The sequence below is a fragment of the Streptomyces sp. NRRL B-3229 genome, from assembly GCF_000719505.1.
In the GTDB taxonomy this organism is placed as follows: Bacteria; Actinomycetota; Actinomycetes; order Streptomycetales; family Streptomycetaceae; genus Streptomyces; species Streptomyces griseorubiginosus.
Genome location: NZ_JOGP01000006.1, coordinates 112,572 through 169,470, shown reverse-complemented (window position 1 = coordinate 169,470; position 56,899 = coordinate 112,572). Strand labels below are relative to the sequence as shown.

At 72.3% G+C, this 56,899-nt stretch carries 48 protein-coding genes and 1 riboswitch (2 of these 49 only partly in view); of the genes, 31 read left to right on the top strand and 17 right to left on the bottom strand.

Translation table 11 applies throughout. The features are described from left to right. On the bottom strand, window positions 1-637 hold the 5' portion of the coding sequence (locus IF54_RS0111045) for an SWIM zinc finger family protein (RefSeq protein ID WP_030317126.1). Its footprint begins 719 nt before the window's first position; the window shows 637 of its 1,356 coding nt (coding positions 1-637); the start codon lies at window positions 635-637; its stop codon lies off the left edge, out of view. Between the two features lie 157 nt (window positions 638-794). On the opposite strand from IF54_RS0111045, the gene IF54_RS0111040 reads away from it, so the two are divergent. The 6 genes from IF54_RS0111040 (at window position 795) to sucD (ending at window position 10,680) form a co-directional block, all read left to right on the top strand. Beyond that, a complete protein-coding gene (locus tag IF54_RS0111040) occupies window positions 795-1,925 on the top strand; it encodes an ATP-binding protein (RefSeq protein ID WP_030317125.1) in 1,131 nt (376 codons plus the stop codon). Window positions 1,926-2,350: 425 nt separating this feature from the next. After that, window positions 2,351-5,155: a DUF5682 family protein gene (locus IF54_RS0111035; RefSeq protein WP_030317122.1), complete on the top strand. Its 2,805-nt coding sequence runs from the start codon at window positions 2,351-2,353 to the stop codon at window positions 5,153-5,155. A 328-nt stretch (window positions 5,156-5,483) separates the two neighbouring features. After that, window positions 5,484-6,599: a VWA domain-containing protein gene (locus tag IF54_RS0111030; protein ID WP_051735415.1), complete on the top strand. Its 1,116-nt coding sequence runs from the start codon at window positions 5,484-5,486 to the stop codon at window positions 6,597-6,599. A gap of 629 nt (window positions 6,600-7,228) precedes the next feature. Then, window positions 7,229-7,906, top strand: a complete 678-nt coding sequence (locus IF54_RS42080; RefSeq protein ID WP_051735399.1) for a hypothetical protein — start codon at window positions 7,229-7,231, stop codon at window positions 7,904-7,906. 689 nt (window positions 7,907-8,595) lie between these two features. Further along, window positions 8,596-9,774 (top strand): ADP-forming succinate--CoA ligase subunit beta, encoded by a 1,179-nt coding sequence (gene sucC, locus IF54_RS0111020; protein ID WP_020135710.1) that lies wholly within the window; start codon window positions 8,596-8,598, stop codon window positions 9,772-9,774. A 21-nt stretch (window positions 9,775-9,795) separates the two neighbouring features. Beyond that, window positions 9,796-10,680, top strand: a complete 885-nt coding sequence (gene sucD, locus IF54_RS0111015) for a succinate--CoA ligase subunit alpha (RefSeq protein ID WP_030317110.1) — start codon at window positions 9,796-9,798, stop codon at window positions 10,678-10,680. A 130-nt stretch (window positions 10,681-10,810) separates the two neighbouring features. On the opposite strand, the gene IF54_RS0111010 is transcribed toward sucD, so the two are convergent. Next, window positions 10,811-11,722, bottom strand: a complete 912-nt coding sequence (locus IF54_RS0111010; protein ID WP_078851937.1) for a sigma factor-like helix-turn-helix DNA-binding protein — start codon at window positions 11,720-11,722, stop codon at window positions 10,811-10,813. Between the two features lie 96 nt (window positions 11,723-11,818). On the opposite strand from IF54_RS0111010, the gene IF54_RS0111005 reads away from it, so the two are divergent. After that, window positions 11,819-13,603: a DUF6350 family protein gene (locus tag IF54_RS0111005; protein ID WP_030317107.1), complete on the top strand. Its 1,785-nt coding sequence runs from the start codon at window positions 11,819-11,821 to the stop codon at window positions 13,601-13,603. 2 nt (window positions 13,604-13,605) lie between these two features. Here IF54_RS0111005 and IF54_RS0111000 read toward each other — a convergent pair whose 3' ends face one another. Beyond that, complete coding sequence (locus IF54_RS0111000; protein ID WP_030317105.1) at window positions 13,606-14,415, bottom strand: hypothetical protein; 810 nt, start codon at window positions 14,413-14,415, stop codon at window positions 13,606-13,608. 301 nt (window positions 14,416-14,716) lie between these two features. Here IF54_RS0111000 and purN point away from each other — a divergent pair, with 301 nt between their 5' ends. Then, window positions 14,717-15,364: a phosphoribosylglycinamide formyltransferase gene (gene purN, locus IF54_RS0110995; protein WP_030317103.1), complete on the top strand. Its 648-nt coding sequence runs from the start codon at window positions 14,717-14,719 to the stop codon at window positions 15,362-15,364. After that, the gene (purH, locus tag IF54_RS0110990; RefSeq protein WP_030317101.1) at window positions 15,361-16,923 is read left to right on the top strand and encodes a bifunctional phosphoribosylaminoimidazolecarboxamide formyltransferase/IMP cyclohydrolase; all 1,563 of its coding nucleotides are present in this window, start codon (window positions 15,361-15,363) and stop codon (window positions 16,921-16,923) included. The genes purN and purH overlap by 4 nt, the downstream gene beginning before the upstream one ends. Window positions 16,924-16,961: 38 nt before the next feature. Here purH and IF54_RS0110985 read toward each other — a convergent pair whose 3' ends face one another. Beyond that, window positions 16,962-18,629 carry a serine/threonine-protein kinase gene (locus IF54_RS0110985; protein WP_030317098.1) on the bottom strand — a complete coding sequence of 556 codons (1,668 nt, stop codon included), beginning with the start codon at window positions 18,627-18,629 and terminating at the stop codon, window positions 16,962-16,964. 284 nt (window positions 18,630-18,913) lie between these two features. Further along, a complete protein-coding gene (locus tag IF54_RS0110980) occupies window positions 18,914-19,558 on the bottom strand; it encodes an RDD family protein (protein WP_030317096.1) in 645 nt (214 codons plus the stop codon). Window positions 19,559-19,782: 224 nt separating this feature from the next. Between IF54_RS0110980 and IF54_RS0110975 the strand changes: the two genes are divergently transcribed. From IF54_RS0110975 to IF54_RS0110950, 6 genes are all read left to right on the top strand, one after another. Then, window positions 19,783-20,637: a bifunctional methylenetetrahydrofolate dehydrogenase/methenyltetrahydrofolate cyclohydrolase gene (locus IF54_RS0110975; protein ID WP_030317093.1), complete on the top strand. Its 855-nt coding sequence runs from the start codon at window positions 19,783-19,785 to the stop codon at window positions 20,635-20,637. Window positions 20,638-21,025: 388 nt separating this feature from the next. Continuing rightward, window positions 21,026-21,451, top strand: a complete 426-nt coding sequence (locus IF54_RS42975; RefSeq protein ID WP_051735414.1) for a DUF3017 domain-containing protein — start codon at window positions 21,026-21,028, stop codon at window positions 21,449-21,451. 241 nt (window positions 21,452-21,692) lie between these two features. After that, entirely contained in the window at window positions 21,693-22,181 is a 489-nt protein-coding gene (locus IF54_RS0110965; RefSeq protein WP_030317088.1) for a helix-turn-helix domain-containing protein, read from the top strand. A gap of 210 nt (window positions 22,182-22,391) precedes the next feature. Beyond that, entirely contained in the window at window positions 22,392-23,585 is a 1,194-nt protein-coding gene (locus tag IF54_RS0110960; protein ID WP_030317085.1) for a helix-turn-helix domain-containing protein, read from the top strand. Between the two features lie 365 nt (window positions 23,586-23,950). After that, window positions 23,951-24,940 carry a malate dehydrogenase gene (locus tag IF54_RS0110955; protein WP_030317084.1) on the top strand — a complete coding sequence of 330 codons (990 nt, stop codon included), beginning with the start codon at window positions 23,951-23,953 and terminating at the stop codon, window positions 24,938-24,940. A 164-nt stretch (window positions 24,941-25,104) separates the two neighbouring features. Then, window positions 25,105-26,073, top strand: a complete 969-nt coding sequence (locus IF54_RS0110950) for a hypothetical protein (RefSeq protein WP_030317082.1) — start codon at window positions 25,105-25,107, stop codon at window positions 26,071-26,073. Between the two features lie 247 nt (window positions 26,074-26,320). Here the strand turns inward: IF54_RS0110950 and IF54_RS0110945 are convergent, their stop codons facing one another. Beyond that, window positions 26,321-27,760 carry an MFS transporter gene (locus IF54_RS0110945; RefSeq protein ID WP_051735397.1) on the bottom strand — a complete coding sequence of 480 codons (1,440 nt, stop codon included), beginning with the start codon at window positions 27,758-27,760 and terminating at the stop codon, window positions 26,321-26,323. Between the two features lie 94 nt (window positions 27,761-27,854). Here IF54_RS0110945 and IF54_RS0110940 point away from each other — a divergent pair, with 94 nt between their 5' ends. Continuing rightward, the gene (locus tag IF54_RS0110940) at window positions 27,855-28,769 is read left to right on the top strand and encodes a LysR family transcriptional regulator (protein WP_030317078.1); all 915 of its coding nucleotides are present in this window, start codon (window positions 27,855-27,857) and stop codon (window positions 28,767-28,769) included. Between the two features lie 40 nt (window positions 28,770-28,809). Here the strand turns inward: IF54_RS0110940 and IF54_RS0110935 are convergent, their stop codons facing one another. Further along, the gene (locus tag IF54_RS0110935) at window positions 28,810-29,706 is read right to left on the bottom strand and encodes a bifunctional helix-turn-helix transcriptional regulator/GNAT family N-acetyltransferase (protein WP_030317077.1); all 897 of its coding nucleotides are present in this window, start codon (window positions 29,704-29,706) and stop codon (window positions 28,810-28,812) included. Window positions 29,707-29,846: 140 nt separating this feature from the next. On the opposite strand from IF54_RS0110935, the gene IF54_RS0110930 reads away from it, so the two are divergent. From IF54_RS0110930 to IF54_RS0110920, 3 genes are all read left to right on the top strand, one after another. Further along, window positions 29,847-31,619, top strand: a complete 1,773-nt coding sequence (locus tag IF54_RS0110930; protein WP_030317075.1) for a hypothetical protein — start codon at window positions 29,847-29,849, stop codon at window positions 31,617-31,619. Next, entirely contained in the window at window positions 31,606-31,962 is a 357-nt protein-coding gene (locus tag IF54_RS0110925; RefSeq protein ID WP_030317072.1) for a hypothetical protein, read from the top strand. The genes IF54_RS0110930 and IF54_RS0110925 overlap by 14 nt, the downstream gene beginning before the upstream one ends. A gap of 307 nt (window positions 31,963-32,269) precedes the next feature. Further along, a complete protein-coding gene (locus IF54_RS0110920; protein ID WP_078851935.1) occupies window positions 32,270-33,223 on the top strand; it encodes a hypothetical protein in 954 nt (317 codons plus the stop codon). Between the two features lie 55 nt (window positions 33,224-33,278). On the opposite strand, the gene IF54_RS0110915 is transcribed toward IF54_RS0110920, so the two are convergent. Continuing rightward, a complete protein-coding gene (locus IF54_RS0110915) occupies window positions 33,279-34,049 on the bottom strand; it encodes a lipoprotein (protein ID WP_030317068.1) in 771 nt (256 codons plus the stop codon). Window positions 34,050-34,239: 190 nt separating this feature from the next. On the opposite strand from IF54_RS0110915, the gene IF54_RS0110910 reads away from it, so the two are divergent. The 5 genes from IF54_RS0110910 to IF54_RS0110890 all read left to right on the top strand — a co-directional run bounded on the left by IF54_RS0110910 (window position 34,240) and on the right by IF54_RS0110890 (window position 41,413). Further along, window positions 34,240-35,766: an aldehyde dehydrogenase family protein gene (locus IF54_RS0110910; RefSeq protein ID WP_030317066.1), complete on the top strand. Its 1,527-nt coding sequence runs from the start codon at window positions 34,240-34,242 to the stop codon at window positions 35,764-35,766. 80 nt (window positions 35,767-35,846) lie between these two features. Further along, window positions 35,847-37,376 carry a GMC family oxidoreductase gene (locus tag IF54_RS0110905; RefSeq protein WP_030317057.1) on the top strand — a complete coding sequence of 510 codons (1,530 nt, stop codon included), beginning with the start codon at window positions 35,847-35,849 and terminating at the stop codon, window positions 37,374-37,376. Next, window positions 37,376-38,518 carry a quaternary amine ABC transporter ATP-binding protein gene (locus IF54_RS0110900; RefSeq protein WP_030317056.1) on the top strand — a complete coding sequence of 381 codons (1,143 nt, stop codon included), beginning with the start codon at window positions 37,376-37,378 and terminating at the stop codon, window positions 38,516-38,518. Before IF54_RS0110905 ends, IF54_RS0110900 begins: the two co-directional genes overlap by 1 nt. After that, the gene (locus tag IF54_RS0110895) at window positions 38,518-40,464 is read left to right on the top strand and encodes an ABC transporter permease (protein WP_030317053.1); all 1,947 of its coding nucleotides are present in this window, start codon (window positions 38,518-38,520) and stop codon (window positions 40,462-40,464) included. Before IF54_RS0110900 ends, IF54_RS0110895 begins: the two co-directional genes overlap by 1 nt. A gap of 1 nt (window position 40,465) precedes the next feature. Next, window positions 40,466-41,413: an ABC transporter substrate-binding protein gene (locus IF54_RS0110890; RefSeq protein ID WP_030317050.1), complete on the top strand. Its 948-nt coding sequence runs from the start codon at window positions 40,466-40,468 to the stop codon at window positions 41,411-41,413. A gap of 6 nt (window positions 41,414-41,419) precedes the next feature. On the opposite strand, the gene IF54_RS0110885 is transcribed toward IF54_RS0110890, so the two are convergent. From IF54_RS0110885 to IF54_RS0110875, 3 genes are read right to left on the bottom strand one after another with little or no spacing between them, the layout of a single operon-like run. After that, complete coding sequence (locus IF54_RS0110885) at window positions 41,420-42,148, bottom strand: isocitrate lyase/PEP mutase family protein (protein WP_030317043.1); 729 nt, start codon at window positions 42,146-42,148, stop codon at window positions 41,420-41,422. After that, window positions 42,145-42,588 carry a carboxymuconolactone decarboxylase family protein gene (locus tag IF54_RS0110880; RefSeq protein WP_030317041.1) on the bottom strand — a complete coding sequence of 148 codons (444 nt, stop codon included), beginning with the start codon at window positions 42,586-42,588 and terminating at the stop codon, window positions 42,145-42,147. The genes IF54_RS0110885 and IF54_RS0110880 overlap by 4 nt, the downstream gene beginning before the upstream one ends. Further along, window positions 42,585-43,130, bottom strand: a complete 546-nt coding sequence (locus IF54_RS0110875) for a carboxymuconolactone decarboxylase family protein (RefSeq protein WP_030317040.1) — start codon at window positions 43,128-43,130, stop codon at window positions 42,585-42,587. The genes IF54_RS0110880 and IF54_RS0110875 overlap by 4 nt, the downstream gene beginning before the upstream one ends. Window positions 43,131-43,176: 46 nt before the next feature. Between IF54_RS0110875 and IF54_RS0110870 the strand changes: the two genes are divergently transcribed. Continuing rightward, window positions 43,177-44,757, top strand: a complete 1,581-nt coding sequence (locus tag IF54_RS0110870; RefSeq protein ID WP_030317038.1) for a PLP-dependent aminotransferase family protein — start codon at window positions 43,177-43,179, stop codon at window positions 44,755-44,757. 10 nt (window positions 44,758-44,767) lie between these two features. On the opposite strand, the gene IF54_RS0110865 is transcribed toward IF54_RS0110870, so the two are convergent. Next, window positions 44,768-45,622, bottom strand: a complete 855-nt coding sequence (locus tag IF54_RS0110865; protein WP_030317029.1) for a hypothetical protein — start codon at window positions 45,620-45,622, stop codon at window positions 44,768-44,770. A gap of 134 nt (window positions 45,623-45,756) precedes the next feature. Here IF54_RS0110865 and IF54_RS0110860 point away from each other — a divergent pair, with 134 nt between their 5' ends. The 4 genes from IF54_RS0110860 (at window position 45,757) to IF54_RS0110845 (ending at window position 50,264) form a co-directional block, all read left to right on the top strand. Then, window positions 45,757-46,137 (top strand): hypothetical protein, encoded by a 381-nt coding sequence (locus IF54_RS0110860; protein WP_030317028.1) that lies wholly within the window; start codon window positions 45,757-45,759, stop codon window positions 46,135-46,137. 12 nt (window positions 46,138-46,149) lie between these two features. Next, complete coding sequence (locus IF54_RS0110855; protein ID WP_030317026.1) at window positions 46,150-47,334, top strand: glutathionylspermidine synthase family protein; 1,185 nt, start codon at window positions 46,150-46,152, stop codon at window positions 47,332-47,334. 386 nt (window positions 47,335-47,720) lie between these two features. Then, window positions 47,721-48,572: an LLM class flavin-dependent oxidoreductase gene (locus IF54_RS0110850; RefSeq protein ID WP_030317024.1), complete on the top strand. Its 852-nt coding sequence runs from the start codon at window positions 47,721-47,723 to the stop codon at window positions 48,570-48,572. Window positions 48,573-48,681: 109 nt separating this feature from the next. After that, a riboswitch (ZMP/ZTP riboswitch) is annotated at window positions 48,682-48,771 on the top strand. 41 nt (window positions 48,772-48,812) lie between these two features. Next, a complete protein-coding gene (locus IF54_RS0110845; protein ID WP_030317021.1) occupies window positions 48,813-50,264 on the top strand; it encodes a glycine hydroxymethyltransferase in 1,452 nt (483 codons plus the stop codon). A 36-nt stretch (window positions 50,265-50,300) separates the two neighbouring features. Here IF54_RS0110845 and IF54_RS0110840 read toward each other — a convergent pair whose 3' ends face one another. The 3 genes from IF54_RS0110840 to IF54_RS0110830 form a co-directional block, all read right to left on the bottom strand. Then, window positions 50,301-51,029, bottom strand: coding sequence for a hypothetical protein (locus tag IF54_RS0110840; RefSeq protein WP_234438961.1), 729 nt, complete (start codon window positions 51,027-51,029; stop codon window positions 50,301-50,303). Between the two features lie 242 nt (window positions 51,030-51,271). Next, a complete protein-coding gene (locus IF54_RS0110835) occupies window positions 51,272-52,180 on the bottom strand; it encodes a hypothetical protein (protein WP_030317017.1) in 909 nt (302 codons plus the stop codon). Next, on the bottom strand, window positions 52,167-52,727 hold the full coding sequence (locus IF54_RS0110830; protein ID WP_030317015.1) for an RNA polymerase sigma factor: 561 nt from the start codon (window positions 52,725-52,727) through the stop codon (window positions 52,167-52,169). Before IF54_RS0110830 ends, IF54_RS0110835 begins: the two co-directional genes overlap by 14 nt. 142 nt (window positions 52,728-52,869) lie before the next feature. Here IF54_RS0110830 and trpS point away from each other — a divergent pair, with 142 nt between their 5' ends. Next, complete coding sequence (gene trpS, locus IF54_RS0110825) at window positions 52,870-53,883, top strand: tryptophan--tRNA ligase (protein WP_030317012.1); 1,014 nt, start codon at window positions 52,870-52,872, stop codon at window positions 53,881-53,883. Between the two features lie 249 nt (window positions 53,884-54,132). Beyond that, window positions 54,133-54,717 carry a 2'-5' RNA ligase family protein gene (locus tag IF54_RS0110820; RefSeq protein ID WP_030317010.1) on the top strand — a complete coding sequence of 195 codons (585 nt, stop codon included), beginning with the start codon at window positions 54,133-54,135 and terminating at the stop codon, window positions 54,715-54,717. Between the two features lie 57 nt (window positions 54,718-54,774). Here the strand turns inward: IF54_RS0110820 and IF54_RS0110815 are convergent, their stop codons facing one another. Both IF54_RS0110815 and IF54_RS0110810 read right to left on the bottom strand, forming a co-directional pair. Next, a complete protein-coding gene (locus tag IF54_RS0110815; protein WP_030317008.1) occupies window positions 54,775-55,530 on the bottom strand; it encodes a decaprenylphospho-beta-D-erythro-pentofuranosid-2-ulose 2-reductase in 756 nt (251 codons plus the stop codon). Window positions 55,531-55,634: 104 nt separating this feature from the next. Continuing rightward, window positions 55,635-56,899, bottom strand: partial view of an FAD-binding protein gene (locus IF54_RS0110810; RefSeq protein ID WP_030317006.1) — the 3' portion only. 163 nt of this gene lie beyond the right edge of the window; 1,265 of the gene's 1,428 nt are visible here — the last part of the coding sequence; the start codon falls outside the window, past its right edge; it ends in the stop codon at window positions 55,635-55,637.

The window sequence follows — 56,899 nt, the reverse complement described above, 5'->3', positions numbered from 1 at the left end:
CAGGACCGGACGACGGGATCGACCCCAACTCCCGCACCCGGGAGGCGAGCCCCGGCGCCTGCGCGTCGACCATGCGGGCCGCGGTCTCCTCCCACAGGCCGTACCCGGCCTGCTCCGCCCCCGCAAGACCGCCGCGCAGCAGGTCGGTCAGCCGCTGCTCCAGCTCCGTGGCGCCCGCCGTGATCCGCACGGCCCGGCGCTCCGCCCTGCGCCGCGCCCCCTCCGGATCACTGGCGCCGGCGTCTGAACCGGCTGACTCCGCCGTCCCCTTCTCCTGCGCCCGCTGCCTTCTCCCCTCTATCCACTGCCCCGCCCAGTCCGGTGCCGGCCCCGGCGGCACCGCACCCTCCCCGCCCGCCCAGAGCAGCAGCAGCCCGAGCGCGTGTTTGCACGGGAACTTGCGGCTGGGGCAACTGCACTTGTACGCGGGCCCCGTCGCGTCCGCGAGGTCGATGACCGTCTGATACGGCTTGCTGCCGCTGCCCTTGCACAGCCCCCACACCGTCCCCTCCTCGGAACTGCCCGCCTCGGACCACGGACCGGCCGCGCCGAGTTTGCTTCCCGCTTTGCGTGAGGCGGCGTCAGGAGCCAGTGCCAGCACCTGATCCGCCGTCCAGCGCACCCCCTGCTGAGTCATGACATCGAAGGTAGATCCCCCCACTGACAATCGGCCTCGGACCGGCGGCCCTCCCGACCCCGCTGAACACGTTTCCGCAGGTCGGATCGCATTGTCAGTGGCGTGGTGCACGGTTGGTGGCAGATCCGAACCGGCCGAGCTGGAGGGGGCCTCAGCCATGACTGTGTCTGTTGAACCGACGTCCGTGGAACCGAAGCAGGGGGAACCGGCCGAGGCGTTGCGGCCGCATGCCGAGGAAGCGTTCGCCGATGAGCTCGCCGCGCTGGCCGCGCAGGACGACCGCCCGCGCCCGGCCCGCTGGAAGCTGTCGCCGTGGGCGGTGGCGACCTACCTGCTCGGCGGCATCCTGCCCGACGGCACGGTGATCACCCCGAAGTACGTCGGCCCGCGCCGCCTGGTCGAAGTCGCCGTCACGACCCTCGCCACCGACCGCGCCCTGCTCCTGCTGGGCGTGCCGGGCACCGCGAAGACCTGGGTCTCCGAGCATCTGGCCGCGGCGGTCAGCGGCGACTCCACCCTGCTCGTGCAGGGGACCGCGGGCACCCCGGAGGAGGCGATCCGGTACGGCTGGAACTACGCCCAGCTGCTCGCCAACGGCCCGAGCCGCGACGCCCTCGTGCCCAGCCCGGTGATGCGGGCCATGGCGGAGGGGATGACGGCCCGGGTGGAGGAGCTCACGCGCATCCCGGCCGACGTACAGGACTCGCTGATCACGATCCTGTCCGAGAAGACCCTGCCGATACCGGAGTTGGGCCAGGAGGTGCAGGCGGTCCGCGGCTTCAACCTCATCGCCACGGCCAACGACCGCGACCGCGGGGTCAACGACCTCTCCAGCGCCCTGCGCCGCCGCTTCAACACGGTCGTGCTGCCGCTGCCGGAGAGCGTCGAGGCGGAGGTCGACATCGTCTCGCGCCGCGTCGACCAGATCGGCCGCTCCCTCGACCTGCCGGCGGCGCCCGACGGCATCGCCGAGATCCGCCGGGTCGTCACGGTCTTCCGCGAGCTGCGCGACGGCGTGACCTCCGACGGCCGCACCAAGCTCAAGTCGCCCAGCGGCACGCTGTCGACCGCCGAGGCGATCTCGGTGGTCACCAACGGGCTCGCCCTCGCCGCCCACTTCGGCGACGGCGTCCTGCGGGCCGGCGACGTCGCCGCGGGCATCCTCGGCGCGGTCGTCCGCGACCCGGCGGCGGACCGGGTCATCTGGCAGGAGTACCTGGAGGCGGTCGTCCGGGAACGGGACGGCTGGAAGGACTTCTACCGGGCCTGCCGGGAGGTCAGTGCGTGAGCGGCGACCTGAGGCGGGGCGGTCGTACGGGCGGAGGACGGAGACAGGGACGGGTGACAGCTCGGCGTCCGGGGGACCGGGTTGCCGTTGGGGCGGACACGAGGACATCGATGCGGGCCGGCTGTCGAGGAGTGCGGAACCAGTGGAACCAAGGGGGACGGCTGTGACGGACGTTGAGCGGTACGGCGACGGGGGCGGGTTCGGACTGGTCGGTGAGGACGACTCCAAGTGGCCACGGAGGAGCGGGGGTTGGCGTGACGGGAGTCGATGAGACCGGTGGTGCGGAGGCACCCGGCTCGGGCGGAGGCGCGAGTGGGGACGGAGACCGGGGCGGCGAGGGGGTGACTGCGGCGGTGGGCCATGGAAGCGGCGATGGAGAGAGGACCGGTGGTGGGCGCGGGAGCCGGGGAGTCGGCTCCGGGCCGTTGCTGCTCGGGGTGCGGCATCACGGGCCCGGGTCTGCGCGGTCCGTGCGGGCGGCGTTGGACGCGGCGCTGCCCCGGGTGGTGCTGATCGAGGGACCGCCCGAGGCCGACGCGCTGATCCCACTGGCCGCTGAGGAGGACATGCGGCCGCCGGTCGCCCTGCTCGCCCATGCCGTGGACGAACCCGGCCGTTCGGCGTTCTGGCCGCTCGCCGAGTTCTCCCCGGAGTGGGTGGCGATCCGCTGGGCTCTGGAGCACGACGTCCCGGCCCGCTTCATCGACCTGCCCGCCACGCACACGCTGGCCTGGGGGAGGGACGAGGGGGACGGGGGCCCCGCGGACCCCGGTCTGGGGGGAGACGGAGGGGCGGACGGGCCCCCGGGTGAGGTGCCGGGGGTGGGTGAGCCCGGGGCGCCGGATCCGGCGGGGACGGACACCGGTACGGCCGACAGGGACACGGGCCCCACCGGTACGGAAGCCGATCCGACCCAGGCTCCTGCCAGTCCCGCCGGTACGGACACCCCTCGGGCCGGCGAAGGCACGGGTCCGGGGTACGAAGGCACCGGTCCGAGGGACGAAGGCACCGGTCGGGGGGACGAAGGCACCGGTCCTGGCGACGAAGCCGCCGCTCCGGTTGAGGAGGCCGCTCCTCGTGACGCCGTTCGGGTCGATCCGCTCGGTGTGCTCGCCGAGGCTGCCGGATACGACGATCCCGAGCGGTGGTGGGAGGACGTCGTCGAGCATCGGGGGCCGGGGCCGGGGGATGTGTTCGAGCCCTTCACCGTGCTGGAAGAGGCGATGGGGGTGCTGCGGGAGACGTACGGGACGGGGGGACACGACCGGGACCTCGTGCGGGAGGCGTACATGCGGCTCCAGGTGCGGGCGGCGCAGCGGGAGTTCGGGGACGACGTGGCCGTGGTGTGCGGGGCCTGGCATGTGCCCGCGCTGCGGCGGAAGAGCACTGTCGCCGCCGACAAGGCGTTGCTGAAGGGGCTCCCGAAGGTCAAGGCGGACCTGACGTGGGTGCCGTGGACACACCGCAGGCTGTCGCGGCACAGCGGCTACGGCGCGGGGATCGACTCGCCCGGCTGGTACGGGCATCTGTTCTCCGCGCCGGACCGTCCCGTCGAGCGATGGCTGACCAAGGTGGCGGGACTGCTGCGGGACGAGGGCCGGATCGTGTCGTCGGCGCACGTCATCGAGGCCGTACGGCTGGCCGGGACGCTCGCGGCGATGCGGGGCCGCCCGCTGCCCGGCCTGAGCGAGACGACCGACGCGGTGCGGGCCGTGATGTGCGAGGGCTCGGACGTGCCGTTGGCGCTGGTGCACGACCGGCTGGTGGTCGGCGATGTGCTGGGGGAGGTGCCGCAGTCGGCGCCCGCGGTCCCCTTGCAGCGTGACCTCGACCGGATCCAGCGGCGGCTGCGGCTCAGGCCGGAGGCGCTGGAGAGGGAGCTGGAACTCGATCTGCGCAAGGAGACCGACGCCGAGCGCAGCAGGCTGTTGCACCGGCTGCGGCTGCTGGGCGTGGCCTGGGGCGAGCCGGCGATCTCGCGGGGGAGTACGGGGACCTTCCGCGAGACATGGCGGCTGCGCTGGGAGCCGGAGTTGGCGGTACGGGTCGCCGAGGCGGGGGTGTGGGGCACGACCGTGCTCGCCGCAGCCACGGCCAAGGCGGAGGCCGACGCCGTCTCCGCGTCCGGGCTGGCCGACGTCACCGCGCTCGCCGAACGCTGTCTGCTGGCCGAACTCCCGGACGCCCTGCCCACAGTGATGCAGATCCTCGCCGACCGGGCAGCGCTGGACGCGGATGTCGGCCACCTCGCCCAGGCCCTGCCGGCTCTTGTCCGCTCCCTCCGGTACGGGGATGTGCGGGGCACCGGAACCGGGGCTCTGGCGGAGGTCGCCGCGGGTCTTGCCGAGCGCGTCTTCGTCGGCCTGCCGCCGGCCTGCGCCGCGCTCGACGCCGAGGCGGCCGAGGAGATGCGGCGCCATGTGGACGCGGTGCACGGCGCGGTGGGACTGCTGGGCGAGGTGGTGGAGCCGGACCGGGCCGAGCGGCCGAGGCGAGCCGAGCCGGCCGAGCGGGCCGCCGAGGCGAGCGCGCCTTCCGTCGCGTCTTCCGTGGACGCGCCGGGGCTGGAGGCGGGACCGTCGGCAGCGGCTCAGCGGGGTCTGCGAGGGCGTTGGCTGGGCGTGCTCAAGGTGCTCGGGCGACGCGACACCGTGCCCGGTGTCATTCGGGGCCGGGCGGTGCGGCTGCTGCTGGACGACGGGGAGTTGGCGCAGGACGAGGTGGCACGGCTCATGGGGCTCGTGCTCTCGCCGGGGACGCCGCCGGGGGACGCGGCCGCGTGGATCGAGGGTTTCGTCGGCGGCGGCTCCGGCGGCGGGATGCTCCTGGTGCACGACGAGCGGCTGCTCGGGCTGGTCGACGCCTGGCTCACCGGGGTGTCGGCGGAGGCCTTCACCGATGTGCTGCCACTTCTGCGGCGCACGTTCTCGGCATACGAGCCGGGAGTGCGCCGGACCCTGGGCGAGTTGGTCCGGCGTGGGCCGGGGCAGCGGGGGAGTGCGGCCGGAGCCGGTTCCGGGATACCGGGGTTCGGGGCGGACCTCGACGGGCCGCGGGCGGACGCGGTGCTGCCGGTGGTGCGGCTGCTGCTCGGCCTGGACGAGGACAACGATCTGGCGAACGCCGACGGCAACTACTTGGCGAACGCCGACGGCAACTACTTGGCGAACGCCGACGACAACGGCTTGGCGGACACCGACGACAACGACTTTGCGGGGGTGGCGGGATGATCACTGAGGTGACCCGGACAGCGAGGAGCGGGGGCGACGTGACGGGCGCCGCCGCAGAAGGGCGGGGAAGCACACCCGCGCACAGGGCCGGGCTTCGGCCGAGGCACGGTTCGGTGGCGCCGGTGACCGTGGTCCCGCTCTGGGACCGTTTCCGGACGGGGGTGCGCGGATGACGACCGAACCGAGCGGAACGTCGGGGACGGCTGCGGAACGGGAGGTCGCGCCCCTGGTTCAGGGTTCGGGCACCTCCTCCGACACCGCTTCCGAGCCCACCGCCCCCACCCCTGACTCCGCGCCGGCCGCCGGCGAGCGCTTGCGGCGGTGGCGCATGGTGCTCGGTGGGGACGCGGCTGACGGGACCGGGTGTGTGCTCGGCGGGCGGGACGCGGCGATGGACGGGGCGTTGGCCGCGCTCTACGGCAGGGGAGACGGGAAGGGCCAGGCGGGGAGGGAGCGTTCGGCGGGCCTGGGGGCGTCGGCGCCCTCCGTGGCGCGGTGGCTGGGGGACATCCGGACGTACTTCCCCTCCTCCGTCGTGCAGGTCATGCAGCGGGACGCGATCGACCGGCTGGGGCTGTCCACCCTGCTGCTCGAACCGGAGATGCTGGAGGCGGTGGAGGCCGACGTGCATCTCGTCGGCACCCTGCTGTCGCTCAACAAGGCGATGCCGGAGACCACGAAGGAGACGGCAAGGGCCGTGGTGCGCAAGGTCGTCGAGGACCTGGAGAAGCGGCTCGCCACCCGTACCCGCGCCACCCTCACCGGCGCCCTCGACCGGAGCGCGCGGATCAACCGTCCCCGGCACCACGACATCGACTGGAACCGCACGATCTCGGCCAATCTCAAGCACTATCTGCCGGAGTACCGGACGATCGTGCCGGAACGGCTCGTCGGGTACGGCAGGGCTTCGCGGTCGGTGAAGAAGGAGGTCGTCCTCTGCATCGACCAGTCGGGGTCGATGGCGGCGTCCGTCGTCTACGCCTCGGTGTTCGGCGCGGTGCTGGCGTCGATGCGGTCGATCGACACCCGGCTCGTCGTGTTCGACACGGCGGTCGTCGACCTCACCGACCAGCTCGACGACCCGGTGGACGTGCTGTTCGGCACGCAGCTGGGCGGCGGCACGGACATCAACCGGGCGTTGGCGTACTGCCAGTCGCAGATCACCCGGCCCGCGGAGACGGTGATGGTGCTGATCAGCGACCTCTACGAGGGCGGGATCCGCAACGAGATGCTCAAGCGGGTCGCTGCGATGAAGGCGTCGGGGGTGCAGTTCGTGACGCTGCTCGCCCTGTCCGACGAGGGGGCGCCGGCCTACGACCGGGAGCACGCGGCCGCGCTCGCCGCGCTGGGCGCACCGGCCTTCGCCTGTACGCCGGACCTGTTCCCGGAGGTGATGGCCGCGGCCATCGAGAAGCGGCCGATTCCGATACCGGACACGGTGTGACCGGGAACTCGCGCCCCGCGTCGGTGATTTGTCGACCCGGTGACCTGCGATTCCAGCCAGCAAAACGGACATGACTACGCATCGGTAACACGGGGCTTGCGCAACCTCGGGCGCCCCGTGCAAGGATCGGTCTCTCCACAGTCTTCACGCTTCCCGTCCGTTTCCGCTCCCGCTTCCATGCCGTTTCGCCTCTTCTCCGCTCTTCTCCGCACGGAAGGTCTCGCTCTCTCTTGACCTCGTCAGCAGCGTTTCCCGGTGTCGCCGCGCGCGTACTGCGCGGGGTGTCCGGGCGTCGTGCGCTGCATGTGGGGCTGCTGTTGGGCGGGTTGTTCGTGCTGGGCTTCCTCTGCGGGGAGCAGGCGTACGCGGCTGACGGTGTCGGGGCGTTGCCGGTCAAGGCGCCGGTGCGGTCGCTGACAGCGCCGACCGCACCGCGAGCCATGGAGTCAGGCGCGGCCAACGGCACGGACACAGGCACGAAAACAGGCACGGCCAAAGGCACGACCACAGGCGAAGGCGCGGGAGCCGATTCGCGAACGGATGCGACCCCGGGCCCGGCGGGCACGCCGAACAGCAGGCCCGCCAAGCCCCCGGCCGCCCCCGTCGGCGGAAGCAAGGTCCTCCGTCCGGTGACCGAAAGCATCGTGACGGTCGTGAGTGACGGTGTCGTGCGGCCGGTCGGAGACCTCGTCGAGACGGTGACCACGGGGCTGACCGAGACGGTCGGGCTGCCTCCGGTGGAGTCCCTGCCGGAATCGCCGCCGCTGCCGACCCTGCCGTCGTTCCCGGACCTCCCGCAGTCCCCGTCGTGGCCGACCGTCCCCACCGCGCCGGAGCTTCCGTCGGCGCCGAGCCTGCCCGCCCCCGCCCCCGCCCCCGTGCCCGCGCCGCCGGTCGCCTCGGCGCCGCAGCCCGGAGCGGGTGACCACTCAAAGGCCGAGCCCGCCGAAGGCGAGCCTTCCACGCGCAGCGGGGCCGCCTACGGGCCCTGGTTCACCGGCCGCGACAGCCTGACCGAGTCCGCCGTACCCGGCTCCGCACAGCACGACACCCCTCAGCACGCCTCCGGCCACCGCGCCGGCTCCACCGCCACCGCGCCCGCCCACCAGGTGCCGTCCGACGGCCAGGGCGGCGCCCTGAGCGGCAAGCCCGCCGTGGACAACGGCTCCTCGCGGCACGGCGACGCGCATGCCGTCACCACCCTCGACCACCGGGCGCCGCTGCGGCTCGTGCCCGGTGCCGCCGCGGACGTCGACGCGGCCGGGGCCCGGGACAGTCACCGGGACATCCCCGTCTTCCCCGGCTAGACCGGGACGGGACCACAGGACCGGACCACAGGGCCTCCCCACCCGCGGCTGACCTGGCGCGCGGGCACGGAGCTGGCCTGCCCCAGCCGTTCGGACACCCGTCCCCTGTGACGTACCCGGCCGCCAGATCAACCGCCGCCGTGCCCATGCCGCAGCCGCAGCCGCAGCCACCGGCATCCGGGAGACACGGCATCCGGGAGACACGGCATCCGGGAGACAGCCCAGTCCGTCAGCCGGGTCACGCGCAGGATCCACGGAACCGCGCCTGACCTCCCCCGACCAGCCCCGTGAGGCGATGCGCCCCGGACGGCCGAAGCCGTCGGTCCGTCCTGCCGCAACCTCACGGGCGCGGGCGAAGAGATCCCCATTGGGGTGGGGATCGACCGCCCAGGGCCCCTGAAGGGGCTGCGCAAGGGGCCTCACCGGGGCAACCCCACCCCGGTGAGGCCCTTCACCTGCGGCACGCCGTGCCAGTGAGCACGGCATCATGTGACAGGTATCACCGCTCAGGTGTGACCCTCGATTTAGGGGCCCCCGGCAAGCAGCGATAACCTGCGAGACGGACATGCCGCGCGCTCGGACACCGTGTGCGCCTCCCTTGTGACAGACACCGGTCGGACGTCACGTTGCCCTCGCGGCACGCCCACGCAGACAACGAACCGCGAGATCACTGATAGGGACGGAAGCGCGTGGACCTGTTCGAGTACCAGGCGAGGGACCTCTTCGCCAAGCACGATGTACCGGTGCTGGCCGGTGAAGTCATCGACACGCCTGAGGCGGCCCGCGCAGCCACCGAGCGCCTCGGTGGCAAGTCCGTCGTCAAGGCCCAGGTGAAGGTCGGTGGCCGCGGCAAGGCCGGCGGCGTGAAGCTGGCCGCGACCGCCGACGAGGCGGTCGAGCACGCGACCAACATCCTCGGCATGGACATCAAGGGCCACACGGTCCACAAGGTGATGATCGCCGAGACGGCCCCGGAGATCGTGGAGGAGTACTACGTCTCCTTCCTCCTGGACCGTGCCAACCGCACCTTCCTCTCCATCGCGTCCGTCGAGGGCGGCATGGAGATCGAGGAGGTGGCGGAGACCCGCCCCGAGGCCGTCGCCAAGACGCCGATCGACGCCAACGTGGGCGTGACCCCCGAGGTCGCCCGCCAGATCGTCGAGGCCGCGAACTTCCCGGCCGAGGTGGCCGACAAGGTCGCGAACGTCCTGGTCACCCTGTGGAAGACCTTCGTCGAGGAGGACGCCCTCCTGGTCGAGGTCAACCCGCTGGCCAAGGTCGCCTCCGGTGACGTCATCGCCCTGGACGGCAAGGTCTCCCTCGACGAGAACGCCGAGTTCCGTCAGCCGGAGCACGAGGCCCTCCAGGACAAGGACTCCGCGAACCCGCTGGAGGCCGCCGCCAAGGCCAAGAACCTCAACTACGTCAAGCTCGACGGCGAGGTCGGCATCATCGGCAACGGCGCGGGTCTCGTCATGAGCACCCTGGACGTCGTCGCGTACGCCGGTGAGGCGCACGGTGGCGTCAAGCCCGCCAACTTCCTCGACATCGGCGGTGGCGCCTCCGCCGCCGTGATGGCGAACGGCCTGGAGATCATCCTGGGCGACCCCGACGTCAAGTCGGTCTTCGTCAACGTCTTCGGCGGCATCACCGCGTGCGACGAGGTCGCCAACGGCATCGTGCAGGCGCTCCAGCTGCTCGCGGACAAGGGCGAGGAAGTCACCAAGCCCCTCGTCGTCCGTCTCGACGGCAACAACGCCGAGCTGGGTCGCAAGATCCTCTCCGACGCCAACCACCCGCTGGTCCAGCGCGTGGACACCATGGACGGCGCGGCCGACAAGGCCGCCGAGCTCGCGGCTGCGAAGTAAGGGAAGAGGGACAGACAAGCCATGGCTATCTTCCTCGACAAGGACTCCAAGGTCATCGTCCAGGGCATGACCGGTGCCACGGGCATGAAGCACACCAAGCTCATGCTGGCCGACGGCACGAACATCGTCGGTGGCGTGAACCCCCGCAAGGCGGGCACGTCGGTCGACATCGACGGCAACGAGATCCCGGTCTTCGGCACGGTCGCCGAGGCGATCGAGAAGACGGGCGCGAACGTGTCCGTCCTCTTCGTGCCGCCGGCCTTCGCCAAGGCCGCCGTCGTCGAGGCCATCGACGCCGAGATCCCCCTCGCGGTCGTCATCACCGAGGGCATCGCGGTCCACGACTCGGCCGCGTTCTACGCGTACGCCGTGTCCAAGGGCAACAAGACCCGGATCATCGGCCCGAACTGCCCCGGTCTCATCACCCCGGGCCAGTCGAACGCCGGCATCATCCCGGGCGACATCACCAAGCCCGGCCGTATCGGTCTGGTCTCGAAGTCCGGCACGCTGACGTACCAGATGATGTACGAGCTCCGTGACATCGGCTTCTCGTCGGCCGTCGGCATCGGTGGCGACCCGGTCATCGGTACGACGCACATCGACGCGCTCGCCGCGTTCGAGGCCGACCCCGACACCGACCTGATCGTGATGATCGGTGAGATCGGTGGCGACGCCGAGGAGCGCGCGGCCGCGTTCATCAAGGAGAACGTGACCAAGCCGGTCGTCGGCTACGTCGCGGGCTTCACCGCGCCCGAGGGCAAGACCATGGGCCACGCCGGCGCCATCGTCTCCGGCTCCTCCGGCACGGCCGCCGCGAAGAAGGAGGCCCTCGAGGCCGCCGGCGTCAAGGTCGGCAAGACGCCGACGGAGACGGCGAAGCTGGCGCGGGAGATCCTCGCCGGCTGAACGGTACCCAGCTGAACGTCGATGGGCCCGCTTCCCTGTGTGAGGGCGGGCCCATCGGCGCGCGATGGGGGTGCCGGGTCGGGTTGTCGGGCGGCTGACGGGTGCGCCCCCACCGGCCCGCAGCCCGCCGCTAATGAGCAAGTGGCACCACCCTCTCCGGCCCGTTCCCCATCGACTCACGCAGCTTCCTCCGCAGGGACACCTCCGACTCCGACAACGCCCCCTGCCCCACCCGCGGCGGCACCCCCTGGATCTCCGCCCCCGGTGCCACCGGCGGTTCGTAGTGCGTGGGGGCCGTCCGGACCGTGAGCGCCGTCGTGCCGATCAGCGCCACCGTGAAGGCGATCGCCGCCCGGGTCCAGAAACGGGCCCGGCGCTCGCCACCGTTCCGCACGGTGGGCGGTTTCGACGCGCGGAGCCGTTCATGGGCGGCCAGCGAGCCCAGGCGCTCGTGCAGGGCGGACGGGTCGGCCAGGTCGGGAAGCCGGGCCGCGATCGCCGCGCGCGCGTTCATCAGCCGGCTCGCGGTCGTCGGCGTGCTCGCCTCCGTCTCCGCCGCCGTCTCCGGAAGATCGAGGCCGAGACCGTCGTACAGCAGCAGGGAACGCCGTTGCGGCGGCGGGAGTTCCTGGAGTACGGCCATCAGCGGGCGGTCGGACGGGTCGGCGGCCGGCGGCTCGTGGCGCCGGTGACGGGGGTGGAACCGGTGCCAGGGGGAGAGGGCGTACTCGTATGTCATGGTCCGCATCCGGCCCGCCGGGTCCGGGTCCACCGCCACCTCGGGCCAGCGCTGCCAGGCGAGTTGGAAGGCGCGTTCGACCGACTCGCGGGCGAGCTCGCGGCGGCCGGTGAGCAGATAGGCCTGCCGGACGAGCGCGGGGGCGCAGAACGCGTACAGCGCGTCGAAGGCCTGAGCGGGTGTCAGGGAGGCGGGGGAGAGCTCCGGTTCGGGCGGCGTCTCCCCGGGCTGCGGCTGAGGATCCGTCACCTCGGGCGCGGGCTCCGGCTCCTTCGGTGGCCCGGCCGACAGTTCCGCCGTCACAGCACACCCCTTCGTACGAAAAAGTACATAGTCGTATATTGAGCGACACATCGGTTGTTCGCGTGTTGCGTCACGAAAGCGCGTGTCGTTGGGAGCATGGCGGTCGTGATCGAGATGACCGCTCGCCGTACGTCGTTGTCGCCCCTGCTCACCCGGTTGCGCGACCGAACGCCCGGCTTGGCCGCCAGCCTCCTGGGTGGTGCGGTCGCCGCGGGCCTCGGGCTCGGTTCGTTCGCCGTGCTCGTGATGGTGCTGTGGATCAGCTCGCCCTATCCCGACAGCGGTCCGGGCGGGGCACTGCACGTGGCCGCGGCCCTGTGGCTGCTGGCCCACGGCGCCGAACTGGTCCGCGCGGACACCCTCTCCGGTGTGCCGGCCCCCGTCGGGGTGACCCCGATGCTGCTGCTCGCGCTGCCGTTGTGGCTGGTGCACCGGGCCGCGCGGGACGTGGCCTCCGGGGACGAGGCACCGCCTCCCGCGTCCGGGCGCACGGCGTGGGCCGGGGTCGTGCTCGGCTACCTCGCCGTCGGCGCGGCCGCCGCGTTGTACGCGTCCGGCGGCGCGCTGCGGCCCTCGTGGCCATGGGTCTGCGTGTGCCTGCCCGTCGTCGCCATGGGTGCGGCCGCGGCGGGGGTGTGGACGGCATACGGCCGCCCCGGCGACGCCCTCGACAGCGTGCTGGTGCTGCTGCCCCCGGCGTTGCGGCGTCATGTGCTCGGGGTCGAGGCGAGGGCACGGCTCGCCGTCGCGGCCCGTGCCGCGGGGGCCGGGGTGGCCGCGCTCACCGGGGGCGGGGCGGCGGTGCTGGGGGTGTCGCTGGTGGTGCACGGCGAGGCCACCCGGGGCTCCTTCCTCCAGCTGACGGAAGGATGGTCGGGGCGGTTCGCCGTGCTGTTGCTCTGTGCCGCGCTGGTGCCGAACGCGGCGGTGTGGGCGGTGGGTTATGCCGCCGGGCCCGGATTCGTCCTGGGCGCGGGGCATGTGGTGGGGCCGCTGTCCTCGGACCCCGCGCCGCTGCTGCCGCCGTTCCCGCTGCTCGCGGCGGTGCCGGAGGCGGGGCCGGGAGGGCCGGTGCACTGGGCGGTGGCGGGGGTGCCGCTGGTGGCCGGGGTGGTGCTGGGCTGGTTCGTGGGGCGGGCCACGGACACCGGGTGGTCGCGGGGACGGACCGCTGGGGCGGTGTGCTGGGCCGCGGTGCTGTGCGCGGGAGCGGTCGCCGTGCTCGCCGTGCTGGCCGGCGGGCCGCTCGGGGTGGGGGCGCTGGCCCGGTTCGGGCCGGTGTGGTGGCAGGTCGGCGGGTCGGTGGCCGTGTGGCTCGCGGGCGTGGGCGTACCGGTGGGACTCGGGGTCCGGGCCTGGCGGGGACGCACCCGCGGCGGGGTGCGGGCGTGGGTGCGGGGCGTCTTCGTCCGGCGCGAGGCAGTGGCGGTGACCCGAACGGCTCCCGGAACGCGGGTGCGGATGCGGGGTCTCCTCACCCGGCGGAAGGCGGTCGACGCCCCCCTTACGGCTCCTGGGACCGCACCGTCCGGGACCGCACCTTCCTGGACCGCACCTGAGAACGGCCCGGTGCAGTCGGGCGGTCCCCACGACACCCCCTTCGACCAGGGCCGCGTCCAAGGCCGCCCCGACCAGACAGGCGCCCCGGCCCGAAAGGAGGTTCCCGACGACGAGGACGACACCTACGAGCCGTACGAAGCACTCCCCGTCGAACCCGCGCCGAACCCGTTCCCCTCACCGGGCCCCATCCCTTCACCCGGCCCGATCCCCCCGCCCACCCCCTGGTACGAGGACGCTGCCCACGAGGCCCGCTGGGCCGCGCTGCTGGAGGAGCCGGCGGACGAGCCCGACGAGCCCGAGGAGCCCCGCCCGGCCGACTGATCTCAGCTGTCGGCGCCCAGCAGGGGCCGGAGGTGCTTCGGCAGCAGGTCCGAGCAGGACTGCTGGGCCTGGTTGGTGAGGGCGTCGTTGACGCAGGTGTAGTAGTCGTCGTAGACCAGCCGCGTGGTGAAGCTCGCCGCCACGAAGAGGATGGCCAGGGAGGCGGTGACCAGGCCGGTCATCGCCGCCGTGGTCTGGGGGCGCGCGGACTGCGGCGGGGCGGGCGTGTCCGGGTCGGGGGTGCGGGGCTTGGCGCGCAGGGCGCTGCCGCCCCAGTACAGGGCGAGGGCGCCCAGCATCAGCCCCACGGGCTGCCAGCCGAAGAGGACGAAGAAGAAGGCCCACATCCCGGACAGCAGGGCGTAGCGGGCGCGGCGCTGGGCCGGGTCCGTCGGGTCCCAGCGCATGCCGGGGCCGGGGCCGCTGCCGCCCTGGCCCTCCTGGCTGCCGGGATTCAGGCCGGGGCGGTCCCCGAAGCCGCCGTCGGAGCGGCCCGGCTGGCGGTCGCTCCACTGGCTGCCCCACGGGGGGTAACCGCTTCTGTCGTCGTCCTCGGAGCCTTCGGGGCCCTCCGAGCCCTTTGAGCCCTCGGGACGGCGCGGCTGCCACGGACGGTCCGGGGTGCCCTCCGGCGGCGGGGCGAAGGGGTTGTCCTCCTCGGCCGCCCCGCCCCGCCCCTCGCCGTTCTTCTTGCCGGAGGAAGGGGCGTCCGGCGGCGACGCGGGCTGCTCCCGCAGCAGCGTGAAGCCGCGCTCCCCTCCCCGCACCGACTGCTGGGAGAGCGTGAGGAGTCGCAGGCTGCGGTCCGACATCAAGTGAGCGTCTTCCCCTTGGAGTCCGTCGAGTACGTCAAGCGTCCGGCGTGAGCCGTCACCCCGTGAACGCACCGCGTACCACCTACGTTCCCGGACCGGCTCGTCCCAGACGCTACCTTCCGGCCACGCCCCCGTCCCGCGGGGGCCTTCCGGTGTGCCGGTATCGTTGCTGACGGTCGGCCGCTTCGTAGGCTTCCCCGTATCCCCGGGCCCGAAGCATTCGTGCGAAAGTACAAAGCGTCCGAAGCTGCCAAGCGTCGGCCGTGAAAAGACCCCTCCTTCGAGAAAGGGCCCCGCCGTGGCCGCCAAGCCCGTGGCCGAGCAGGCCAGGCCGGTCAAGCGCCTGGTCGTGCTGGTCTCCGGATCCGGTACGAACCTCCAGGCCCTGCTGGACGCCATCGAGGAGACCGGCGCGCAGGCCTACGGTGCCGAGATCGTCGCGGTCGGCGCCGACCGCGAGAACATCGAGGGGCTCGCCCGGGCCGAGCGCGCCGGGCTGCCGGTCTTCGTGTGCAAGGTCAAGGACCACGCCAGCCGTGAGGAGTGGGACACCGCCCTCGCCGAGGCCGTCTCCGCCCACGAACCCGACCTCGTGGTGTCCGCCGGGTTCATGAAGATCGTGGGCAAGGAGTTCCTCGCCCGCTTCGGCGGGCGGTTCGTGAACACCCACCCCGCGCTGCTGCCCAGTTTTCCCGGCGCCCACGGCGTCCGTGACGCGCTCGCGTACGGAGCCCGGGTCACCGGCTGCACCGTCCACTTCGTCGACGACGGCGTCGACACCGGACCGATCATCGCCCAGGGCGTGGTGGAGATCCGGGACGAGGACGACGAGAGCGCTCTGCACGAGCGCATCAAGGAAGTCGAGCGAAGGCTGCTCGTCGAGGTCGTGGGGCGGCTCGCCCGCAACGGCTATCGCATTGAGGGACGAAAGGTAGTTATCCAGTGACCGCCGAGAACAAGCGGCCCCTTCGCCGGGCGCTCATCAGCGTCTACGACAAGACCGGCCTCGAGGACCTCGCGCGCGGCCTGCACGAGGCGGGCGTGGAGCTCGTCTCCACCGGGTCCACCGCGGGCCGTATCGCCGCCGCCGGCGTCCCCGTCACCAAGGTCGAGGAACTCACCGGCTTCCCCGAGTGCCTGGACGGCCGGGTCAAGACCCTGCACCCGCGCGTGCACGCGGGCATCCTGGCCGACCTGCGCCTCGACAGCCACCGCGAGCAGCTCGCGGAGCTGGGCGTCGAGCCGTTCGACCTCGTCGTCGTGAACCTCTACCCGTTCCGCGAGACCGTCGCCTCCGGTGCCTCCCCCGACGAGTGCGTCGAGCAGATCGACATCGGCGGCCCCTCCATGGTGCGTGCCGCGGCCAAGAACCACCCCTCGGTCGCCGTCGTCACCAGCCCCGGGCGGTACGCCGACGTCCTGGCCGCGGTCAAGGACGGCGGCTTCGACCTCGCCACCCGCAAGCGGCTCGCCGCCGAGGCGTTCCGGCACACCGCCGAGTACGACATCGCGGTCTCCAGCTGGTTCGCCAGCGCCTACGCCCCCGCCGACGACTCGCCGTTCCCCGAGTTCATCGCGGCCGCCCTGGAGCGCAAGAGCACCCTGCGCTACGGCGAGAACCCGCACCAGCCCGCCGCCCTCTACGTCGACGGCACCGGTGTCGGTCTCGCCGAGGCCGAGCAGCTGCACGGCAAGGAGATGTCGTACAACAACTACACGGACACGGACGCCGCCCGCCGTGCCGCGTACGACCACGCCGAGCCGGCCGTCGCCATCATCAAGCACGCCAACCCCTGCGGTATCGCGGTCGGTTCGGACGTCGCCGAGGCGCACCGCAAGGCGCACGCGTGTGACCCGCTGTCGGCGTTCGGTGGCGTGATCGCGGTCAACCGGCCGGTCTCCAAGGAGATGGCCGAGCAGGTCGCCGAGATCTTCACCGAGGTCATCGTGGCGCCGGACTACGAGGAGGGCGCCCTGGAGGCGCTCGCCAAGAAGAAGAACATCCGCGTCCTGAAGGCCCCGGCCGCCCCCGCGCACCCCGCCGAGGTCAAGCCGATCGACGGTGGCGCGCTCCTCCAGGTCACCGACCGTCTCCAGGCCGAGGGCGACGACCCGGCCAACTGGACCCTCGCGACCGGTGAGGCGCTGAGCGCGGACGAACTGGCCGACCTGGCCTTCGCCTGGCGGGCCTGCCGGGCCGTCAAGTCCAACGCCATCCTGCTCGCCAAGGACGGCGCCTCGGTCGGCGTCGGCATGGGCCAGGTCAACCGGGTCGACTCCGCGAAGCTCGCCGTCGAGCGGGCCGGTGCCGAGCGCGCGCAGGGCTCGTACGCCGCCTCGGACGCCTTCTTCCCGTTCCCGGACGGCCTGGAGGTCCTCCTGGAGGCCGGCGTGAAGGCGGTCGTCCAGCCCGGCGGCTCGGTCCGTGACGAACTCGTCGTGGAGGCCGCGAAGAAGGCGGGCGTCACGATGTACTTCACCGGGACGCGCCACTTCTTCCACTGACACACAGCTGTACGGCTGAAGTACGGCCGAGGGCGGCGCTACGTCGAACTGCGCAGCGCCGCCCACGTGTAGGGCCCCACCTGGCCGTCGACCTCCAGTCCCTTGGCGCTTTGGAACTGCTTCACCGCCGTCCGGGTGTCCTTGCCGAACTCGCCGTCCACGCCCGAACTCCCCACGCTGTAGCCGCGCTTGGTGAGCATGCACTGCACCTGGACGACCCGCTGGCCCTTGTCGCCGTACTCGGTCTGTTCGGTGCCCGAGTAGTAGGTGCAGCCGGATATCCAGGCGGGGGCGGCCGGGGGCGCGGTGGTTCTGGTGACCGTGGCGGTGGGGGTGGGGGCGGGCGGGTTGCCGCTGCCGGCCCGGGTCGGGGTGGAGGAGGGCGTGCCGTCCGGTTCCGGGCTGGTCTTCTCGGCGGTGACCTGCTGGTTCTCGCCCTTGCCCTTGTCCTTCTTCTTCTCGCCGTCCTCCTTGGCGGAGGTGGAGGCCGAAGGGGAGGTGCTGGGGGGCGAAGAGGGCGGTGCGGTCGATGCCGTGGCGCCGGCCGAGCCCGTAGGGGCGGCCACGGCGGGGGATTCGAGGCCCGGCCGGGTGAGCAGGAAGGCGCCGACGGCCACGGCCCCGACGGCGATGCCCGCGACGCCGGCTATGAGGGGCCTTCTGCGTCTGCCGTTCCGGGAAGCGGTCGGCGCGGGAGCATGTGAGACCACCGGCTGGGTGGGCGTACGGAAGGGACCGCTCCCCGCGGGCAGGTCCGCCAGCACCGCGCACCCCTGCTGCCGTTCGCGGAGCCGGGCGGCGAGCGGTTCCTGCCAGAGGGAGGCGCGGCCGTGCCCGGCGGCCGTGGCGGCGTCCGTCAGCTGTCGCGGAGTGGGCCGCCCGGCGGGGTCCTTGGTCAGGCAGGCGGTCAGCAGCGCGGCCAACGCGGGGTCCGACTGGGCGAGTTCGGCCATGACCTCGGTGTCGGGCGCCTCGAAGGCGACCCGGTGCATGACGTCCACACCGGTCCCGTCGCCGAAGGGGGCGTGCCCGGTGGCGGCGTACACGAGGGTGCAGCCGAGCGAGAAGACGTCGGAGGCGGCGTCGCAGCGGCCCTCGCGCAGGTACTCGGGCGCCATGTACGCGGCCGTGCCCACCCGGTTGCCGGTCGTGGTGATCGCGCTGCTGTCGGCCGCGCGGGAGATGCCGAAGTCGATGACGTGCGCGCCCCGCGGGGAAAGGATCACGTTGGACGGCTTGAGGTCCCGGTGCACCACCCCGGCGGCGGTCAGCGCCGACAGCGCCTCGCCGAGTTCCGCCACGAGCCGCCACACCCCGGCCGGCTCCATCAGCCCGCACTCGCGCACGGCGTCGACGAGGGTGAGTCCGGGCAGGTACTCGGTGGACATCCACAGCAGCGCGTCGTCGAACCCCGTGCCCAGCAGATGCGGTGCGCGGGGGGTGCGGACCCGCCCGTGCACGGCGGCCTCCCGCTCGAACCGCCGCCGGAAGTCCGGCCCTTCGGCGTACTCGGGCCGGATCACCTTCACGGCGGCCAGCCCCGGCCCGCCGTCCGCGTGCCGGGCCAGATAGACCCGGCCCATGCCGCCGCTGCCGAGCAGGCCGAGCGGGGCGTAGGGGCCGATGCGCGGGGGGTCGGTGGGCAGCAGCGGGGCCGCGCCCACCTGCCGCAGGGCGGTGTCACCGGCCGCCGGTGTGTCTGTCACGGTTCCCCGACCTGCCTCATAGATCCACAACGTGCTCACGTGTCACGCCAGTTGACGGACGAGAGGCTACCGTCCGGCACCGGGGAGCGCGGGGATACGGAGGGAACACGGGAGCCCGGGACCCCCGGGGACGGGCGTGCGGGACCCCCGGGGACGGGCGTGCGGGACACCCGGGGAACGCGGGCGCAGCACGCCCCGGGGCCGTGTCACGGTGTGACACGGCCCCGGGGAGAGTGGCGTGGCGGCGGCACGGCCGTCCGCCGTCGATCGTGGTGCGGCGGAGCTCAGTTGGTGCGGATCACGATGGTCGAGCACACCTTGTCGGCGAAGGTCTGACGCTTGGCGTCCCAGGCCGGCCACAGCCAGCCGAGGTAGCACGCCAGGCTGTCCAGGAAGTGCGCGAGGCGGCGGACGAAGGCCATGCCGACGCCGATGGGCTGTCCGTCCAACTCCCGCACCAGGCGGATGCCGAGGGCCTTCTTGCCCAGCGTCTGGCCGTTCTTGCCCTCGATGATCAGCTGGTAGATCGCGAGACCGAGGAGCGCGAGGCCGCCGATCGCCGACAGGGCACCCATCTTGGCGTTGGCCCCGACGATGACGAGGACGTACGGCACCGCGAACACGAGCATGTCGACCAGGAAGCCGAGGAAGCGCTGGCCCCAGTTGGCGTACGGCGGCTGGCCGCCGTAGCCCGGCTGCTGCGGGTAGCCGTAGGCGGAGGCCGGGACCTGCGGCGCCTGCGGGTAGCCGTAACCGGGCTGCTGCGGGTAGCCCTGCTGCGGCGGCACGCCCTGCGGGGCCTGCTGCGGGTAGCCGTAACCGGGCTGCGGCTGCTGCTGCGGCGGCTGCTGGGGGTAGCCGTAACCAGGCTGCGGCTGCTGGGGGTTCTGCGGCTTCTCGTACGGGTTGTTGGGCGAGCCGAAACTCATGGTGGGAATCCTCCGGGAACGCAAAGGGGACGTTGCGGAATTGTGCGGAGGAACGTCACGAAATGAAGCGGTATGCCCCCCGAACATCAGCCGCGATACAGCGCCCTCCATGCTTCTAGGTGGGAAGAGCGCTTGTCCAGGCGCATTGCGATGTGTTGTGCAAGTGCAACCCGGATTGGAACCCTGATTGGAACCGGGGGCCGGTCATCCGCGAGGATGGGGTCATGACCGCCCAGATTCTCGATGGCAAGGCCACCGCAGCCGCGATCAAGTCCGATCTGACCGCCCGCGTGGCGGCGCTGAAGGAGAAGGGCATCACGCCCGGCCTCGGCACGATCCTGGTCGGGAGCGATCCCGGCAGCCAGAAGTACGTCGCCGGCAAGCACCGCGACTGCGCGGAGGTCGGCATCGCCTCCATCCAGCGCGAGCTGCCGGAGACGGCCACGCAGGAGGAGATCGAGGCGGTCGTCCGCGAGCTGAACGCCGACCCCGCCTGCACCGGCTACATCGTCCAGCTCCCGCTGCCCAAGGGCATCGACGAGAACCGCATCCTGGAGCTCATGGACCCGGACAAGGACGCGGACGGGCTGCACCCCATGAACCTCGGGCGCCTGGTCCTCAACGAGCCGGCCCCGCTGCCCTGCACCCCCAACGGCGTCCTCACCCTGCTGCGCCGCTACGGCGTCGAGATCAAGGGCGCGGAGGTCGTGGTCGTCGGCCGCGGTGTCACCATCGGCCGCCCGATGCCCCTCCTGCTGACCCGCCGCAGCGAGAACGCGACCGTGACCCAGTGCCACACCGGCACCCGGGACCTCTCCGCGCACCTCAAGCGCGCCGACATCATCGTCGCCGCCGCCGGTTCCGCCCACCTGATCCGCCCCGAGGACGTGAAGCCGGGCGCCGCCGTCCTCGACGTCGGCGTCTCCCGCAACGCGGAGGGGAAGATCGTCGGAGACGTCCACCCGGGCGTGGCCGAGGTCGCCGGCTTCATCTCCCCCAACCCGGGCGGCGTCGGCCCGATGACCCGCGCCCAGCTGCTCGTCAACGTGGTCGAGGCGGCGGAGCGCGGTGTCGGCTGAGGAGCGGGGACCGAAGGAGCGGCGGATGGCGGCGCGGGCGACCGGGACGACGGGCTCCGCGGGGTCGGCCGGGTCGGCGCAGGCCCAGGACGACGGGTCGGCGCGGGGGCAGGACGCCGGTTCGGTGCAGGGCCCGGACGGCGCTTCGGTGCAGGCCCGGGACGCCGGTTCGGTGCGGGCCCAGGACAACGCTTCGGCGCAGGCCCGGGACGCCGGTTCTGCGCGTGCCCTGGACGACGGGGAGCCCGGGGTGGGGTCGTTGAGGGCCGGGAAGGGTCAGGAGTCCGGTGCGGCGGTTCCTGCCGCCGAGCGGGCCGACGGCGCCGACGGTGAGCCGGACCGGGCGGGCGATCCCGAGTCGGAGGCCGATCTCGTCGTACGGGACGCGATCAGCGCGCCCGACGTCGACGGCGTGCCGCGCCGGGCCACCCGGCGGTTTCCGCTGTTCACCAGGGACACCGCGCGGCCCGAGGGCGGCGGCCGGGCCGCTCCGCGGGACGCTCCGGCGCCCGCCCGGCAGTGGCCGGTGCTCGCCGTGTCGGCCGCGGTGGGCCTCGGACTGCTGCTGACGGCGCTCGACTCGTTCCGCATTGGCACCCTGCTGATCGGACTGGCCCTGCTCGCCGGTGCCGTGCTGCGCTGGCTGCTGCCGGACGTCGGCATGCTCGCCGTGCGCTCCCGCTTCACCGACATCGCGACCTACGGCGTGCTCGGCACCGCGATCGTCCTGCTGGCGATGATGGTGCAGCCGGACCCGTGGCTGGTGATCCCGTTCCTCAAGGACACCCTGCACTTCACGGTCACCAACAGCTGATCCCCGCGGGGGAGACCCGGCGGCCCGCCCCCTCCCCCGATGAGGGACGGACCGTCGGCGCGCTCCACCCTCCCGCGCTGCGAGCGGGCTGTTCAACCGCTGTCGGTCCGCTGTGGCACAGCGGTGACGGTTCCGGCACGGAGTGGGTGACCTGCCACGATCGCCCCGCGGCCAGGAACCGATCCGGCCTCCGGCGTCGTCACTTGCCTGGGAGCAGGTGCGGACGCCGCGGAGGTGGGCGATGAGTGGCTGGCAGGCGCTGCCGGACGATCTGCCGCCTGAGGTGCGGCACTTCGTCGAGCAGCTCAGGCGGCTCAAGGACCGCACCGGGCTGAGCCTGGTCGCGCTCGGCGCGCGTACCGCCTACAGCAAGTCCTCCTGGCACCGCTACCTCAACGCCTCCCAGCCGCCGCCCCGGCAGGCCGTCGCCGCGCTGTGCCGGATCGCGGGCCTCGACGGCACCGACGCCGAACGTCTCACCGTGCGCTGGGAGCTGGCGGTGCAGGCCTGGCCCCGGCCGGCCTCGGCCACCGAGGGCGACAAGGTCTCCGCCACCGAGGGCGGGAGGGTCTCCGGCGGCGAGGGCTACGAGGACGACCCCACACTGCCGTGGTGGGACGAGCCGCCCCGTCGGAAACCCGGCGGGATCAACCGGCTGCTGCTGGCCGCCGTACTGCTGCTGGTGCTGCTGCTGGCGGTCGGGATCGCCGGTGCCGTGGCCTCTGGGTGAGCCGGTAACTGCCGTGTCGGGCGTTATTTCCGATGTGTTCCCCGTGTGGCGATGTATTGACAAGTTTGCGGTTTTGACACGGCACTGTTCGACAGCGTCGATAACGTGTCGAACTTGCCGATACACCCGTGCGCACGTGCCCGGAATGCTGGGATCCTTGCAGCGCACGTGAGCACCACAGCACCGACCGGGGGGAAAGAGGGGGGAGCAATGCCTCGTTGGAAGGCCTTGCCTGAAGACATCGATCCGCAGATCAGGGAGTTCGCGAGCCAGTTGCGGCGGCTCGTGGACCGCAGCGGCCTGAGCATCGCGGCCGTCGCCGACCGCACGGGTTACAGCAAGACGTCCTGGGAGCGTTATCTGAACGGCCGGCTGCTCGCGCCGAAGGGCGCGATCGTCGCCCTGGCCGAGGTCACCGGCACCAGTCCCATTCATCTCACCACGATGTGGGAGCTGGCCGAACGCGCCTGGAGCCGTTCGGAGATGCGGCACGACATGACCATGGAGGCCATCCGGATCTCCCAGGCGCGGGCCGCGCTCGGCGAGTTCGGGGCGCCGCCCGCGCCCGCCAAGGGTGGTGGGACGGCCCGCAGAAGCGGCAGCGCGACGGTGACGCCGGGGGTGGCGGGACCGGCCGGAGTCGCGCCGACGGTGCCGCCGCAGCCGACGGAGTCGGAGGCCGACCGTGGTTCCTCGGGCGGCAACTCCTGGGGGGTGGCCGGTTATCAGGGCCCGTCGCGAACTTCTTCGGGACGTACGGCCGCCGCGGCCGCGCCCGTCCAGGCCGACGGGCCGGGGCGGACGCCGGGGGCGCCGGGACCGTACGACGAGCCGCAGGACGCGCGGCCGGGGGGCGGGGCGTCCGACGGTTCCACCGGTTCGGACGGCTCAGCCGGTTCCGGTGGCTCCGGGGGGAAGCGGCGGCTGACGATGTTCCTCGCGGGGGTCGTCGGGGTGCTGGTCGTGATCGCCGCCGTGTTCTTCCTGACCGACCCGGGCGGCGACAGGAAGCCGGGGGCCGGCAAGTCCCCGTCGCCGTCCGCCTCCACCTCCGTCTCGCTGCCCGCCGGGGTGAAGTGCAGCGGCCAGGGGTGCACCGGGAAGGACGCCGAGGCGATGGGGTGCAGCGGGAACCTGGTGACCACCGCCAAGACCGCGACCGTGGGGGCGGCGGTGGTCGAGGTGCGGTACAGCGAGACCTGCGGGGCGGCCTGGGGGAGGGTCACCCAGGCGGGGCAGGGGGACAAGGTCGAGGTGACCGCGGGGAAGGTGACCGAGCAGAGCGGGAGCATCACGGATGCGGGGGACACGATCGCTTATACGCCGATGGTCGCTGTGAAGGACGCGGCTGCGGCGAAGGCGTGCGTGACGTTGGCTTCGGGGCAGCGGGGGTGTACCGACTAATCGCCGTTGCGTGGTCTGTCGGCTGTCGTGTGCCGGTGCGTTGTGGCTTGTCGCGCAGTTCCCCGCGCCCCTAGGGAGTCAAAACTTCCCGGAGTGTGCATGGGCTGTTGAATCCTGGGCACGCGAAACGTACCCCCACGGGAGTCCGGACCCCGGTACCCCCATACGGCGGCCGTTTCCGTCCCCCCTCTCCCGGACGGGCGGCCGCCTCTTTGTTCGGGGCGTTGTGGGGTGGGCCACATGGACCCGGACGTTCGGGTACCCGGATGCGCGATAGCCTGACCGGTGGATCTCTTGACGCCGAGAGATCGATCAAACGTCCGGGGCAGGGACGCCCCACCGCCAGCTGTCATACGGAGAACGCCATGACCCGCACTCCCGTGAACGTCACCGTCACCGGCGCGGCCGGCCAGATCGGTTACGCCCTGCTCTTCCGCATCGCCTCCGGCCAGCTGCTCGGCGCGGACGTGCCGGTCAAGCTTCGCCTCCTGGAGATCACCCCGGCGCTCAAGGCCGCCGAGGGCACCGCGATGGAGCTCGACGACTCCGCCTTCCCGCTGCTCCAGGGCATCGACATCACGGACGACCCGAACGTCGCCTTCGACGGCACCAACGTCGGCCTGCTCGTCGGCGCCCGCCCCCGCACCAAGGGCATGGAGCGCGGTGACCTCCTCGAGGCCAACGGCGGCATCTTCAAGCCGCAGGGCAAGGCCATCAACGACCACGCCGCGGACGACGTCAAGATCCTGGTCGTCGGCAACCCGGCGAACACCAACGCGCTGATCGCCCAGGCCGCCGCCCCGGACGTACCGGCCGAGCGCTTCACCGCGATGACCCGCCTGGACCACAACCGCGCGCTGACCCAGCTCGCGAAGAAGACGGGCACCACGGTCGCCGACATCAAGCGGCTCACCATCTGGGGCAACCACTCCGCCACCCAGTACCCGGACATCTTCCACGCCACGGTCGCCGGCAAGAACGCCGCCGAGACCGTCAACGACGAGAAGTGGCTGGCCGAGGAGTTCATCCCGACCGTCGCCAAGCGCGGTGCCGCGATCATCGAGGCCCGGGGCGCGTCCTCCGCCGCGTCGGCCGCCAACGCCGCCATCGACCACGTGCACACGTGGGTCAACGGCACGGCGGACGGCGACTGGACCTCCATGGGCATCCCGTCGGACGGTTCCTACGGCGTCCCGGAGGGCCTGATCTCGTCCTTCCCGGTCACCACCAAGGACGGCGTCTACGAGATCGTCCAGGGCCTGGACATCAACGAGTTCTCCCGCGCCCGCATCGACGCGTCGGTGAAGGAGCTGGAGGAGGAGCGCGAGGCGGTGCGCGCGCTCGGCCTCATCTGATCCGCGCCTGATCCGCGTCTGAACCGCTCGACGCCGCGTCTTCTCGACGGCTCTGTCACGAGCGTGCACGGGCCCTGTTCCGGTTTCCGCCGGAACGGGGCCCGTGGCCGTTTTTCGCCCTACGGTCGAAGCCCTGCCCGGTGGGGTGATTCGGGGGATGCGCGATGAACGGCTGGCACGACTGGAACGGCTACGACTCCGGTTCCGCGGCGGAGCACGGACCGAGCGAGGAGCGAGGCCGGGCGGCCTGGAACTCGGGGGAGACACGGGCGGGGGACAGGCCGCTGTGGGTTCCGGCCGAGACGCGGGCGGGGGAGCGGCCCCCGTGGGCCTCGGCCGAGACGCAGACCTCCTTCGTGCCGCCCCGGGGCCAGGAGCCCACGCCGCTGTGGGCCGCGGCACCGACGCAGGTCTCGCCTCTCGCACCCTTGTCGACCGGTCCGGTGGGCTCTCCTTTCCCGCCGGTTGCCGCGGGCCCGGCGCCCCACCGGGTCGGCCGGGTGTTCGCCGCCCTCGCCGTGGCCGTCCTGGTCGGGGTCGCGGTCGGTGCCGGTGTCTGGTTCCTCCTCCGGGACACCTCGCTGGGGTCCCGCTCCGGCGCGGTTCCGGCTCCGAGCGTCACGGCGGACGCGTCGTCGAAGAGGGAATCAAGGTCACCCTCCCCCTCCACCTCCCCGGCCCCGGGATACAGCCGCACCCTCGACCCCGTCGGATACGCCGTCGAGGTGCCCCAGGGCTGGACCCGCACGGAGAAACAGGGCCAGGCCGCTCCCGTCGTCGCCTACGAGGACCCCGCCGACGGCCGACGGCTCCAGATCTTCCGGCTCGCGGAGGACACTCCGGCCCGCTCCCTGGACCTGGCGGAGAACGACCCCGGCTACGGCTTCGCGCGCCGGCCCGGCTACCAGGTCCTCGACCGTGCCTCCGGAGCCACCTGGTCCGAACTCGCCTACCGCTACGACGACTCGGACCTCGGCCCCCGTCAGGTCGTCGACCACCGTTTCGAGGCCGCCGACGGCACGCTGTACGCGATCCGCGTCACCGGCCCCGCCGCCCTGTCCCCGGCCCAGGTGCGCGAGCCGCTCACCAGGGCGCTGAGCTCCTTCTGCCCCACGGGAGCCCAGTGCGGCTGAGCCACCGCCCCGGCCCGACTCCGGTACCAGCAGCCGCCGTACGACCCGGACCTGACCGCCGGCCTCGGCAGCCGGTCACCGTGACACCGGACGCGCGCCCCTGTCCGACCGCTTGGGTCGGCCTGTGACTCGACCTCGGCAACGGCACCGCGGAGCATCAGCAGACCGACGACCGGATTCAACGGGGAGAGCACGGCGGCTCCTCGGGTCAACTGGGGCGCGGGCGGCGGCGGTTGGAGCCACCGGCTCAGCGGCGGGCAGGACGCGATAGTACTCGTTTCCCGTCGAACGCGATAGTGCGCGAATCGCCGGACCGTTCGCGATGGCCGGCGATCACCAGCCCGGTGGCCGCCAGCACCAGCAGCGCGACCGTGCGCAGGGCCGGGCCCATGCCGTGCGCGAGATCGTGGTGGGCGGCCAGGATCGTGCCGGTGACGGCGACACCGAGGGCCGCGCCGATCTCGCGGGCCGAGGTGCCGAGGCCCGAGGCGAGGCCCGCCCGGTCGGAGGGGAGCGCGGTGGCGACCCCCAGGGTGAGCGCGGGCATGGACAGCCCGGTGCCGGCCGAGATGACCAGCAGCCAGCAGGCGTACAGCGGGTAGGGCGTGCCGGCGTCCACGGTGGACGCGCCCAGCAGGCCGAGGCCGATCAGGGCGAGACCGCCGGCGATGACGGGCATGGGCCGGCCGGACCAGCGGGCGGCCAGTCTCGGCAGCACCGCCATGCCGACGATCAGCGGCAGGATCGCGACCCCGGTCAGGGCGGGTCCGTAACCCTTCACGCCTTGCAGGTACTGCGAGTTGACGTAGAAGAGGGAGAACAGGCCGAAGAAGCCGGTCGCCATGCCGAGGGTGGTGGAGCGCAGCCGGGGTGAGGCGAACAGGCGCGGGTCGAGGAGCGGGGTCCGGGAGCGCAGGGAGTGTGCGGTGAACGCGGCGACGAGGCCCGCGCCCGCCGTGAACGCGGTCAGAATGCTCGGTGAGGTCCAGCCGTGGACGGGGCCCTCGATGATGCCGAAGAGGGTGGCCACCAGGCCCGCGGTGAGCAACAGGGTGCCGAGCGGGGCGAGGTGCTGCCGCGGGGCGCGTTCCGTGCGCGGGGTGGTGACGGCCACGGCGCCGGCGAGCAGCGCGGCCAGCGGGACCATCAGCGCGAACAGGGCGCGCCAGGTGAGGAATTGGCCGACCAGACCGCCGCCCAGGTTGCCCAGCATGCCGCCGACTCCGAGCGCCAGGGTCCATGAGGCCGTCGCCCGGGCCCGCCCCTGCGGGCCCGCGAGACGCATCAGGATCGACATGGTCGCCGGGGTGACCAGCGCGGCCCCGGCTCCGGAGACGCCCCGGCCGGCCACGAGGAGCCCCGGGCTCTGAGCCAGCGCGCTGGTGGCGGCGCCCGCCGCGAACAGGACCAGGCCGGTGAGCAGGGCGCCCTTGTGGCCGTGGCGGTCGCCCAGGGCGCCGGCCGGGATGAGGAGCGAGGCGAAGACGATGACGTACGCGTCGACCGTCCACAGCAGTTCGCTGGAGGTGGGGTGCAGCGACGACGAACTCAGCTGCGGAATAAGGAGGTTGATGGCGGCCACCATGCTCTGGGCGACCAGCACGCAGGCGCACAGGGAGAGCAGGGTGGAGCGTTTCAGGGTCGGCGCGGTGGCCGCCGGGGTCGGAGCGAGGGCAGGCGAAGGCATGGCTCCTCCAGGGAGCGGGACGGTGGTGTGGGATGCCCTGTCACCGTAGGCTCGGCGATGTCCTGCACTCCAGTGCAACCTTTGCAAGGAATCGATGCGTGTGACGCAACTGGACCTGAACCTGCTGGTCGCCCTGGACGTCCTGCTGGAGGAGCAGAGCGTCGGGGGTGCCGCCCGGCGCCTGCATCTGTCGGAGCCCGCGATGTCCCGCACCCTGGGCCGGATCCGCAAGGCGCTCGGCGACCCCGTGCTGGTGCGCGCCGGGCGGCAGATGGTGCCGACCCCGCATGCGCTGGCCGTACGCGCCGAGGTGAGCGCGGTGGTGGAGCGGGCCCGCGCGCTGTTCGCGCCGGGGCGGGACGTCGATCTGCGCACGGTGGAGCGGACGTTCACGATCCTCGGGCACGACACCGTCGCCGCGGCCTGCGGGGCGTCCCTTCTGCGCCGGGCGGCCGCCGAGGCGCCCGGAGTGCGTATCCGGTTCCTGGCCGAGAGCCATGTGGACGTGCCGTTCCTGCGGGAGGGGACCGCCGATCTGGAGGTGGGGGTCGTGGACACTGTGGCGCCCGAGGTGCATGTGGAGGCGCTCCACGAGGACCGCATGGTCGGGGTCGTACGGTCCGGGCATCCCTTGCTGGAGGGGGAGTTGACGGCGGAGCGGTTCGCCGGGGCCGAGCATCTGACCGTGTCCCGGCGGGGCAGGCTGCGCGGGCCGGTGGACGAGGCGCTCGCCGGGCTCGGGCTGGAGCGCCGGGTGGTGGCGGCCGTCGCCACCTTCCCCTCCTCCCTCTTCGTCGTCCGGGACACCGACCTGGTCGGCCTGGTCGGCTCCTGGGCACTGCCGCTCGCCACCGCGCTCGACCTGGTCACCTTCGACGTACCGCTGCGGCTGCCCCCGCTGCGGCTGGGGCTGGCCTGGCACCCGCGGCACGACGCCGACCCGGCGCACGCGTGGCTGCGCCGGACCGTACGGGACCTGCTGGCCGAGTGGCCGGGAAACCGGGCCTGATGGAGAGCCGGGTGGCTGGGCGACCGGGCCTGACGGTGGGTCAGGAGCCCGGACGGCGCAGGCGCTTCTCGAACCAGTGGTCGCCGTAGACGTGGTCGCTGTACGGCGGGATCTCCGTGTAGCCGCACGCCCGGTACATCGCCCGGGCCTCGGTGAGGGAGGCGTGGGTGTCGAGGCGCAGGGTGACTAGGCCGCGCGTGGTGGCCTCCGTCTCCAGAGCGGTGAGGAGGCGGCGGGCCAGGCCCAGGCGGCGAGCGTGCGGGTGGACCCAGACGTGGCGGAGTTCGCCGATGCCCGGCCCCAGTCGGCGCAGGGCTCCGCAGCCCACGGGGCGGCCCTCCTCGTACGCCACGAGGAACGCGCCCGCGTCCCCCGAGACCTCCTCGGGGCGGACCAGGTCGGACGGGTCGAAGCCCTCCGGGAAGCGGGCGTCGATGTCGGCGGCGTAGGCGTCGAGACAGGCGCGGGCGTCCGGGGCGGCGCCGTCGACCCGGGTCACGGTGATGCCGGCCAGGCGCAGCAGGCGCTGGGCGGTGCCGATCGCCTCGGTGAGGCGGTCGCGCTGGGGGCCGCTGAGCCCTTCGAGCAGGCCGGCCGCGAGGGCGTCGGCCCGGCGGTTCTGTTCCGCGAGCTCGACCCGTCCGGCACGGGTCAGCTCGACCACGCGCAGCCGGCTGTCGCCCGGGTGGACGCTGACCCGGACCAGGCCCTGGGCCTGGAGGGTCTTCGTCATCCGGCTCAGATAGCCGGCGTCCAGCCCGAGCCGGCCCCTGAGCTCGCGCAGCGAGACCCCCTCGCCGATCTCGAACAGCAGCCGCGCCTCGCCGAGCGGCCGGTCCTGCCCGAGGTAGTGGTCGTCGAGCGCGCCGATACGGCGGGTGAAGTAACGGTTGAAGCGGCGGAACTCCGCCACCTGCTCTGTCGACACCGGGTCCATAACCTTTGACTGTAGTCAAAGGATTGTCGGGGAGTCCATCAATCCGGCATTCCGGTTTCCGGGTCCCATCCGCACCTCTATGCTGATGGTTTGTCAACAAGCGACAACAGCACAGCTTTTGCACGCATCGGGGGAGTCGCGTGACCACTGCATCCGTACCTCGGCAACCGCAGGCCGCACCGCCGGGTCCGGTCACACCGCCGCACGCCAGCGAGGCGACCCGCCTCCTCTGCGCCGGCACCTACCTCGATTCCGGTTACCGCGACCGGGTCATCGAGCAGCTGCACCTGAACGAACAGCGGATCGTCGCGCCCTCGCTCGGCCTCGACGCGGCCCGGGTGCTCGCGCACGCACTGCGCGCCCGCCGCCAGGAGCTGCTGTGGGCCGGGGCGATCATCGGCCTTTGGGTGATCGGGCTGCCGCTCACCGGCGGACTCCTGGGCTTCGCCCTCGTCCCCAGCCTCATGCTCGCCGTCGCCCCCTGGGTCCGCGGCAAGGGCGCCAACCCGCCGCTGTACCGGTGGCTGCCCGCCCTCCTGTTCCGCTGGTGGGGGCGGATCGGCTTCGCGGTCTTCCTGGCCGCCACCCTCTTCCTGGCCTTCGGCGGCGGGAACGACGATTCCGCCTACGGGTCCTCCTACGGCGGCTCGTCCTCCTACGACGACGGCTACTTCGGCGGTTCCTACGGCGACTCGCCGGACGTGACGGACCTCCTGTTCCCCGACGTCGGCCGGGCGGGCGGACTCGTCGACCCCCTCCAGGCCTGGCTCGTGATCGTCGTCCTCGCCCTGATCGCGGCCTGTGTGGCCGCCCAGCGCGGCCAGTTCGCCCGGGCTGTGAGCGCCGAACTGTCCCCGCAGCGCTTCCCGGACGCGGCCGGCGACCCCGCCGAACGGGCGGAGGGACCCCGCTTCCAGCGGCTGAAGGAACGCATCCGGCTCGAACAGCACGCGCCGCTCGTCATGTACCACGAGAAGCGGCCCTTCTGCGGGGCCGGAGCCGCCTACGAGACGTGGGTGCTCGCCGTCGAACTGCGGCCCGACGAGACCAAGGAACAGCTCCCGCTGAACAACCGCGCGGTGCTGGAGAAGATCCGCCCGCTGCTCGAACAGCTGCGGCTGCCCTCGGAGTTCGCCGGACACACGGTCCGCGACCGGCTGCGCTGGCTGGAGATCGACGAGTGCGTGTTCCTGCCCGCGGAGGGACTGCGCCGGCGCGAGGAGGCGCCGTACCACCCGGGGGCCTTCGAGGAGCACCGGGCGCGGGCGGTCGAGGAGGGCGCCGAGAAGCGGCGGCACTTCCTGCGCATTCGCGTCGGCGGCTGGGAGGAGGAGCTGGTCGTCACGGTCTTCGTGCGCGTCCACACCCAGGGCCGCATGCTCATGCTGGAGATCGCCCCGCACGTCCTGCTGCCGGTGCGCGAGGACTTCAAGGACGCCGACCGCGCGGCGCACAACTACCGTCACAACAACGTCCTCGGCAAGGCGGTCTGGGCCATGGCCCGGGTGCCGGGCTCCGCGGCCGGCTCCCTCGCCACCCTCGGCAGGGGCGTCGCCTACCTGTGGAAGCTGCTCACCGGCGGCTACGCGGGCGCGCTGCCGGACGGCCCCGCGCTCTCGGTGCGGGAACTGGCCTCCATGGACGAGGGGTCCACCTTCCAGGAGATGGACGCCTACCGCTATCTCCGCAGCGTGCAGGACCGGGTCGCGCACGGCGTCCTCACCGCGCTCGCCGAATCCGGCTACCAGACCGGCGAGTTCGTCCAGAAGATCGTCAACATCAGCAGCGGCGGGGTGCATGTCGAGGGCGGCGTCCACGGCAGTACGTTCGCGGCGGGCAAGTACGCCACCGCGTCCTCGGGGACCGCGTCGCAGAACTCGCAGAAGGGGAGCGGCAGCAATGGCAACGGATGAACCGGGCGTCAGCATCAGCGGAGGGGTGCACGGCAGCACCTTCGCCATCGGCAGCCACGCGCGTGCCGAGAGCCACCACGGGGTCACGCCCGGGCGGGACGAGGACGCCGAGGCGCTCCTCGCCGCCGTACGGGAACTCCGCGCCGACCTCACGAGACTGAGGTCCACGGACGAGACGGCCACGCTGGACACCGCGCTGGCCGAGACGGAGGAGGAGCTCGTCACGACGGGCCAGGCGGGACCGACCCGCCGGGAACGTCTGCGGGCGCTGCTGGACGATTCACAGGCACTGGTGAGCCTGGTCGCCTCGGCGGGGGCCGTGGCGGGGTTGCTGGGGCTGTGACCGGAGCTGTGACACGGGCCGGGGCAGAGGCGAGGGGAAGAGCGTGAGCGGGGGCGTGCGGTACTGGAACGAGGAGACGCAGCGGTGGGAGGACGGGGACGGCGGTCCTACGGCGACGGGTCCGGTCACTCCGCCGCCGTCGGCGACCGGTCCGGTCACGCCACCGCCACCACCGGCCAGGCCGGGGACAGTGCCGCCGCAGGCTCCGGTATGGCCGCCGGCGGCCGGGCCGGACGACACGGGGGCGGGGGCCGGGACGGCGGCGGGGCCGGGTGCATGGGGTTCGGGTCCCGGAGCGGCCGGTGACGTGCCCGGTCCCGGACGGGCCGGTGACGTGCCCTCCCCCCTCCCGTCTCCGCCCTCCCCTCCCGTCGGCTGGCCCGGAGGCGGTGGCGGCAGCACCTGGCACGGGCCCGGGGTCCCGGACGGCGGCTGGTCGTCCGCCGAGCAGGTCGGCGGCGGGACTGTGCCGTCGGCCGAGTGGTCGGGGTCGTCCTGGTCGACCGGCGGGCAGACGGCCGTGGCCCCGCCTGCCGCGCCCGCCGCCAGGAACCGCCGGCTCGTCTGGTCCGCGCTCGTCGGAGCCGCCGCCGTCGGGGTCGTCACCGCCCTGGTGCTGACCCAGGTGGTCGGCGGCGGTGACAAGGACGACAAGGGCGGGGGCGGGAGCCCCACGCCGACGCACGTCGTCTCGCAGCAGGGGGAGCCCGAGGACTCGCCGACCCCCTCGCCCACCGGGGAGTCCCCGTCCCCGCTCGCCTCGGCGCCCCAACTCCCCGACGGATACGAGCTGTACGTGGACGACGAGGGTTTCCGCATCGCCCGCCCGGTGGGCTGGTCGCGAAGCTCCGTGCCGTCCCAGTTCGGCATCGACGTCGTCAACTACCGCAGCCCGGACGGCGAACAGCGGCTCCAGGTGTACCAGATCGCGGAGAGCTCCCCGGAGGAGTCCTTCGCGCTGTACCTGTCCGCCGACACCACCAAGCCGGACGGCTTCAAGAAGCTGGACCTGCGGCCCGTGGACGACGACGGGTTCACCGGCCGGCGCCTGGAGTACGTGGCCGACACCCTCAGCGGCGAGCCCGACCTGGGCCCCTGGCACGTCTACGACGAGCGGTTCGTCGCACAGGACGGCCTCATCTACGCGGTCGCCGCCTACGGCCTCGACAAGAACGGCGGCCAGGACGAACTGGAGCTCCTGACCAGCGCGTTGAAGGGATTCTGCGCGCCCTACTCGTGCGACCCGGCGGCGATCGACTGACCCCGGGACCTCCGGCGGTGCGCGTGGCTCACCGACCCCCGGCGGTGCCCGTGGCTCACGCGTTCCGCAACTCGTCCTGGAGCTTGTTCACGTCCACACTCTCGCCGGCCGACGGCGTCTTCGAGGGGACCGGCCTGCCGTAGTCCGAGAAGGACAGCGCCAGGTCGGTCCCGCCGCCCTTCTGCGTGGCCCGCACCAGCCGGTGCGGGGTGTCCGACGTGACGTACAGGGCCACCCGTTTGCCGTCCGACGTGCCCTTCAGCGGGATCACCTCCGTGCCGTCGACCTTCGTCGGCGCCCCCTTCGTCAGCCGGCGCGCGTCGGAGGAGTCCGCGGTGATCTCCTTCTGGAAGGAGGTCAGGTCGCAGGTTTCGGCCATGCCCCTCAGCATCGCGTCGTGCGTGGAACCGTGGAGGTAGCGGTCCTTGAGGAGCTCGGCCACCGCGTCGCCCTGACCGCCCGGTACCTGCGCCTTCCAGAACGCGGTGTCGGGCTTCATCCATACCTCGGCGCCCCGCTTGACGATCTCCACGCTGCCGCCGCCCGCTCCCATCCTCAGTGTCCCGGCGCAGTTGCCGTCCTGGTCGAGGGCGAGGTCCATCGAGACCGGCTGGGTCCGGCCGGTGCGGGTGTCCGTGCTGTGGTCCGTCAGCCGCAGACGGACGGACTCGGCGTCGAGGAGGTTCTTCTTCGCCTGGTCGACGAGATCGCGTGCGCTCGGGTCGTCGGCAGCGGCAGCGGCAGCGGTGGCGGCGCCCGGACCGAGGAGCGACGACACGACGAGCGCCGCGCCCGCCGCCGTGACGGTCAGCACTCTCCGTGTCATGGCGTCACCTCCGCGAAAGGCACGTCCAGCCTACTTTTGTACGTTTTTGTCCGCATGTTCAGTGAGCCAGGGCACTTTCGGCCACCGATTGCGCATGCAATCGAGGGTCGGGGGCATGCGATGACGGTCCCGGTGAGTGACACGCGTGTGACGCAGGGGCACTGAACAGGAACGGAAGGCAACACCGATCATGGCCGGACAGCAGGCGCGGCTCGAGCCGCACACCATCCACGCGGGCGGCGAATGGCGCGCAGCCGTCTCCGGAGCCACCCGCGACATCCTCGACCCCGCCGACGCCCGGCCGTTCGCCGTCGTCGCCGAGGGTGACGAGAAGGACACCGATCTGGCGGTCGCCGCCGCCCGCCAGGCCTTCGACTCAGGACAGGGCCCCTGGCCGCTCACCCCCGTCGCCGAACGCGCCGCACTGCTGCGCCGCGTCGCCGATCTTCTCGTACGCGACCGCGAAGAACTCGGCCTGCTGGAGAGCCGGGACGCGGGCAAGACCGTGGAGGAGGGCCGGGTCGACATCGACTGCGTCGCCGACGCCTTCCGCTACTTCGCCGACCTCGTCGCGGGCGAGGCGCCCGGCCGGGTCGTCGACGCCGGCTCGACCGACATCCACAGCGTCGTCGTCCACGAACCCGTCGGTGTGTGCGCGCTGATCACCCCCTGGAACTACCCGCTGCTCCAGGCCAGCTGGAAGATCGCCCCGGCGCTCGCGGCCGGCAACACCTTCGTGGTGAAGCCGAGCGAGATCACCCCGATGACGACCATCGCGCTCATCGAGCTGCTGGTCGAGGCGGGGCTGCCGGAAGGCGTCGCCAACATCGTGACCGGCCCCGGCCACACCGTCGGCGCCCGGCTCGCCGAACACCCCGACGTGGACCTGGTCTCCTTCACCGGCGGTCTGGTCAGCGGCATCAAGGTCGCCCAGGCCGCCGCCCCCACCGTCAAGAAGGTCGCCCTCGAACTCGGCGGCAAGAACCCCAACGTGGTCTTCGCCGACGCCTGCGCCACCCCCGAGGGCTTCGACACCGCCGTCGACCAGGCCCTGAACGCCGCCTTCATCCACAGCGGCCAGGTCTGCTCCGCGGGCGGCCGTCTCATCGTCGAGGAGTCCGTCCGGGACCGCTTCGTGGCCGAACTCGCCCGCCGCGCCGCGAAGATCCGCCTCGGCCGCGGCACCGAGGACGGCGTCGAGTGCGGGCCGCTGGTCTCCGAGCAGCAGCGCGCCAAGGTCGAGGACTACGTCGCCTCCGCGCTGGAGGAGGGCGCGGTGCTGCGCTCCGGCGGCCAGCGCCCCGAGCCGTCGCCCGAGCGTCCCGTCGACGGCTACTTCTACGAGCCGACCGTCCTCGACCGCTGCCACCGCGAGATGCGGGTCGTGCGGGAGGAGGTCTTCGGACCCGTCCTCACCGTGGAGACCTTCCGCACCGAGGAGGAGGCCATCGCCCTCGCCAACGACACCGAGTACGGCCTCGCCGGAGCCGTCTGGACCGCCGACGCCGGACGCGCCCGCCGGGTCGCGGGGCGCCTGCGCCACGGCACCGTCTGGATCAACGACTTCCACCCCTACCTCCCGCAGGCGGAGTGGGGCGGCTTCGGCAAGAGCGGGGTGGGCCGCGAACTCGGCCCCGCCGGCCTCGCCGAGTACCGCGAGACCAAGCACGTCTACCAGAACCTGGCTCCCAAGCCGGTCCGCTGGTTCGCCGGCTGAGCCCACGCGCGCCCCTCCCTCGCCCTCCGGCGTTCTCCTCGCCGCTCTCTTCGTCCTCAAGACTTCACTGGAGTACCCCCATGTCCGATCTCAAACAGGAGTACGACTACGTCGTCATAGGCGGTGGCACAGCAGGCTCCGTCATAGCCTCCCGCCTCACCGAGAACCCCGACGTCACCGTCGCCGTCATCGAGGGCGGCCCCAGTGACGTCGGCCGGGACGACGTCCTCACGCTGCGCCGCTGGATGGGCCTGCTCGGCGGCGAACTCGACTACGACTACCCCACCACCGAGCAGCCCCGCGGCAACTCCCACATCCGGCACAGCCGCGCCCGGGTCCTCGGCGGCTGCTCCTCCCACAACACGCTGATCGCCTTCAAGCCGCTGCCCTCCGACTGGGACGAGTGGGAGGAGGCCGGCGCCAAGGGCTGGGGCGCGGTGCCGATGGAGGCGTACTACGCCCGGCTGAAGAACAACATCGTCCCGGTCGACGAGAAGGACCGGAACGCCATCGCCCGCGACTTCGTCGACGCGGCCCAGAAGGCCCTCCAGGTCCCGCGCGTCGAGGGCTTCAACAAGAAGCCCTTCGACGACGGCGCCGGCTTCTTCGACCTGGCCTACCACCCCGAGAACAACAAGCGGTCCTCGGCGTCGGTGGCGTATCTGCACCCGGTGATGGACGAGCGCCCCAACCTCACGATCCTGCTGGAGACCTGGGCGTACAAGCTGGAACTGGACGGCACGCGGGCGGACGGCGTGCACGTGCGGTCCAAGGACGGCGAGGAGACCCTGATCAGGGCCCGCCGTGAAGTCGTCCTGTGCGCGGGCGCCGTCGACTCGCCCCGGCTGCTGCTGCACTCCGGCATCGGCCCCCGCAAGGACCTCGAAGCGCTCGGCATCCCCGTCGTGCACGATCTGCCGGGCGTCGGCGAGAACCTCCTCGACCACCCCGAGTCGGTGATCGTCTGGGAGACCGACGGCCCGATCCCCGACAACTCGGCGATGGACTCCGACGCGGGCCTGTTCGTGCGCCGCGACCCCGACCACGCGGGCCCCGACCTGATGTTCCACTTCTACCAGGTCCCCTTCACCGACAACCCCGAACGCCTCGGCTACGAACGCCCGGTGTACGGCGTCTCGATGACCCCGAACATCCCCAAGCCGAAGAGCCGCGGCCGCCTGTACCTCACCAGCGCGGACCCGGAGGTCAAGCCGGCCCTCGACTTCCGCTACTTCACCGACGAGGACGACTACGACGGCCGCACCCTCGTCGACGGCATCAAGATCGCCCGCGAGGTCGCGGCGACCGAACCGCTCGCCGGCTGGCTCAAGCGGGAGGTGTGCCCCGGCCCCGACATCACCGATGACGAGGAGCTGAGCGAGTACGCCCGCAAGGTCGCGCACACCGTCTACCACCCGGCCGGCACCTGCCGCATGGGTGCCGCCGACGACGAACTGGCCGTCGTCGACCCCGAACTGAGGATCCGCGGCCTCGACGGCATCCGTATCGCCGACGCGTCCGTGTTCCCGACCATGACCGCCGTGAACCCCATGATCGGGGTGCTCATGGTCGGTGAGAAAGCCGTCGATCTGCTGGGAGGTGGTGCGTGATGAGTACGACCGCGACCATGGAGAAGCCCCCGACCACCGACAACCCGGTGTTCTCCGTCGACGGCCTGTGGAAGGTCTTCGGCCCCAAGGCGGACCTCGTGCCAGAGGACGCCGAACTGGCGGCCCTCGACCCCGCCGACCTGCGCGAGCGGACCGGCTGCACGGCCGCCGTCCGCGATGTGAGCTTCGACGTCCGCAAGGGCGAGGTCTTCGTCGTCATGGGCCTGTCCGGCTCCGGCAAGTCCACGCTGGTGCGCTGTCTGACCCGGCTCATCGAGCCGACCGCGGGCACCATCTGCATCGACGGCGAGGACGTCCGCGCGATGGACAAGTCCCGCCTGCGTGAACTGCGCCGCCACCGCGCCGCGATGGTCTTCCAGCACTTCGGCCTCCTCCCGCACCGCACGGTCCTCGACAACGTGGCGTACGGCCTGGAGGTCCAGGGCGTCGGCAAGGCCGAGCGCCGGGCGCGGGCCGCCGAAGTCGTCGTCAAGGTCGGCCTGGAGGGCATGGAACAGCGCAAGCCGTCCCAGCTGTCCGGCGGCCAGCAGCAGCGCGTGGGCCTCGCGCGGGCGCTCGCGGTGGACCCGCAGGTCCTCCTCTTCGACGAGCCGTTCAGCGCGCTCGACCCGCTGATCCGGCGGGACATGCAGGAGGAGGTCGTGCGCCTGCACCGCGAGGAGGGCCGCACGATGGTCTTCATCACGCACGACCTGAGCGAGGCCCTCAAGCTCGGGGACCGCATCGCCCTGATGCGGGACGGCAAGGTCGTCCAGCTGGGCACCCCGGAGGAGATCGTCGGCTCCCCGGCCGACGGCTATGTCCGCGAGTTCGTCCGGGACGTGCCGCGCGAGCAGGTCATGACGGTCCGCAGGGCCATGAAGCCCGGCGGCTGCGCGGGCCCGACGCACCCGGGCGCCCTCGCCCCCGACGCCGTCGTCGCCGACGCCATCAAGGTGGTCGCCGAGCGCGGTGGCCCGGCGTGCGTCGTCGAGCGGGGCCGCTGCCTGGGTGTCGTCGACCACGAGCGGCTGCTCGGCGTGGTCGCCGGCACGGAACTCCGTGACGGATCCTCGGCACCGCGGCCTTCCGAGGGAGGCTCCGGAACCTCCGGAACGGAGCTTCGCAAGGAGGCCGTCTGATGGCTACCGTCACCGCGTCCACGCCCCGCTCCCTGCCCACCCATCTGCTCAGGCACCGTGCGGTCCACAAGATCCTGCTCATCGCCCTCGCCGCGGCGGTCCTCGTGCCGCTCGCCAACGCGCAGTGGGCGAGCGGCAGTTGGCCCGCAGCCCTCACTGTCGACCTCACCAAGCCGCTCGGCAGCGCCAGCGACTGGATCATCGACAACCGCGACAGCCACCCGCTGTTCCTCTACTTCTTCGGCTACCTCAGCAACGCCGTCGTGATCTCCGTGCACGCCGTGTACGTGGTCCTGCTCGGCGCGGGCTGGGCCGGCGTCACCGCGCTCGGCGCCCTGGTGGCCTGGCGGGTCGCCGGTCTGCGGCTCGCCCTGGGCACCGCGGCCGCGTTCCTCGCCTGCGGTCTGCTCGGCATGTGGGTCCCCACCATGCAGACCCTCGCCCTGATGGTCGTCGCCGTGCTCGCCTCGGTCCTGGTCGGCGCCCTGCTCGGGCTCGCCGCCGGACTGTCCCCCCGGATGGACAAGCTTCTGCGGCCGGTCCTGGACACCATGCAGGTCATGCCCGCCTACGCCTACCTCCTCCCGGTGGTCCTGGTGTTCGGCATGGGCGTGCCCGCCGCCGTCCTCGCCACCGTCGTCTACGCCGCCCCGCCCATGGCCCGCCTCACCGCGCTCGGCCTCCAGGGCGCGGACAAGGGTGTCCTGGAAGCCGTCGAGTCGCTCGGCACCACCGCCCGCCAGCGGCTGCTGACCGCCCGCATCCCGCTGGCCCGCAAGGAGCTCATGCTCGGCCTCAACCAGACGATCATGATGGCCCTGTCGATGGCCGTCATCGCGTCCGTGATCGGCGCCGGCGGCCTCGGTGACCGCGTCTACCAGGCTCTGGCCTCGGTCGACGTGGGCGCCGCCCTCGCGGCCGGCATCCCGATCGTGCTGCTGGCCGTCGTCCTCGACCGGGTCACCGGCGCGGCCGGCGCGGTCGACGACAGCGCCGAGGGCGGCGGGCGCGCCGCCTGGGCGTACGCCCTCGCGGGAGCCGTCGTCGTGGCGGTCGCCGGACGGCTGCTCGGCGGGCTCGACTGGCCCGACGCCTGGACCCTGAACATCGCCGAGCCCGTCAACCGGGCCGTCGACTGGATGACCGCCCACCTCTACTCCGGCGTCCCCGTCATCGGCGGCACCGCCGACTGGGCCGCCCACTTCACCACCTGGATCCTCGACCCGGTCCGCGACGGCCTCCAGGCGCTGCCCTGGTGGTCCGTGCTGCTCGTCGTCGCCACCCTGTCCTGGCTGATCGGCACCTGGCGCACCGCCCTCACCGCGGTCCTCGCCATGGCCGCGATCGGCGTCCTCGGGGTGTGGACGCCCGCGCTGGACACGCTCTCGCAGGTCCTCGCGGCCGTCGCCGTCACTCTTGTCCTGGGCTTCGCGATCGCGGTCGCGGCGGCCCGCAGCGACCGCTTCGAGCGGATGCTGCGGCCCGTCCTGGACGTCTTCCAGACGATGCCGCAGTTCGTGTACCTGATCCCGGTCGTGGCCCTGTTCGGCGTGGGCCGCGCACCCGCCGCCGCGGCGGCCGTCGTCTACGCCCTGCCCGCCGTCGTCCGCATCACCACCCAGGGCCTGCGCCAGGTCGACCCGGCCGCCATGGAGTCCTCGCACTCGCTCGGCGCGACCAGCTGGCAGCAGCTGCGCCAGGTCCAGCTCCCGCTCGCCCGGCCCGCGCTGCTGCTCGCCGTCAACCAGGGCGTGGTCCTGGTCCTCGCCGTCGTCGTCATCGGCGGCCTCGTCGGCGGTGGCGCGCTCGGCTACGACACCGTCTTCGGCCTGGCCCAGGGCGACCTGGCCACCGGCCTTGTCGCCGGTGCCGCCATCGTCTGCCTCGGCCTGATGCTCGACCGGGTCACCCAGCCGACCGAACGCCGTACGGGGAAGGGAGCCTGACATGCGCGTCCGTACACTCGCCGCCGCCGGATCCCTGCTGCTGCTCACCGGCTGCGGTGCCGCCGACATGACCAAGCAGGCCTCGCCGTTCGCCAACGCCCACGGCTCCAAGAGCGTGACCCTGTCCGTGCAGTCCTGGGTCGGCGCACAGGCCAACGTGGCCGTCGCCCAGTACCTCCTGGAGCACCAGCTCGGCTACCGCGTCGACACCGTCCAGGTCGACGAGGTGCCCGCCTGGGACGCGCTCAGCCAGGGCCGGGTCGACGCCATCCTGGAGGACTGGGGCCACCCCGAGCAGGAACAGCGGTACGTCAAGGACAAGAAGACCATCACGCCGGGCGGCGGGCTCGGGGTGACCGGGCACATCGGCTGGTTCGTCCCGACGTACTTCGCCAAGCAGCACCCGGACGTCACCAACTGGAAGAACCTCAACAAGTACGCCTCCCAGCTGCGTACCGCGGAGAGCGGCGGCAAGGGCCAGCTCATGGACGGCTCCCCGTCCTACGTCACCAACGACAAGGCGCTGGTGAAGAACCTCAAGCTGGACTACCAGGTGGTGTTCGCCGGCTCCGAGGCCGCGCAGATCACCCAGATCCGGCAGTTCGCCAAGGAGAAGAAGCCCTTCCTGACCTACTGGTACGCCCCCCAGTGGCTGTTCAAGAAGGTCCCCATGACCGAGGTCAAGCTGCCCCCCTACAAGGAGGGCTGCGACGCGGACCCGGCGAAGATCACCTGCGCCTATCCGCACACCCCGCTCCAGAAGTACCTCAACACGGACTTCGCCAAGTCCGGCGGCAAGGCGGCGGCCTTCCTGAAGAAGTTCAAGTGGACGACCGAGGACCAGAACGAGGTCTCCCTGATGATCGCCGACCAGAAGATGACGCCGGAGGACGCGGCGAAGAAGTGGGTGGACAGCCACAAGTCCACATGGAAGGCGTGGCTGTCCTGATCACTGTCAGAGCCTGAGCTCGCCGGCGATCCCCTGGAGCGCCAAGGCGGCCCGCCGTTGCAGGCCCGGCCCGAAGGTGACGCGCGTGGCCCCGAGTTCACCGAGCGCGGTGGGCGAGGGGCCCTCGCCGTCCAGACGCCCGAACACATTGAGCGGCCCCAGGATCCCGGACCGCAGCAGGGGCAGTACGCCGGGCGGGGCGCCGATCGGATACACGCAGTCGGCGCCCGCGGCGACATACAGCGCCGCCCGCTCGATCGCCCGAGCGGGATCACCGTCGCCGTAGGCGAACGTGTCCACGCGCGCGTTGACGAACAGCCGGTCCCCGGCCGCGTACCGCACCTCGGCCAGCCACTCGGCGTGCTCACGCGGGTCCTTGAGCACCCTCTGGTGGGAGTCCTCCAGGTTGCAGCCCACGGCGCCCGCCTCCAGCAGGCGCTCCACCAACTCCTTGGGTGCCAGCCCGTATCCACCCTCCACGTCCGCCGACACGGGGATGTCCACGGCCCCGGAAATGCGCGCCACCGCCGCGAACATCTCGTCGGCCGGCGTGGACCCGTCCTGGTGGCCGAGCGCGGCTGCGATTCCCGCACTGGGCGTGGCGAGCGCCGGGAACCCGGCCTCCTCCAGCACCCGCGCGCTGACCGCGTCCCAGGGACCGGGCAGGACGAGCGGATCGCCCGGGAGCCTGTTCCTGTGCAGGGCGCGGAAGAGCTCCACCTTGTCCGACGTCACGGCTGATGACCCCCCGGCGGGATCCGGCGGCCGACCATCACCCGGTTCCAGTTGTTGATGGCGACGACCAGGCCGATGAGATGGGCGAGTTCACGGTCGCCGAAGTGCTTCGCGGCCCTCTCGTACACGTCGTCCGGCACCCGGCGGTCCGTCAGCACCGTCACCGCCTCGGTCAGCGCGAGCGCGGCCCGCTCCCGCTCGTCGAAGACGCCCTCCGCCTCCTCCCAGGCGGCAAGTAGGTCCAACTGCTGTGCGCTCACGCCGAGTTCGCGCGCGATCGTGAGATGCATGTCGAGGCAGAACGCGCAGTGGTTGAGCTGCGAGGCCCGGACGACGACGAGTTCGGCGAGGGCGGGATCACCGAGTCCCTTCTTCGCGGCCGCGCTGAGTGCGGACAGGGCGCGGGCGACCTCGGGGTCCAGGACGTCCGTACGGCTCACTCGTGCTTCCCCGCCTCGTAGTGGCCCGGCACCATCCGGCAGGTCACACCGAACCGGTTCCACGCGTTGATCACCGTGATCGCGGCGATCAGCTGGGCCAGCTCGGCCTCCTCGAAGTGCTTGGCCGCGTGGTCGTACACCTCGTCCGGCACGAAGCCGTCGGTGAGGACGGTGACCGCGTCGGTCAGCGCGAGGGCCGCCACCTCCTGCTCCGTGTAGAAGTGCCGCGACTCCTCCCATGCGCCGAGCTGGATGATCCGCTCGACGCTCTCCCCGGCCGCGAGGGCGTCCTTGGAGTGCATGTCGAGGCAGAACGCACAGTGGTTGAGCTGCGAGGCACGGATCTTCACCAGCTCCAGCAACCGGGGCTCCAGACCCTTACGGGCGGCGGTGTCGAGGCGGAGCATCGCTTTGTAGACCTCGGGGGCGTGCTGAGCCCAGGCCAGGCGGGGGGCGGTCTCGGCGGTGGGGCGGGCGGATTCCTCGGGGGAGCGGCGGGCGGCTTCTTGGCGGGTGGTGCGGGCGGTCTCCTCTGTGGTCATGCCTCGACCCTAGGAGCCAGGCAGCCCAGGGGTATGGTCCACTTCCATGGCGAAACCCTGGGCCACTTTCGGCATCGACCTGCATCTCGAACCCGCCGGGGGCGGCCTCCGGCGCGGCCTCACGGACGCCCTGCGCGAGGCCGTCCGCACCGGCCGCCTCGCCCCCGGCACCCGGCTGCCCTCCTCCCGCTCCCTCGCCGCCGACCTGGGCATCGCCCGCAACACGGTCGCCGACGCCTACGCCGACCTGGTCGCCGAGGGGTGGCTCAACGCCCGCCAGGGGTCCGGCACGCGGGTGGCCGACCGGGGGGCCGGGGTGGGGGCAGGAGGCGATGACGGTGCTGGTGCTGGTGCTGGTGCTGGTGCTGGTGCTGGTGCTGGTGCGGGTGAGGGTGCCGGTGCCGGTGCCGGTGCCGGTGCTGTGGGCGGGGTCGGTGCCGTCGGTGCGTTGGCCGGGCCTGGCTCCCGGCCGAGTGTCCCCGGCGTGTCCCGGGCGCCCGAGCCCGTCCACCGACGCGCCCCCGGGCTCCCCCTACCGCCCGCACCCCGGCCCCTGTACAACCTGATCCCCGGCACCCCCGACCTCGCCTCCTTCCCGCGCGGGGAGTGGCTCAAGGCCGCCCGCCGCGCCCTCGCCACCGCCCCCTACCAGGCCCTCGACTACGGCGACCCACGCGGCCGCGTCGAACTGCGCACCGCCCTCGCCGACTACCTGGCCCGCGCCCGCGGGGTCCGCGCCGACCCCGACCGCATCGTGGTCTGTGCCGGGTTCTCGTACGGCCTGCGCCTCCTCGGCGCCCTGCTGCGGGCCCGCGGCGCACACACGGTGGCCGTGGAGTCGTACGGCCTCGATGTGCACTGGAACCTGCTCGCGGCCGCCGGTCTGCGCACCACCCCGCTGCCCTTCGACGAACGCGGTACCGACCCGGGCCGGTTGACCGACGAGGACGCGGTGCTGCTCACCCCCGCGCACCAGTTCCCGTTGGGCGGCACCCTGCACCGCGACCGGCGAGCGGCCGTGGTCGACTGGGCCCGCCGCACCGGAGGGCTGGTCGTCGAGGACGACTACGACGGGGAGTTCCGCTACGACCGCCAGCCCGTGGGCGCCCTCCAGGGCCTGGACCCCGACCACGTCGTCTACGCGGGCACGGCCAGCAAGTCCCTCGCACCGGCACTCCGGCTGGGCTGGCTGGTGCTGCCGCCCCACCTCATGACGGAGGTCCTGCGGGCCAAGGGCGGCATCGACGCCTGCGGCTCCCTCGACCAGCTGACCCTCGCCGAGTTCCTGACCTCCGGCGCCTACGACCGTCATGTGCGCGCCGCCCGGCTGCGGTACCGGCGCCGCCGTGACGCCCTGGTCGCCGAGCTCGCCCGCCGGGCCCCGAAGGTCCGCGCCACCGGGATCGCGGCCGGTCTGCATGTGGTGCTGCGGCTGCCCCCGGGCACCGAACAACAGGCGTTGCGGGCAGCCGCCTGGCACGGCCTCGCCGTCCACGGACTGCACCGGTTCCGACACCCCGAGGCCGGCGGCGAGCAGGACGACGCCCTCGTCGTGGGCTACGGGACCCCGCCGGACCACGCCTGGTCGGGAGCGCTGGAAGCGCTGTGCGCGGCCCTACCCGAATAGTGCGGCCCGCTCACGGGATTGCGTCCCGGTCGGCATTCACCGGCGCCTCCCCGAACCTGGCCAGCGCCAACGCCCCCGCCACGGCGACCACGAAGCCCAGGACAGCCACCCACGCCAGCCCCTCCCGCGTGCGGTCCCCGAGCCACACCACCCCCACCAGGGCGGGCCCGATCGTCTCCCCGATCACCATCCCGGCGGTCGCCGTGGTCACCGAACCCCGCTGGAGCGCCGACGTCAGCGACAGAAAGGCCGCACCCCCGCCGACGAGGAGCGCGTAGGTCGCCGGGTTGGTCGCCAGATCCGACGGCGCCAGCGAGTCGATCAGCCGGACCGACACCTCCACGACCCCGAACCCGAACCCGGCCCCCAGCCCGAGCGCCAACGGCCGCCCCCGCTCCGGCAGTCGTCCGCCCAGCAGCGCCAGCGCCAGCACCGCCAGTGCCGTCGCGAGCATCGCGTACCCCAGGGCCGACGGCCCGCCACGGTCCCCCTCGGTCCCGGACGCGATCCCCAGCAGCGCCATCCCCGCGCACACCACTCCGACCGCACCCCACTCGGCCCCGCTCAGCCGGACCTTCAGCAGCCGCGCCGAGACCACCGCGGTCACCGCGAGACTCGACGCGAGCGCCGCGCCCACCGCGTAGATCGGGACCGACCGCAACGCGGCGATCTGGAGCAGGAACCCCAGCCCGTCCAACGCCAGTCCCGCCAGATAACGCCACTGCCGCACCGCCCGCAGGAACAGCGTCACCGCGAACGCCGACCCCTCGCCGTCACCGCCTCCCGCATCCGCGGTTCGCGCTGCCATCGCCTGCAACACGGTGGCCGTCCCGAAGCAGACCGAGGCCCCGAGGGCGCACACCATTCCAAAGAGCACGAAGTGACCTTAGGGGAGGAGGCGAAGGGCGGGCTGCTTTCGAGCGGGCTCTTACTGATCTCTAAGCTGTCCGCCACACACGCACACCGGACACACGGCCTGATCGACGGGGAGACACGGACATGGCGGACGCACGCCGACAACTTCGCTCCGGCACCATCGCACTCGGCGGTGTGGGACTGCTCGCCGCGGCCCTCACCGCCTGCTCCTCCGACCCAGACAAACGCTGCGTCGACCGGGACAGCTACACCCTCGGCAAGGGCTACCAGGTCGTCGCCGACAAGAACTGCAAGTCCTCCACCTCCGTCCGGGGCACCTACTACTACGGAGGCAAGAAGAAGGGCAGCTGGGTCTCGGGCGGCTCCTTCACCAAGAAGTCCAAGGGATCCGGCAGTTCGTCGAGCAGCGGGGGCAGTGGGGGCAGCGGGGTCGACCGCGGCGGCTTCGGCAGCGGAGGCGGCGACGGCGACGGTGGTACCGGCAAGGGCAGCTCCGGCGGCTGAGGGCCGATCACCATGCGCCGACACACCATCACCCCCCGCCCGGGATGGCAGCAGACCGTGGAAGCCCAGGGGCTGATCTACCCGCTCACCCGCCACCCCGACGACTCCCTGCGGCCGTACTGGGACGAGAGCGCCTACTACTCCTTCACGCTCCGCGAGGTCGAGGCGCTGGAGGATGTCGTCGAAGACCTCCACCGCATGTGTCTCACGGCCGCCGACCACATCGTCACCGCGAACCGCTTCGCCGACCTCGGCATCACCGACCCCCGCGTGGCCGAAGCGGTCGCGGAGGCCTGGCACCGGCGTGCTGAACTCCCCTCCGTCTACGGCCGCTTCGACCTCCGTTACGACGGCGACGGTCCGGCCAAACTCCTGGAGTACAACGCCGACACCCCCACGTCCCTCGTCGAGGCCGCCTCGCCCCAGTGGTTCTGGATGGAGGAGCTCTTCCCGGACGCCGACCAGTGGAACTCCCTCCACGAACGCCTCGTCGCCGCCTGGAAGAAGCAGGCCGCCCTCCTCCCGCCCGGCAGCCCCCTGTACTTCGCGCACTCCTCCGCCGACGAACTCGGCGAGGACCTCATGACGGTCGCCTACCTCAAGGAGACCGCCGAGCAAGCCGGCGTCACCACCGACTGGATCTCGATGGAGGAGATCGGCTGGGACCCGCTCTCCGGACGCTTCGTCGACAACCAACTCCGGTTCATCCGCAGCTGCTTCAAGCTCTACCCCTGGGAGTGGCTCACCACCGACCGCTTCGCCGACCACGTCCTCGACACCCTCGACAACGGCGGCGGCACCGGCAGCACCCTGTGGATCGAACCCGCCTGGAAGATGCTCCTCAGCAACAAGGCGCTGCTGGCCATCCTCTGGGAGCTGTACCCGGACCACCCCCACCTCCTCCCCGCCTATCTCGACGGCCCCCGGGACCTGGCCACCACCACCGGCTACGTCGCCAAGCCCCTGCTGGGCCGTGAGGGCGCCGGAGTCACGATCCACGAACCCGACACGACCTCACCCCTCCGCGAAGAGGCCTGCTGCTACCAGGAACTGGCCCCCCTGCCCGACTTCGACGGCAACCGCGTCGTCCTGGGCGCGTGGGTCGTCGAGGGCGAGTCGGCGGGCCTGGGCATCCGTGAGTCCTCGGGGTTGGTCACGGACGAGTACGCACGCTTCCTGCCGCATGTGATCCGTTGAGCGGACGGTTGGTCTGAGCAGGCGGTTCGTCTGAGCGGACGGTGCCATCGGCGGGGGCATCGGGGGCGTACGCGGGGGTGGGGCCGCTTCCGGGAACTGCTGGATGGGCGCCGGTGATGAAGGCGGCCGCAGGAGACGGTGACAGTGCCCCCGCCCCCGCTCCCGCCCCCGCTCCCGCCCGGCCCTGGCCTCGCCCGGGCCCGCCAGGAAATGCGTTGTCGCCCCGCGCCCCCTCGCGCTACGTTCGTCGCACTCTGAAGCACACGCTCTCCAGAACCATCGCCGCAGAACGAGAGCAGGCCCGCGCACAGCGCGCGGTGTCACGGAGGGGCGGCACCGGATCCGGCCGACCGGCGGATCCCGTACGCCCTCCGGAGGACACTCCCATGAACATCGGCCTCGGCCTGCCCATCGACGACCCCGCCCAGCTGCTCACCTGGGCCCGACGCGCCGACACCGGCCCCTTCCGCACCCTCGGCCTGCTGGACCGCCTCGTCTACGACAACCCCGAGCCCCTAGTCACCCTCGCCACCCTGGCAGGCGCGACTTCCCGCATCCGCGTCCAGACCGAGGTGCTCCTCGCCCCGCTCCACAACACCGCGCTGCTCGCCAAGCAGACCGCCACGCTGGACCGGCTCTCCGGCGGACGCTTCACCCTCGGCATCGGCGTCGGCGGCCGGGAGGACGACTGCCTGGCCGCCGGCATCGATCTCCACCGCCGGGGCCGCCGCCTCGACGAACAGATGACCCTGCTGCGCCGCACCTGGTCCGGTGAGCCGTACGGCGAGGGGGTCGGCCCCATCGGCCCTGCCCCCGTGACGCAGGGCGGTCCGGAGGTCCTGTTCGGCGGGTTCGCCCCCGCCGCCCTCGAACGGGTCGGCCGCTTCGGAGACGGCTTCCTCGGCGCCGCCCTGCCGCCCTCCTTCATGGCCAACCTGTTCCGCGACGCCACCACGGCCTGGCAGAAGCACGACCGCCTCGGCCGCCCCCGTCTGGTCGCCCAGGCGAACGTCGCCCTGGGCCCTGAGACGACCCTCGACCGGGCCCGCCGCAACCTCCGCGACTACTACGCCTTCAGCGGCCACGTGGAGTACATGGAGGCCGGTCTCCTCACCACCCCGCAGCAGATCCGCGAGACCACCGACGCCTACTTCGGCATCGGTGCCGACGAGGTGATGCTCTACTGCTGGGCCCCGGACCCCGACCAGGTCGACCGCCTGGCCGACCTGCTGTTCTGACGTCGTCCACCGCCACGGCAGCGAGAACCGCGCGCATCGCCGGGCCTCGCTGCCGTCGTTCGCATGGTGGACGCAGGCCCGGAGCCGTTCCGCCTGCCCGGTAGGCTGGCCGACAGGCCGTGACTGGCGCGCTGGGATGGGACGGACCATCGGGGAGCGGCCTGCGAGTGACCAAGTGCCGTGCGCCTGGGCCGAACCGTGATCCGTGACCGCTTCAAGCCACGCAGCCCGGAGGCCGCCATGTCAGAGCAGCAGCCCCTGTCCCCCGAGTCCACGGCCTTCCGCGCCGCCCTCGACGTGATCCGCGCCGTCGAGCCGCGCGTCGCCGACGCCATCGGCCAGGAGGTCCACGACCAGCGCGAGATGCTCAAGCTGATCGCCTCCGAGAACTACGCCTCCCCGGCCACCCTCCTCGCGATGGGCAACTGGTTCAGCGACAAGTACGCCGAGGGCACCGTCGGCCGCCGCTTCTACGCCGGCTGTCGCAACGTCGACACCGTCGAGTCCCTGGCCGCCGAACACGCCAAGGAGCTCTTCGGCGCCCGCCACGCCTACGTCCAGCCGCACTCCGGCATCGACGCCAACCTCGTCGCCTTCTGGTCCGTCCTCGCCCAGCGCGTGGAGGTCCCCGCCCTCGAGAAGGCCGGCGCCCGCCAGGTCAACGACCTTTCCGACGCCGACTGGGCCGAACTCCGCCAGGCCTTCGGCAACCAGCGCATGCTCGGCATGTCCCTGGACGCCGGCGGCCACCTCACCCACGGCTTCCGCCCGAACATCTCCGGCAAGATGTTCGACCAGCGCTCCTACGGCACCGACCCGGCCACCGGCCTCGTCGACTACGAGGCCCTGCGCGCCTCGGCCCGTGAGTTCAAGCCGCTCATCATCGTGGCCGGTTACTCGGCCTACCCCCGCCTGGTGAACTTCCGGATCATGCGGGAGATCGCCGACGAGGTCGGCGCGACCCTCATGGTCGACATGGCCCACTTCGCCGGTCTCGTCGCCGGCAAGGTCCTCACCGATGACTTCGACCCGGTCCCGCACGCCCAGATCGTCACCACCACCACCCACAAGTCACTGCGGGGCCCGCGCGGCGGCATGGTGCTGTGCGACGACTCCCTCAAGGACCAGGTCGACCGCGGCTGCCCGATGGTCCTCGGCGGCCCGCTCCCGCACGTCATGGCCGCCAAGGCCGTCGCCCTCGCCGAGGCGCGTCAGCCCTCCTTCCAGGACTACGCCCAGCGCATCGTCGACAACTCCCGCGCCCTGGCCGAGGGCCTGATGCGCCGCGGTGCCACCCTGGTCACCGGCGGCACCGACAACCATCTCAACCTGATCGACGTCTCCACGTCCTACGGCCTCACCGGCCGCCAGGCCGAGGCCGCCCTGCTGGAGTCGGGCATCGTCACCAACCGCAACGCGATCCCGGCCGACCCGAACGGTGCCTGGTACACCTCCGGCATCCGCATCGGCACCCCGGCCCTGACCACCCGGGGCCTCGGCACCGCCGAGATGGACGAGGTCGCCGGTCTCATCGACCGCGTCCTCACCACCACCGAGGCCGGCACCACCAAGTCGGGCGCCCCCTCCAAGGCCGCGCACATCCTCGACGCGAAGGTCGCGGACGAGATCTCCCACCGGGCCACCGAGCTCGTGGCCGGCTTCCCGCTCTACCCCGAGATCGACCTGGGCTGACCCTTCCTCTCTTGAGTTGTCAAAGAACCGTGACGCCTAGAGATCGATGAGTTCCTGTCGTGGCTCCTCCCGCGGCGGTCCGGCTCCCGGCCGGGCCGCCGCGCGGCGTATCAGCCGGGTGCCGCCCGCCCCGGCCGCGAATCCCACAGCAAGCCCTGGTACCGCCCACCAGACGCCGTACGGACCGGCACCCTCGTCCCGATGGCCGCCCCCGGCGTGTCCCCCGCCGGTACCGCCCAACAACCCTGCCCGGTCCAGGCGGTCGAAGACGGTCCGGTCCGCCCGGTGCCAGCGGATGTCGTCGTCCTCCTGCTCCGGTGCCGGATCCGTGCGCACCCACGGCGTGCCGTCTCGGGTGACGAACAACTGGTCCTGGCGCTCCACGGCCACATCGCCTCCCGGTGCCGAGTCGGTCTGCGGCCAGCCGCCCACACCCGTCAGCCCCCACACCACCGTGATCCGCGGCGGCGGATAGCGGCCCTCCTGCCACCTGTCCGACACCCGCTCGGTGCCCGCATACGTCGGCTGGAGCAGCTCCCACAGGCGGCCGAAAGCCGGCTCGTCGGGGCGCACCGCCCGCGTCCGCCCGGTGTCGGCGATGACCACCATCGCCAGGTCGGGACCGCCGAGTTCCGCTCCCCGCGCTGACGCTGTCGCCGCGTCGGCCGCCGGAGCTCCGAACGCGCTCACCGCCAGGACCGCCGGTGCCAGCGCCCATAACACCGGGCGCGGCCCGTGCCGCAGTTCTCCCTGTCCGTTCCGCACGCATCCCCCTCGATCGACTCCGTCTCACCAACTCAAGCTCGCGAGCCCCCTTCTTCGTCACACATCACGCAGTTCGGCCGCGCCCACCAGCACCGCACTCCCTTGCCGCAGCGGGGAACCGAGCCGCCGACGCCGAGTCCTCCGCTGTTCCCCTTCCGGACGATCCCCGTGCGACCCGTCCCCGAGCCGCTTGTCACTTCTGGTACACCGTCCGGCCCGCCGGGGTTCCCACCCCGCCCGCACTATTTCGGAGATCCCCCGGCACCCTCGCTGCCAGCACCGTCGAGGGACTGCGCGATCCGCACCGCCCGGCCCTTCGACGCCACGCCCTCGAGCCGCAGCGTGACGCTCCCTCGGGCACCGTGATGGATCCACAGCAGCGTCGGCCCGGCGGTCCGCTCCGTGCGGGTGAAGCGGTGCCCGGAGTCGTCGACCAGCCAGAAACCGAGCAGATGGGGGCGCGGGAACCACAGGGCGTAGTCCCGTACCCCGTCGGCTCCCGGAGGGCCGTCCATCGTGATCCACTCCGGCGGCTCACGCAGTGTCTTGGCGAAGCTGGGGTCGAGCCGTTGCGGGAACTCGTCCAGCCTGATCGTGCGCCCGCCCTCCCGCCAGCACAGGCTCGTCAGGAACCGGCCCCGGGGTTCGGCCGTCACCGTCACCGCGCCGGGAGCGCCGAGCGCCCTCGGGACCAGCGGCTCGAACCCCGCCCGCCGTTCCGCCTGCGCGAACGACAGCGAACGGCCGCAGCCGGGCACCTCGGCCCCCGGCGAGGGCACCGCCGACGGGTCGTACCGCACCTCGACCCCGCCGAAGTCGAACCAGTCCAGCACAGCCGCCCGGACCGGGGGAGTGAGCGCGAGGACCGTCAGGAGCCCGCACAGGGTTGCGGTCAGCGCCCGCCACCGCAGCCGCGTCCACCGGCGCACCGCCCGCAACCGCTCGCCCGGCCCCGGCGGCCGCGCCACCGGGACCGCCAGCCGCTCGGCGAGTATCTGCTCCAGCACCCGCTCCACCATCGACTCGGACCCACCCGCACCCGGCGCGTCCAGCGACCGCCCGAGCGCCCGCAGCTCATCGGGCAGCCGGGACGTACGCTCACCCGCGCTCCCGTCGGCGCCCTCGTCGCCGTAGGACTCACCCACGCTCATCACCTCCTTCCCGGGGCTCGAAATCCGGCAGCAGTTTTTCGAGCTTGCGCAGCGCGCGGTTCAGTCGGGACTTCACCGTCCCCCGGGGCCAGCCCAGGGCCTGGGCCGTCTCGGGCTCGTCCATCTCCAGCAGATAGCGGTAGGTGACGACCAGGCGGTGCTCCTCGCTCAGCTTTTCCAGTGCGGACTCCAGCGCGACGCGGCGCTCTATCTCCACCGCTGCCACCGCCGGGTCCGCCGCCTCCGGTATCAGCGGCTCGGCCTCGGCGAAGGCCGCCTCGCGGCCGGCGAGCGTGCGCTGGCGGGCCGCCGTGCGCACTGTGTTCCTCGTCTCATTGGCCACGATCGACAGAAACCACGGCTTGAACGCCGAACCGTCCTTGAACCGGCCCAGCGCGCAGTACGCCTTGACGAAGGCCTGCTGCACCACGTCCTCCGCGTCCGCCCCCGCCCCGAGCGCGGCGGCCGCCCTCAGCGCGATGCCCGTATGGGCCCGCACCAGGTCCGCGTACGCCTCCGGATCTCCGGCGCGTACGCGTGCGATCACCGCGGCCTCATCGACGATGCGGCCCCCCTCCCGCGTTCTCACACGATGGGTACACCGCCCGGACCGAATCGGTTCCCACCCGTGGCGCTTCTGTTTCCGACTGGTTCCGGATCGGCCCCCGACACCTGAGAGAATGGTGAGCATGGCCTCTGATCGTCCCCGCGTGCTCTCCGGAATCCAGCCCACCGCAGGCTCGTTCCACCTCGGCAACTACCTCGGCGCCGTCCGCCAGTGGGTGGCCCTCCAGGAGACCCACGACGCGTTCTACATGGTCGTCGACCTGCACGCGATCACGGTCCCGCAGGACCCGAAGGAGCTCACGGCCAACACCCGCCTGGCCGCCGCCCAGCTCCTCGCCGCCGGTCTCGACCCCGAGCGCTGCACGCTCTTCGTCCAGAGCCACGTCCCCGAGCACGCCCAGCTCGCCTGGGTCATGAACTGCCTCACCGGCTTCGGCGAGGCCTCCCGCATGACCCAGTTCAAGGACAAGTCCGCCCGTCAGGGCGCCGACAGCGCGAGCGTCGGCCTGTTCACGTACCCGATCCTCCAGGTCGCGGACATCCTGCTCTACCAGGCCAACGAGGTCCCGGTCGGCGAGGACCAGCGCCAGCACGTCGAGCTGACCCGCGACCTCGCCACGCGCTTCAACGGCCGCTTCGGGGAGACCTTCACGATCCCGAGGCCGTACATCCTCAAGGAGACGGCCAAGATCTACGACCTCCAGGACCCGTCGATCAAGATGAGCAAGTCGGCGTCCACGCCGAAGGGCCTCATCAACCTCCTCGACGAGCCGAAGGTCACCGCGAAGAAGGTCAAGAGCGCGGTCACCGACACCGACACCGTCATCCGCTACGACGCCGAGAACAAGCCGGGCGTCAGCAACCTGCTGACCATCCACTCGACCCTGACGGGCACGAGCATCCCGGAGCTGGAGCAGCAGTACGAGGGCAAGCTCTACGGTGCGCTCAAGACGGACCTCGCCGAGATCGTCGTCGACTTCGTGACGCCCTTCCGGGAGCGCACCCAGCAGTACCTGGACGACCCGGAGACGCTGGACTCGATCCTGGCCAAGGGCGCGGAGAAGGCACGCGCGGTCGCCGCGGAGACCCTGTCCCAGACGTACGAGAGGGTGGGCTTCCTGCCCGCCAAGCACTGAAAGCCCCACAGTGAACGGCCCGACAGTGAGCGTCCGTCAGTGAACGCCGGCACTGGAAGCCGCACTGACCTGAGGGACCGGCCCTCACCGTCGGTCCCCGGGGCGTACCACCGCACACCGGCACCACCGGGCAGAGCGCTGCACATCACTACGCCCGCGCCTGCCCACAGCACAGCCGTGGCCGTACAGTCGATAGCCGGACGGCTGGGAACGAATCCGACAGGACCACAGGGACGAACAGGAGACGACGTGGGGACCGTAACGATCGGTGTGTCGATCGCGGTCCCGGAGCCTCACGGCAGCCTGCTCCAGGAGCGGCGCGCGGGCTTCGGCGACGCCGCGGCTCATGGCATCCCCACCCACGTCACCCTGCTGCCGCCGACCGAGGTCGAGAGCGGCGCGCTGCCCGCCATCGAGGCGCACCTCACCGAGGTCGCCGCGGCGGGCCGACCCTTCCCGATGAAACTGTCCGGCACCGGCACCTTCCGGCCGCTGTCGCCGGTCGTGTATGTCCGGATCGCCCAGGGCGCCGAGGCCTGCACCTGGCTCCAGAAGCAGGTCCGTGACGCCTCCGGGCCGGTCGCACGGGAACTCCAGTTCCCGTACCACCCGCACGTCACGGTGGCGCACGGCATCGACGAGGCGGCCATGGACCGCGCCTTCGAGGAGCTCGCCGACTTCGAGGCCGAATGGCCGTGCACCGGATTCGCGCTCTATGAGCAGGGCTCCGACGGGGTCTGGCGCAAGCTGCGGGAGTTCACCTTCGGGGGATCGATCGTGCCGCCCCAGGCGGGACGGGTCGATCGCGGCTCGTTGCCGACGAGTCAGCTCTGACGCCGACCAGTCAGTTGTAACTCCGACCACAGCCGACCACAGCGGCTGTAACCACAGTTACAGCGACAGTCGCCTGAACACCCCCCGCGGCACATGCCGCAGCGCCGACATCACCACCCGCAGCGCTCCTGGCACCCACACCGCCTCCGAGCGCCGCCGCAGCCCCAGTTCGATGGCCGTCGCAACCGCCTCCGGAGTGGTCGCCAGCGGCGCTTCCTCCAGGCCTGCCGTCATCCTGGACCGCACGAACCCGGGGCGTACGACCATGACGTGCACGCCGGTGCCGTGGAGCGCGTCGCCGAGGCCCTGGGTGAAGGTGTCGAGGCCGGCCTTGCTGGAGCCGTAGATGAAGTTGGCCCGGCGGGCCCGCTCCCCGGCGACGGAGGAGAGCACGACCAGCGAGCCGTGCCCCTGGGCCTGCAACGCGCGCGCGGAGACCAGGCCGGCCGAGACGGCGCCCGTGTAGTTGGTCTGCGCGACCCGCACCGCGGCGACCGGATCGCGCTCGTCGTGGGCCTGGTCGCCGAGGATCCCGAAGGCGAGCAGCACCATGTCGATGTCGCCCTGGGCGAAGATCTTGCCGAGCACCGTCTCGTGCGACTCGGGATCGAGCGCGTCGAAGGCGGCGGTGTGGACGTCGGCGCCCAGGGCGCGCAGCTCCGCTGCGGCGCTCTCCAGGGCGGGGGAGGGACGCCCCGCCAGCCACACCGTGCGGGCGCGGCGGACGACGAGACGGCGGGCGGTGGCCAGCGCGATCTCCGACGTGCCGCCCAGGACGAGCAGGGACTGGGGGAGACCGAAGGCGTCTTTCACGAGCAGCTCCTTGGGACGGCGGACGGCAGGAAGGGAAGACGGTGGCAGGCCGGACGGGGAACGCCGGACGGCAGGACGGTCCGACATGGAGCCGTCCGGTCCGGCTAGAGGGCGAGACGACGGGACAGGTCCGAGGTGAACACCCCGCGCGGATCCAGTTCCGCGCGCAGCGCACGGAAGTCGTCCAGACGCGGGTACATGGCGGCGAGCAGCTCCGGCCGCAGCCGGGAGTCCTTGGCGAGGTAGACGCGCCCACCGACCGCCGCCACCTCGTCGTCGATCTCGTCGAGGAGAGCGCCGAGGCCGGGAAGGCCGGCCGGGAGGTCCATGGCCAGCGTCCAGCCGGGCACCGGGAAGGACAGCCAGCCCGGGTCGGCGTCCCCGAACCGCTTCAGCACGGCGAGGAAGGACGGGCACCGGTGTCCGGAGACCCGCCGTACGATCCGGTGCAACGTCTCCTCATGGCCGTGTCCGACGACGAACTGGTACTGAACGAGGCCACCGCGGCCGTAGACCCGGTTCCAGTGGGGCACGCCGTCCAAGGGGTGGAAGAAGGCGGGGATCCCCTGGAGGCGGCCGGTACGCGCGCGAGGCGACGTCCGGTACCAGAGCTCGTTGAACAGCCCCACGGTCGTGCGGTTGAGCAGCCCCTCGGGGAAGAACGCGGGCGGGGCCGGGAAGCGCGGGGTCCGGAAGGCCAGCGGGTCCCTGTGCGCACGTGCGCCGGACGCGTCCCTACGCGCGCGTGCGCCGGACGCGTCCCTACGCGCGCGTGCGCCGCCTTCCGGCGCCCCCGGCGACGTCAGCGCCTCCAGCGGAGCGTGGTTCCCCCGCGTCAGCACGGCCCGTCCCGTGGCCGCGCCGCGGGCCAGCAGGTCGATCCAGGCGACCGAATAGCGGTAGGCGTGATCGGTCGCCGTCAGACGGGCCATCAGGTCGTCGAGGTCACGCGCGCGTTCCGTGTCGACCGACATCAGAGAGGTCTCGACGGGCTGGAGCTGGACCGTCGCGGTGAGGATCATCCCCGTCAGGCCCATGCCGCCGGTGGTCGCGTCGAACAGGGGCGTGTCCCGCCGCACGGTGCGGATCTCGCCGTCGGCGGTGAGGAGTTCGAAGGACAGCACATGGCGGGAGAAGGAGCCGGACACATGGTGGTTCTTGCCGTGGACGTCCGCGCCGATCGCGCCGCCGACGGTGACATGGCGGGTGCCGGGCGTCACCGGCACGAACCAGCCGAGCGGCAGCAGCACCTCCATCAGCCGGTGCAGAGAGACGCCCGCGCCGCACAGCAAGGTGCCGCCGTCCGCGTCGATCGCGTGGACGCGGTCCAGGCCGGTCATGTCGAAGACCGCGCCGCCCGCGTTCTGTG

Excerpts from the sequence above, each read along its gene's own strand:
- IF54_RS0111040 (WP_030317125.1), top strand. The coding sequence starts at position 795 with ATGACTGTGTCTGTTGAACCGACGTCCGTGGAACCGAAGCAGGGGGAA.
- IF54_RS0111030 (WP_051735415.1), top strand. The coding sequence starts at position 5,484 with ATGGTGCTCGGTGGGGACGCGGCTGACGGGACCGGGTGTGTGCTCGGC.
- sucD (WP_030317110.1), top strand. The coding sequence starts at position 9,796 with ATGGCTATCTTCCTCGACAAGGACTCCAAGGTCATCGTCCAGGGCATG.
- IF54_RS0111005 (WP_030317107.1), top strand. The coding sequence starts at position 11,819 with ATGGCGGTCGTGATCGAGATGACCGCTCGCCGTACGTCGTTGTCGCCC.
- IF54_RS0111000 (WP_030317105.1), bottom strand. The coding sequence starts at position 14,415 with ATGTCGGACCGCAGCCTGCGACTCCTCACGCTCTCCCAGCAGTCGGTG.
- IF54_RS0110980 (WP_030317096.1), bottom strand. The coding sequence starts at position 19,558 with ATGAGTTTCGGCTCGCCCAACAACCCGTACGAGAAGCCGCAGAACCCC.
- IF54_RS0110975 (WP_030317093.1), top strand. The coding sequence starts at position 19,783 with ATGACCGCCCAGATTCTCGATGGCAAGGCCACCGCAGCCGCGATCAAG.
- IF54_RS0110965 (WP_030317088.1), top strand. The coding sequence starts at position 21,693 with ATGAGTGGCTGGCAGGCGCTGCCGGACGATCTGCCGCCTGAGGTGCGG.
- IF54_RS0110960 (WP_030317085.1), top strand. The coding sequence starts at position 22,392 with ATGCCTCGTTGGAAGGCCTTGCCTGAAGACATCGATCCGCAGATCAGG.
- IF54_RS0110955 (WP_030317084.1), top strand. The coding sequence starts at position 23,951 with ATGACCCGCACTCCCGTGAACGTCACCGTCACCGGCGCGGCCGGCCAG.
- IF54_RS0110950 (WP_030317082.1), top strand. The coding sequence starts at position 25,105 with ATGAACGGCTGGCACGACTGGAACGGCTACGACTCCGGTTCCGCGGCG.
- IF54_RS0110945 (WP_051735397.1), bottom strand. The coding sequence starts at position 27,760 with ATGCCTTCGCCTGCCCTCGCTCCGACCCCGGCGGCCACCGCGCCGACC.
- IF54_RS0110940 (WP_030317078.1), top strand. The coding sequence starts at position 27,855 with ATGCGTGTGACGCAACTGGACCTGAACCTGCTGGTCGCCCTGGACGTC.
- IF54_RS0110935 (WP_030317077.1), bottom strand. The coding sequence starts at position 29,706 with ATGGACCCGGTGTCGACAGAGCAGGTGGCGGAGTTCCGCCGCTTCAAC.
- IF54_RS0110925 (WP_030317072.1), top strand. The coding sequence starts at position 31,606 with ATGGCAACGGATGAACCGGGCGTCAGCATCAGCGGAGGGGTGCACGGC.
- IF54_RS0110915 (WP_030317068.1), bottom strand. The coding sequence starts at position 34,049 with ATGACACGGAGAGTGCTGACCGTCACGGCGGCGGGCGCGGCGCTCGTC.
- IF54_RS0110910 (WP_030317066.1), top strand. The coding sequence starts at position 34,240 with ATGGCCGGACAGCAGGCGCGGCTCGAGCCGCACACCATCCACGCGGGC.
- IF54_RS0110905 (WP_030317057.1), top strand. The coding sequence starts at position 35,847 with ATGTCCGATCTCAAACAGGAGTACGACTACGTCGTCATAGGCGGTGGC.
- IF54_RS0110900 (WP_030317056.1), top strand. The coding sequence starts at position 37,376 with ATGAGTACGACCGCGACCATGGAGAAGCCCCCGACCACCGACAACCCG.
- IF54_RS0110895 (WP_030317053.1), top strand. The coding sequence starts at position 38,518 with ATGGCTACCGTCACCGCGTCCACGCCCCGCTCCCTGCCCACCCATCTG.
- IF54_RS0110890 (WP_030317050.1), top strand. The coding sequence starts at position 40,466 with ATGCGCGTCCGTACACTCGCCGCCGCCGGATCCCTGCTGCTGCTCACC.
- IF54_RS0110875 (WP_030317040.1), bottom strand. The coding sequence starts at position 43,130 with ATGACCACAGAGGAGACCGCCCGCACCACCCGCCAAGAAGCCGCCCGC.
- IF54_RS0110870 (WP_030317038.1), top strand. The coding sequence starts at position 43,177 with ATGGCGAAACCCTGGGCCACTTTCGGCATCGACCTGCATCTCGAACCC.
- IF54_RS0110865 (WP_030317029.1), bottom strand. The coding sequence starts at position 45,622 with ATGGTGTGCGCCCTCGGGGCCTCGGTCTGCTTCGGGACGGCCACCGTG.
- IF54_RS0110860 (WP_030317028.1), top strand. The coding sequence starts at position 45,757 with ATGGCGGACGCACGCCGACAACTTCGCTCCGGCACCATCGCACTCGGC.
- IF54_RS0110855 (WP_030317026.1), top strand. The coding sequence starts at position 46,150 with ATGCGCCGACACACCATCACCCCCCGCCCGGGATGGCAGCAGACCGTG.
- IF54_RS0110850 (WP_030317024.1), top strand. The coding sequence starts at position 47,721 with ATGAACATCGGCCTCGGCCTGCCCATCGACGACCCCGCCCAGCTGCTC.
- IF54_RS0110845 (WP_030317021.1), top strand. The coding sequence starts at position 48,813 with ATGTCAGAGCAGCAGCCCCTGTCCCCCGAGTCCACGGCCTTCCGCGCC.
- IF54_RS0110835 (WP_030317017.1), bottom strand. The coding sequence starts at position 52,180 with ATGAGCGTGGGTGAGTCCTACGGCGACGAGGGCGCCGACGGGAGCGCG.
- trpS (WP_030317012.1), top strand. The coding sequence starts at position 52,870 with ATGGCCTCTGATCGTCCCCGCGTGCTCTCCGGAATCCAGCCCACCGCA.